Origin of the sequence: Rathayibacter sp. VKM Ac-2754, assembly GCF_009807095.1 — a bacterium.
GTDB lineage: Bacteria > Actinomycetota > Actinomycetes > Actinomycetales > Microbacteriaceae > Rathayibacter.
In genome coordinates this window covers 500,041-553,745 of sequence record NZ_WUCC01000001.1, presented here as the reverse complement: position 1 = coordinate 553,745, position 53,705 = coordinate 500,041, and the positions used below count along the sequence as shown (strand labels likewise).

Here is a 53,705-nt window from a genome sequence, read left to right as displayed (position 1 = left end):
CGGTCAGCGAGAGGCCGAGGTGCCAGTCGTGGTCGGGCGGCCGGAGGTCGGAGACGACCACGCCGCCCGGCGTCCGGACCGGGTGCAGGTAGGGCCGGGGCGAGTCGCGCGCCGGAGTCGCGGGGTCGTCGAGGACGAGCGTCGCGATGCCGTCGCCGAGGATCACGGTCGCGCCTCGAGTCGCAGGTCGACCACCTCGGCGCGCACCGCCGTGCGCAGCGACGGGTCGGCGCGCAGCTCCTCGATCCGCACGGCCGCGCCCCGGCGCGACGAGAGGTAGAGGGCGGCGACGATCTCGAGGGAGCGGGTCGGGGCGTCGGCGACGTCGGGCAGCGGGCCGCCCGCGCGCAGGGCCGCGTAGACGGCGTCGAGGTAGGGCTCGTGCCCGCTCGCCACCTCGTCGTCCGGGAACGCCCAGGTCGCGACCTCCTCGGCGCCGACGTGCGGCGCAGGTGTGATCCGCCAGTGGGCGTGCCCGTGGCCGTAGAGGTGCTCGAGCTCGATCGTGGCGCGCTCGGTGTCGATCCGGATCGAGCTCGACTGGCGCGGCGAGACGGCGCTGGTGAGCACCGACGCGACGACGCCCGAGGCGAAGCGGAGCACGGCGGTGGAGACGTCCTCGGTCTCGATGTCGCGGCCGAGGCGCCAGGCCTGGCCGGTCACCTCGTCGACGTCGCCGAGCAGGTGCGCGAGCAGGTCGAGCTGGTGGATGCCGTGCCCGAAGGTGGTGCCGCCGCCCTCGGTGTCCCACCGGCCGCGCCACGGGACGGCGAAGTACTCGTCGTCGCGGTACCAGAGGGTGTCGCAGCGCGCGACGAGGGGGCGGCCGAGCGCGCCGGAGCCCAGGAGGCCGCGCACGTGGGCGGCCGCGGTGCCGGTGCGCTGCTGGAACACCACGGCGAGGCGGCGACCCGCGCGCTCGGCGGCGGCGAGCATCCGGTCGACCTCGGCGAGCGAGAGGGCCGGCGGCTTCTCGACGACGACGTGCGCGCCCAGGGCGAAAGCGGCCTCGGCCTGCTCGGCGTGCACGCCGGGCGGGGTGCAGAGGTGCAGCACGTCGACCTCGGGCAGGTCGGCGAACGAGGTGCCGGAGGCGGGGACGCCGTGCTGCGCGGCGAACGTGCGCGCGCGCTCGGCGTCCGTGTCGATGGCCGCGACGATCCGGGCGTCGTCGCGACCGGCCAGTGCGGCCGCGTGCAGATGGGCGACACCGCCCGTGCCGATGATGCCCACTCGGAGCGGCGGGAGGGTGTCGGCGTCCATGTGCGTCCTCGCGATCCAGGGCGACGGCGCGTGCCGGCGCTCTGAGGCACCCTAGCTCGGAAAACGCTTGCCCGCCATCGGGACAGCGAGTAGCCTCGCCTGCGACCACGCCGAGGGAGCCGCCTGTCGGGTGCGTCGAATCGGAGACGTCCACTCGTGGGAGAAGCCCGCCCGTCACTCGCGCCGATCGAGATCGACCGCCGCCGCCCCGCCCGGTCCTCGCTCCGCCTGCTCGGCCGCTACCGCGGGCGGATCACGGTCGCCGTGCTCTTCTTCGCCGTGAAGGACACTCCGCTCTGGCTGCTGCCGGTGGTGACCGGGGCCATCGTCGACGTCGTCGTGGCGGGCGGCCCCTCCTCGACCCTCTGGCTCTGGACGGCGATCGCGCTGGTCGCGCTGCTGCAGAACTACCCGAACCACGTGATGTACACCCGGCTCTACATGAGCTCGGTGCGCCAGACCGGCAAGGACCTCCGCAACGCCCTCGCGGCGCGGCTGCAGAACCTGTCGATCGGCTTCCACACCCGGGCGAGCTCGTCGATCGTGCAGACGAAGGTCGTCCGCGACGTCGAGAACATCGAGACGATGCTGCAGCAGGTCGCCCATCCGCTGCTCTCGGCGGTGATGGTGGCGGGCGGCGCGCTGGTGATGACGGCGCTGAACGTGCCCGAGTTCCTCCCCGTCTACGCGCTGGCGATCCCGCTCGCGGTGCTGCTGCGCGCTTTCCTGACCAAGCGCTCGCGGCACGGCAACGAGGTGTTCCGCCGCGAGGTCGAGCAGTTCTCGGCGCGGGTCGGCGAGATGGCCACGCTCATCCCGATCACCCGCGCGCACGGCCTCGAGAGCACGGCCGTCGACAGGGTCGCGGCCGGCGCCGAGGGCGTGCGCTCGGCCGGCTACAGCCTCGACCTGCTGAACGGGCGCTTCGCCTCGCTGTCGTGGGTGGGCCTGCAGCTGCTCGGAGTCGCGTGCCTCGTGGCCGCGGCGTGGGCGTCGATCAGCGGCTGGGTCCCGATCACCGCCGGGCAGGTCGTGCTGCTCAGCTCCTACTTCGCGCTGCTCACCGGAGCCGTCACGAACCTCCTGATGCTGCTGCCGATCATCGCGCGCGGCACCGAGTCGGTGCGCTCGATCGGCGAGCTGCTCGAGGATCCCGACCTCGAGCACAACGCGGGCAAGGCGCACGTCGACGACCTGCGCGGCGCGATCCGCCTCGACCACGTGGGCTACCGCTACGACGCCGCGACGACCGCGATCGACGATGTGTCGCTCGACGTCGCCCCGGGCGAGACCATCGCGTTCGTCGGCTCCTCGGGCTCGGGCAAGTCGACGATGCTCAACCTGGTGCTCGGCTTCCTCCGGCCCACGAGCGGACGCATCCTGCTCGACGGGCGCGACGCCGAGTCGCTCGACCTGCGCAGCGCCCGCCGCTTCGTGTCGGTCGTGCCGCAGGACTCGGTGCTGTTCGAGGGCTCGATCCGCGAGAACGTGGCCTACGGACTCGGCACGGTCGACGACGACCGGATCCGCGCCGCCCTCCGCGACGCGAACGCACTCGACTTCGTCGACGCGCTGCCCGAGGGCTGGGGCACCGTCGTCGGCGAGCGCGGGGCGCGGCTCTCGGGCGGGCAGCGCCAGCGCATCGCGATCGCCCGCGCGCTGGTGCGGAATCCGCGCGTGCTCGTGCTCGACGAGGCGACGAGCGCGCTCGACCCCGAGTCGGAGTCGCTCGTGCGCCAGGCCCTCGAGCGCCTGATGCGGGGGCGGACGACGCTCGTCGTGGCTCACCGGCTGTCGACGATCCGGTCGGCGGACCGCATCGTCGTGCTCGAGCACGGCCGGATCGTCGAGATCGGCTCGCACGCCGAGCTGCTCGCGTCCCGCGGCCGCTACGCGACCCTGCACGCGGTGCAGGCGGGGAGCTGAGGGCGCGTTCTCGCCGGAGGGGACGCCACAACTGAGGCTGGACGCGCAGATCTCCCGAATTCTCGGGCGTTCGTACCGGTCAGCCTCAGTTGTGAGGCGGTCAGCCTGCTGCGACGCGCACGAGCGCCCACCCGTACTGCTCGAGGTGCAGCGACTCGACCGCGGCGCCGGTGACGACATCCGTCCCGGAGAGCGCGACGTCGACCGGGTCGACGCCGTGGTTGATCACCGTCAGCACGTCGCCGCGGCGCGATGCCTCCACCCGCGAACCGGTGCGCAGCACCGGCCCCACGCCCGACTCGGCCGCGAGCCAGCCGGTCAGCGCCGTCATCCCCGCGTCGTCGGGGATCGTCGCTAAGTAGTGCGCCGTCCCGGCTCCCGTCGAGCGCGCGGTGAGCGCCGGCATCCCGGCGGCCTGCCCCGAGGTGAAGCGGCCGAGCACCGTGACCGCAGCGTCGTCCACGACGGCGAGCTCCTCCGCGAGGAATCCGCCGGCGAACGCGCCGAACGGCCCGTCGGCGTCGACCGCGGGGGTCGCGCCGAACTCGACCACCGACACCCCGAGCACCTCCCGCAACCCCACCTGGAAGCCGCCGTCGCGGAAGGCGTCGTCCTCGTCGACCACGTCGCTGAAGGCAGTGACGAGCAGGCGTCCGCCGCCCTCGACGAACGAGGTGAGGTTCGCCGCCGAGTCGTCGGTGAGCAGGTAGGAGTGCGCGAGCACCACGAGCGCGTACCCCGAGAGGTCGTCGCCCGCCCGCACGAGATCGACGGCGAGGTTCTGCCGGTGGAGCGCGGCGTGCCAGCGCTGCACCAGCTCGAGGTAGTCGAGCACGACGGGGTGGTCGGGGTTCTGGATCGCCCACCAGTTCTCCCAGTCGATCACGAGCGCGATCCGGGCCCCGGAGGCGGTGCCGCCGAGCTCCGGCAGGGCGCCGAGGGTGCTCCCGAGCTCGACCACCTCCCGCCAGGTGCGCGTCTCGGTCCCCGCCTGCGGCAGCATCGCCGAGTGGAACTTCTCGCTGCCCCGGCGCGACTGGCGCCACTGGAAGAACAGGATGCCGTCGGCTCCGCGGCCCACGGCCTGCATCGACAGCGCCGCCATCCGCCCCGGTGCCTTGGGCGTGTTCGAGGGGCGCCAGCTGACCGCGCTGGTCGCCTGCTCCATCAGGAGCCACGGCTGCCCGGGCTTCAGCGACCGCATCAGGTCGCGGGTGAAGGCGGCGCCGCGGAACGACTCCGGATCGGCCGGGTCGAAGTAGTTGTCGTCGCTGACGACGTCGACCTCCTGCGCCCAGCGCCAGTAGTCGAGCGGCGGGAACGCGCCCATGAAGTTCGTCGTGATCGGCTGGGTCGCGCCGGTCGCGCGGATGATGTCGCGCTCCATCGTGTACAGCTCGAGCAGCGTGTCGGAGGTGAACCGGCGGAAGTCGAGCAGACCGGCGGGGTTGTGGCTGTACGGAGCCTTCCGCGGCGGCACGATCTCGTCGAACGAGCCGTAGCGCTGCGACCAGAACAGGGTGCCCCAGCGGCGGTTGAGCTCGTCGACGTCGCCGTACTTCCGCTCGAGCCACACGCGGAACGCGACCGCGGCGTTGTCGGAGTAGTCGTAGTGCAGATGGCAGCCGTACTCGTTGTTCACGTGCCAGAGGACGATCGCGGGGTGGTCGTGGTACCGCTCGGCGATCGCGGTGACGAGCCGGGCCGCGAGCCTCCTGTAGTCGGGGGAGGAGGGGCTGTAGGCCTGCCGGCTGCCCGGCCAGTAGGTCGCGCCGTTCTCGTCCTGGGGGAGGAGCCCGGGGTACTTCTTCGCGGCCCACGACGGAGGCGACGCGGTCGCGGTCGCGAGGTCGACTCCGACGCCGTTCTCGTGCAGCAGGTCGATGACGCGGTCGAGCCACTCGAAGTCGAAGGTGTCCTCGTCGGGCTGGATCCGCGCCCAGGCGAAGATCCCGAGGCTGACCGTCGTGACGCCCGCCTCGCGCATCCGCACGACGTCCTCAGCCCAGGTCGCCTCGTCCCACTGCTCGGGGTTGTAGTCGCCTCCGTAGTGCATCATCCGTGCGACGTCCCTTCCGTGATCGAGATGCGGGAGCGACGGGTCCGGGCCTCGTCGTCCGCCGGACCTTGAGCATAAAACGTTTCACGCAGGCCCGTGGACTGCGCCCGCGTCAGACCGAGGCGGCCCGGATCCGCGCCCCGGGGTGGTCGGCCGGCAGGTGCGCGCGCCCGTCGCCGCGGAGGCGGCCCCGGAGCGTCTGGCCCACCTGCGCCTCGACGACGAGTCCGCGGGCGCGCAGCTCGGGCATGACCAGGTCGAGGAAGCTGTCGAAGTTGCCGTACGGGTCGGGCTGCACGAGGAAGCCGTCGGCGCCGGTCGCCGCGACCGCCGCCTCCGCCTGGTCGACGACCTCGCCGGGGTCGCCGATGAACGGCGCGCCCATGACGTTGTTGCGCTGGAACTCCTCGAGCACCTCGCGCACCGTCGGAGCGTTCGGTCCGAGGAAGCGCTCGAGGTTCGTCCGGCCGGTCTGCGTCACGGTCGACGGGTCGATCGGCTTGTCGGGGTCCATCACCGAGAGGTCGACGCCGGTGAAGAAGGCGTAGGAGGCGGCCGCCTCATCGAGCGAGCGGGTCGCGATCTGCCGTGCGCGCAGCTCGTGCGCCTCCGTGCTGGTGGGCGCCACGATGAAGGTGCCCGCCATCATGCAGACGAGGCTCTGCGGGTCGCGGCCGAACGACGAGGCTCTGCGGCGGATGTCGGCGATCTGCTCGGCGACCTTGGGGATCTCGGCGGCGAGGAAGACCCCCTCCGCGAACTTCGCCGCGAGGTCGCGACCCGGCCCGGAGGCGCCGGCCTGGAACAGCATCGGCGTCCGCTGCGGCCCGGGCGGCACGTTCAGCAGCCCCTTCGCGCGGAAGTGCGGGCCGTCGTGCTCGATCTCGCGCACCTTCGCCGGGTCGGCGTAGACGCCGTTCTCGCGGTCGAGGAGGATCGCGTCGTCGTCCCAGCAGCCCTCCCAGAGCTTCAGCGTGAGCTCCACGTGGTCGGTGGCGATGCCGTAGCGCAGGTCGTGCTCGACCATGGGCGCGCCGAAGAGGCGGGCGGAGGCGTTCTGGCCCGCGCCGGTCACGATGTTCCAGCCGATGCGGCCCTTCGTGAGGTGGTCGAGGGTCGCCATCTTGCGCGCGACCATGGGGGGCTTCTCGACCGAGGTGGACTGCGTGGTCACCAGTCCGAGTCGCTCGGTCACCGCGGCGAGGGCGGGCAGGATCATCGCCGGGTCGGCCTTGGGAACGTGCACACCGTTGCGGACCGCCGCGTCGGGGACGGTGTCGTCGACGACCGGGTAGCCGTAGTCGTCGGCCATGAAGAGGAAGTCGACGCCCGCCTCCTCGCAGCGCTTCGCCATGTCGATCCAGTGGTCGAGCTCGAGGAACCGGTACGACGTGTTCTCGGGCAGCCGCCACGAGCCCATCAGCATGCCGGACTGGAACATCCCGATCTTCCAGGGTGCTGCCATGGGGTCGTCTCCTCGTGCTCGTGCGTCGCCGGGTCGAATGAACCGATCAGTTCACATCGTAGGCGGCGGATGTTTCGTCGGTGTCACGGCTGCGCACATCATCGGCTCCGACGGGGCTGTCCACAGGTTCTGCCGTCCTACGACACGGCCGGCGCCTGCCTCGAGAGCGTCATCGACCTGGCGAACGGCGACCCGAGGTAGGGCAGGCATCCGCGAGTCGGCGTGTCAGCCTGCGCGCGACGCCTCCCGCTCGGCGACGAGCGAGCGGACGGTGATCGCCCAGCTCTCGGCGAGGTCCTCCGGCCGCGCTCCCGTCAGCAGCAGGATCTGCAGGCCGCGCCAGAGCGACAGGATCTCGATGGCGGCGGTGCGGCTCCGCTCGGCGTCGAAGCCGTCGGCCCGCAGCTGCGTGTCGAGGGCGTCGAGCCACTGGGTCGCCGATCGCGCGAGGAACGGCGCCCAGACGTGACTCGCGTGGATCGCGACTCCGAGCTGCTGGAAGTACAGCCGCAGGTAGGGCAGGTGCTCGGGCGCCGAGAGTTCGGTCCAGGCGCGGAGCATGCGGGCCTCGAAGTCGCCCGGCTCGGCGAGGCGCACGAAGAGGTCGCGGAGGCGGGGGAAGCGCTCGAAGGCGCGCACCGCCGCCTCGTCGAGCAGGTCCTCGCGGGAGCCGAAGTAGTAGAGCAGCATCCGGTTGTTCGAGCCGATGCTGCGGGCGATGCCGCTGAGGCTCATCTGGATCATGCTCTCGTCGAGGATCCGGTCGACCACCAGCTCGAGCAGCCGATCCCGCTCCGCCGTCCCCGCCACGCCCCCGACCCTACCGGGCGCCCGCAGGCGCTCACGGTGCGCGGCGGCGCCGCTCAGGACAGCCACTCGTCGATGCGCCGACGTGCCGCCGCCTTCACCTCCTCGGAAGCCGCGGTGGTCTCGATCGAGGTCCACGCGCAGTCGGCCAGCTGGGCGTCGGTGAGCCCCAGTGCCGTGCGGCAGAGCTCGTACTCGGCCAGGATCTCGGGGCCGAAGATGATCGGGTCGTCGGCGTTGATCGAGCAGCGGACCCCGGCCGCGAGCAGTCGCGGCAGGGGGTGGTCGCCGATCGCGTCGACGACGTCGAGGAGCACGTTCGACGTCGGGCACACGTCGAGCGGGATGCCCCGCTCGGCGAGCTCGGCCACGAGCGCGGGATCCTCGATCGCCCGCACGCCGTGCAGGATCCGGTCGGCGTGCAGCACGTCGATCGCCTCGCGGATCGCGGGCGGGCCGACGAGCTCTCCGGCGTGCGGGGTCGAGTGCAGGCCCGCCTCCTTCGCGAGCGCGAACGCCTCCGCGAATCTCGCACCGGGGTGCCCGCGCTCGTCGCTCGCGAGGCCGAGGGAGACGACTCCCCGGCCGGCGAGATCGGCCGCGGCCCGTGCGATCAGGAGGGAGTCCTCGACCGTGCCCGTGCGGTCGATGGTCACCATGAACCCGAAGGCGACGCCGTGGCGGCGGGAGGCGGCGTGGGCGTGCCGGAGCATGACCTCGAGGGCCGCGGCGTGCGATCCGTAGCGCTCCACGTAGAACGACGGGTCGACTCCGAGCTCGAGGTAGACCACGCCGTCGGCGGCCTGATCCTCGAAGATCTCGTCGATCAGGCGCTCCATGTGCGCCGGCTCCTGCAGCACGGCGAGCAGGGTCCGGTAGACCGTGTCGAACTGGCTGAAGCCGCTGAAGACGGTGGTCGTCGGGGCCTCGATGCCGAGGGCGTCGGCCATGGCGGTGAGCGACTCGGGCCGGACCGCGGCCTCCATGTGCAGGTGCAGGTGGCCCTTGGGGAGGGCTCTGAGGTCGCGGGCGGGGGTGTCGACGGTCGTCATGGTGCGCTCTCCGTGCTGGTCGGTCGTGCGGTGCTGGTCGTTCGTGCGGGTGCCGGTCACTCGACCTCGGCGCGCGCCGCGTCGAGGTAGGTCGTGTCGATGAAGTCGGCGGGTGCCGGGAGGTCGTCGTAGCCTGCGGCCTCGAGCCCCGGGTACATCTCGTCGGTCATGCGGTCGACGCTCATCGAGAGCAGCGGGTCACCGGTGGTGCCGACGACGAGGGGCTGCTGCAGCGTGTTCTCGCGGGTCTGCTGGGTCAGGTCGAGGCCGAGGTCGGCTCCGTACTCGTCCACCGCGAGCTGTGCGGCGACGGCCGGGTCGTCGCCGTTCTCCTCCCAGCCGCGCAGCGACGCGGCGAGGAAGCCCTCGACGACGTCGGAGTCGCCCTCGATGTAGCCGGAGTCGCCGTAGATCACGTTGCCGTAGGTCGGCAGGCCCAGGTCGCTGTAGAGCGTCACCACGTAGTCGTCGGGCGAGAGGCCGTACTGCTCCTCGAGGGTGATCGGCTGGTTCGTGGCGTACGCCGTGTAGGCGATGCCCTGGCCGTCGACGAGCGGCGCGATGTCGAAGCCCGCGGGGATGAACTCGTAGTCGGGCTCCAGGCCGGCGACGCGGAAGACGGCGTCGTAGTCGATCTGGGTGCCCTCCTGGCCCAGCACGGTCTGGCCGACGAGGTCCTCGGCCGAGGTGACCGGGTCGTCCGCCAGCGAGACGATCGACGCGGGGCTGTCCTGGAAGACGGCGCCGACCGCGGTCCAGTCGTTGCCGTCCGCGAAGCTGGAGAGCCAGCCCTGCACACCGGGCTCGACGCCCAGATCGGCGTCGCCCGCCGCGACGGTCGCCATCGTGGTCGGCGCGTTGGGGCCGCCGCCGATCCACTCGATGTCGAGGCCCTGGTCGGCGTAGTAGCCGTTCTTGTCCGCGAGCCAGAAGCCGGCCCACTCGACGTTGGTGATCCAGCCGAGCGAGACGCGCACGGTGGTGAGGTCGTCGTCGCCCTCGGCGGTGGCGGCGCCCGAGCAGCCCGAGAGGGCGGCGGCGACGGCGGCGACCAGGCCGATGCCTGCGATGCGCACGCGGCGCGGGGAGGGGGAGCGGAACATGGGACTCCTTGGGGGTGTGCGCATGCCGGGGGACCGCATGCGGAGCGGTGGGTGGGAGGAACGGGGTTCGGAGGCGGCGCTCAGCTCACGCGAGCGACCACCCGGTGCTCCACGCCGCGGGCGGCGAGGAAGACGAGGACGGACACGACCGTCGCGACGAGGGCGACGCCCCACGACCGCTCCATGTCCATGTAGCTCCGCGATTCGGAGAACAGGGCGCCGAGGCCGTTGGCGCCCATCAGGAACTCGGCGAGCATCGCGCCGAGGACGGCCGTGGGGGCCGTGATGCGCACCGAGACCATCAGGTTCGGCAGGGCGTAGAGGATGCCGAGGCGACCGAGCAGCTGGAGCCGGCCCGCGCCGAGCACCCGGAAGAGGTCGCGCCCGGCCGCGGGGATCGCGGCGAGACCCGAGAGGGTGAAGACGAACGCGGGGAAGAAGCAGATCAGCACGGTCGAGGTCACGACGGCGGGGTCGCCGTAGCCGACGATCCGGGCGATGATCGGGATCATCGCGGTGATCGGCACCGAGCGGATGATCAGCGCGGCCGGAGTGACGACTCCCGAGATCGCAGCCGAGGACCAGACGAGGATCGCGGCGAGGAAGCCCACGGCGGTGCCGCCGACCAGGCCGACCAGTGCGACGCCGAGCGTGTAGGACACCGACGGCAGGTAGGCGCCGAAGCCGAGCACGACGTCCGAGATCACGGGCCAGGGGCGCGGGGCCACCGTGGCGGTGTAGCCGTTGAGCACGACCCAGGCGTCCCAGGCGACGAGGACGAGCAGGATCGGCCAGAGGTGGACCAGCCCGCGGAGGATGCGGCTCATGCGAACCTCCCGACGGCGAGGCGCTGCAGCTGGACGAGGACGAGGTACGCGGCCAGCGAGAAGACCGTCGCGACGAGCGCCGCCGACCACAGCAGCGCCATCTGGTAGTTCTGCATCGCGCTGACCAGCAGGAGGCCGAGCCCGCGCGGGGCTCCGAACCACTCGCCGATCGTGGCACCGAGGATGGCGGCGGGCGCGCTCATGGTCAGCCCGTCGAAGAACGCCGGGACGGCGCGAGGGAGCTCGAGGCGCCGCAGCCGCTGCATCCGGCTCGCGCCGAGCACCGTGAAGACGTCGGAGTGCGCGGCCGATCCGGTCGAGAAGGCCGAGGTCATGGTGACGAACATCACGAAGCCGACGCTGAGCGCGGCGATCACGAGCGGGGTGTCCACGCGGCCGACGGTCGTGATGAGCAGTGGTGCGAGGGCGATGGTCGGGAACGCGTTGAGGATCGCCGCGAAGCGGTCGAAGCCCGGACGCAGAGCCGGCACGACCAGGGCGAGGGCGGCACCGACCACGGCGACGACGACTCCGAGGAGGAGGCCCTGCGCCGCGGCGGTGAGGGTCACGACGCCGTTCCGCCAGAGCAGGCTCCAGCCCGCCGGCGTGGCGAGGTAGGCGAGGACGTCGGTCAGCGGCGGCCAGGCGCGCCCGGCGAGTCCGAACCGCCCGATCAGCTCCGCGATGACCAGCAGGAGGAGCGCGCCGCCGATCCCGTAGAGCACCTTCGGGCGGGTCACTGCGGCACCGTCTCGGCGTGATCCAGGAGCGCGGTGAGCTCGTCGACCAGCTCGTGGAACTCGGCCGTCCGGGTCGTCGCGGCGTCGCGCGGGCGTGGGAAGTCGACGTCGCGCACGGTGCGGACGCGGCCGGGTCGGCCGGTCATGACGATCACCCGGTCGGCGAGCAGCAGCGCCTCGTCGACGTCGTGCGTGATGAGGATCGTGGTGATGCGCTCCTCGCCCCAGATGCGGGCGAGCTCGGCGTTCATCCGGCGCCGGGTGACGGCGTCGAGGGCGCCGAAGGGCTCGTCGAGCAGGAGGAGGTCGGGACCGAGCGCGAGGGCGCGGGCGATCGACGCGCGCTGGCGCATGCCTCCCGAGAGCTGCTTGGGCCGCGCGTTCTCGAAGCCGGTGAGTCCGACGAGCCGGATCAGCTCGTCGACGCGGGCGTCGTCGACCTTGCGGCCGGCGACCTGGAACGGCAGCGCGATGTTGGCCCGCACCGACGCCCACGGCAGCAGGGCGTGCTCCTGGAACGCGACGCCGAGGCGGTGCTGCTGCGCGAGGCGGTGCGGGTCGCTGCCGTAGATCTCGACGGAGCCGGAGGTGGGGCTGTCGAGACCGGCCGCGAGCCGGAGGATCGTCGACTTGCCGCAGCCGGAGGGGCCGATGATCGCGACGAACTCGCCGTCGGCGACCTCGATGTCGATCTCGGCGAGGGCCTGGAGCGTCTTGCCGCGACCGAGGGTGAAAACCTTCTCGGCCCCGCGGATCGAGACCGCTGAGGGGGTGCTGAGAGACATGGCCACCGGCTCCGCTCGGATTGCTCACTTCGGCCGAGCGCCGAAAGTGAATTGATTGGTTCAACCCTAGGAGTGCTCTGTTTCGACCGTGTGTCGCCCCGGTGCGAGAGGTGTAAACGCTGCGGAGGCCCGCAGGGGCCGCTAGCCTGCAGAACGTCGCGAGGAGGAGGCGGTCGCCGTGATCAGCACGATCCTCGTCGAGAACGCCGCGCTCGTCCGTGTCCTGTTCTGGGTCGCGATCGCGGCGAGCGCAGTGCTCGGGTGGCTGCTCGTGCGTGCGGGCCGGAGTCGCGCCCTCTCAGTCCTGGCCGCCCTGGCCCTCGTCGCAGGTCTCGCCGTGGCCCTCTCGCCCGAGGACAACCGGGCGCCGGCCTTCTGCACCGTGCAGTTCTCGGTCCCGTTCCAGGGGCTCGACACCCTGGCGAACATCGCGATGCTCCTACCCCTGACCCTGTTCGCCGCCCTCCGGATCCGCCGTCCGGTGCTCGTCGCGGCGGCGGTCTCGGGGCTCTCGGCCCTCATCGAGCTCGTCCAGGCCCTGCTCCCCGACCTCGGCCGCTCGTGCGACACCGACGACTGGTTCATGAACACGGTCGGCGCACTCGTCGGCGCGGTGCTGGCGGCGGTGATCCTGCTCGTCGAGTCGCGCCGCTAGGGCCGGGTCGTCCACCCCTGTCGCTCGAGGGCGGCCGTGCGGTGCACTGGAGGCTCGCCCGCACCGGGCGCCACGAGGAAGAAGGACCGCCATGACCACCTGGCTCATCACCGGCTGCTCCACCGGGCTCGGCCGCGCCCTCGCGACCGCCGTCCTCGCCCATGGGCACGACGTCGTCGTCACCGCCCGCGACGTCGAGTCGGTGCGCGACATCGCCGAGTCGTACCCCGACTCCGCCCTCGCGCTGGCCCTCGACGTGACCGACGACGCGCAGGTCGTCGCCGCCGTCGCCGCGGCCGAGGAGCGCTTCGGGGGAGTCGACGTGCTCGTCAACAACGCGGGCTACGGCTACCGCGCCGCGGTCGAGGAGGGCGAGGACGCCGATGTGCAGCAGCTCTTCGACACCCAGCTCTTCGGCACTGTGCGCACCGTGAAGGCCGTGCTGCCCGGGATGCGGGCCCGCCGCTCCGGCACGATCGTGAACCTGTCCTCGATCGGCGCGCGCATCTCACCCGAGGGCTCGGGCTACTATGCCGCCGTCAAGGCCGCGATCGAGGCGCTGACCCTCTCGCTCCGCAAGGAGGTCGCACCGCTCGGCATCACCGCGTTCTCGGTCGAGCCCGGCGGGTTCCGCACCGACTTCGCGGGCCGCTCCCTGACGCAGTCGTCGCAGCCGATCGCCGACTACGCCGACACGGCGGGCAAGCGCCGCAAGGAGAACGACACCGTCCACGGCACCCAGAGCGGCGACCCCGCGAAGGCGGCGGCCGCGCTGATCCGCGTGGTGGAGTCGGAGTCGACCCCGTCGCTGCTGCTGCTCGGCACCGACGCGTCCGACGCGTTCCGCACCGCGCTGGGCGCCCTGCTCGCCGAGGCCGACGAGTGGGAGGCGCTCAGCCGCGGCACCGACTTCTGACGCGCGTCAGACCGGCGCGTGCACGAGCTCCGAGATCCGGCGCTTGTACTCGTTGAACTCCGGAGTCGTCACGTCGCGCTCCTCGGGGAGGGCGATCGGCACGATCTCGCTGATGTGGCCGGGGACGCCGTGCGAGGCGCCCCCGGTCATCACGACGACGCGGTCGGCGAGGTAGACCGCCTCCTCGATCGAGTGCGTGACGAACAGCACGGTCGTGCGCGTCTCGCGGTGGATGCGCTTGAGCTCGGCCTGCAGGTCGGAGCGGGTCAGCGCGTCGAGCGCGCCGAACGGCTCGTCCATCAGCAGCACCGAGGGCTCGTTCGCGAGGACGCGGGCGATCGCGACCCGCTGCTGCATGCCTCCGGAGAGCTCGCCCGGGAACCGGTCGGCGAAGCGCGTCAGCCGCACCGCCTCGATGAAGCGGTCGGTCACCTCCGCCACGGCCGTCTTCGAGAGCTTCTTGCGGCGCGGCCCGTAGGCGACGTTCTCGCGGACGCTCAGCCAGGGGAACAGCCCGTAGTCCTGGAACACCACGCCGCGATCGGGGCCCGGTGCGGCCACGGGGACGCCGCCGACCTCGACCACTCCCTCCGTCGCCTCCTCGAACCCGGCGAGGATGCGCAGCAGCGTCGACTTGCCGCAGCCGCTCGCGCCGACGACGGCCACGAACTCGCCCGAGGGGATGTCGAGGGTCACGTCGGCCATGGCGAGCACGCCACCGGTCGCCGTCTCGTAGCGCTTGACGAGATCGAGCACGTGGACGTCCGCGGTGCGGACGGTGGCGAGTGTCATGAGGGCCTCACTTGATGAGCGGCCGGCGGCCGAAGAGCACGCGGAACAGGAGCAGGAGCAGGCGGTCGGAGGCGAAGCCCGCGATCGCGATGCAGATCATCCCGACCACGATCAGGTCGGTGCGGACGACGTCGCGCGCGAGGAAGATCGTCGAGCCGAGGCCCGTGCTCACCCCGGTCGTCTCGCTGAGCACCAGCACGACCCAGGCGAGCCCCAGGCCGACCCGCATGCCGTTCACGATCGCGGCGGCGGAGGCGGGCAGCACGACCCGCGCGAGGACGCCCGCGGTGCCGGTGCCCAGCATCCGTGCCGCCTCGATCAGCCGGGGCGGCACCTGGCGCGCGCCGCTGATGGTGCCGAGCACGATCGGGAAGAACGCCGAGAGCGTGATCAGGAAGATCGACGCCTGGTCGCCGTAGCCGATCAGCAGCGCCACGAGCGGGACCCAGGCGGTCGCCGGGACCGGCCGGAACAGGTTGATGAACGGGTCGAACAGCGAGTTCACGACGTAGTAGCGGCCCATCAGCACGCCGAGCGGGATCGCGATGACGGTCGCCAGCGCGAAGCCGCCGAACACGCGTCCCGCGCTCGCGCCGAGGTCGGCCCACAGGCCGCCGCTGAACGCGTCATTGCGGAGCCCTGCGAACGCGTAGTCGATCAGCGAGACGAGCACGTCGCCCGGGTAGGGCAGGAACGCCATCCGGATGCCGAAGGGCAGCTCCCACTCGCCCGCCCGGCCGAACTGCCAGAGCAGCACGAACAGGATCGGGACGGGCAGGCCGAGCAGGAACGTGGTCCAGCCCGAGCGGCCGGGCCGCCGCCGCCGATTCGCGGTCGTCGAGAGCCGCTCGGTCGACGTCGACGGCTCGGCGGTGGTCGTCACGACGTGGGCGCGAAGCTCGTGTCGACGACGTCGGCGATCGCGGGCGCCTCGTCGATGAAGCCGAGCTCCTGCATCTGGGTCGCGAGCGCCTCGAGCTGGCCCTGGTACTCCTCGGTCAGGTCGGAGCGGAGCCAGAAGTTCTCGAGCGCCGACTCGAGGACCTCCTGGTCGCCGCCGAACTCCGAGATCATCTCGGGCAGCCACTCGTCGACGTTGTCGTTCATGTAGTCGATGGTCGCCGCGTGGGTGTCGACGACCTTCTGCACGACCTCGGGCTGCTCCTCGATCATCGCGCCGGTGGTCACCAGGCCGATGTTCACGCGGCCGATCGGAGTGTCGTACGGGTCGGCGATCTCGGTGCCGCCGGCCGCCTCGGCCAGCGAGACGCCGATCTCGACGCCGAAGAAGGCGTCGATCGAGCCCGTCGTGTACGCCGACGCCATCTCGGGCACGGGGATCGTGGTCAGCTCGAGGTCGGAGTCGGTGAGTCCGGCCTGCTCGAGGTAGTAGCGGAGGGCGACCTCCTGGGCGCTGCCCTGGATGTAGCCGACCTTCTTGCCGGCGAGGTCCTCGACCGACGAGATGCCCTCGCCGCCGATGAAGCCCGATCCGCCGTCGGCCGCGGAGGCGACGATCTTGAGGTCGCGGTCCTGGGCGATCGACGAGATGGTCGGCGTGACGCCCGAGATCGCGAAGTCGATCGTGCCGGCGACGAGCGCGTCCGAGAGCGCCGGGGTCGTGTCGAGCGTGATGACCTCGAACTCGACGCCCTCCTCGGCGAACTGCTCGTAGAGGAACGGCTGGTAGAAGTGCGGCTGGCCGCGCAGGGTGCCGACGGTCACGGTGACGGTCTCGCCGCCTCCGGAGGAGTCGGCCTCGCTCGCTCCCGAGCAGGCGACGAGGGAGAGGGCGGCTGCGACGGTGGCGCCGAGGGCGATGGCGCGTCCGAGGCGTGACCGGGTGCGGGACTGGGGCATGGCGGGCTCCGAGAGGTCGAGGTGCGCGCCCCCGTGCTGTCGGAGGCGTCACCCCCACTCAACCCTGCGCAGAAGTCCCGGCGTTTCTGAGCGGTTTCGAACGTGTAAACCCTGCGGCGCACGCCTCGCGAGGTGCCGCTCCGGTACGCACCCGCAGGCGTGTCGCGCACCGGAGCGGCATCCCGCGCGTCAGACCTGCGCGAGGAAGCGATCCGCCGTGCGCAGCGACAGCGCCATCGTCGCGAGTGCCGGGTTGGCGATCAGCGCGCTCGGGAACACCGAGTTGTCGCAGACCCAGAGGTTGGGGATGTCGAAGCTGCGGCCATCGGAGTCGATCACCGCGTCGCCCGGGTCCGTCCCCATCCGGCAGGTGCCGAGCGTGTGCGCGGTGCGCGCCAGCACGCGGGTGCTCGTCGCCCCCGCCGCCTCGACGATGGCGGTCATCGTGCGGATCGCGTGCGCGTCGATCGCCTCCTCATTGGCGCCGGCCGAGAACGAGATGCGCGCCTTCGGCACCCCGTGCTCGTCGAGCTCATCGATCAGCTCGAGGCGATTGCCGTCCGCGGGCAGGCACTCGGCGTTGATGCCGACTCCGGCCATGAACCGGTAGCCGTCGAGCGCGTCGACCAGCTCGCGCCCCCACAGGCCGCCGCCGCGCACCAAAGAGGTGGCGAGGGTCACCGGCATCACGCCGAGGCTCTGGATGAGGTAGCCGCCCGCGAAGTCGGCGTCGGCGGGGCGCACCGTGTCCTCGGTGATCACGGAGGAGGGGTAGCCGCGGTAGCCCCGCATCTCGCTCTCGAAGGTGCCCCAGACCTGCGTCGCGCCGTGCGCCAGGAAGTTGCGGCCGACCTGACCGCTGCTGTTCGCGAGGCCCGTGTGCAGCAGGAGACGCGGAGTCTCGACTCCGCCCGCGCAGAGGAACAGCGCCGAGCAGCGCTGCCGGCGCTCGACGCCGCCCGCGGTGTAGACCACGGCGCTCACACGACCGGCGGCGTCGAGCTCGATGCCGTGCACGAACGACTCCGCGCGGATCTCCGCTCCCGCCCGCACGGCCTGCGGCAGGTAGGTGTTCTCCATGCTCGCCTTCGCGCCGGTCCGGCAGCCCTGATGGCACTGTCCGCAGTTGACGCACGCCGGGCGCTCGCCGAAGTCGCTCTGGTGCCTGCCTCCGCTGAGGACCGCCGCCGGAGCGTCGGTGGCGCGGATCCCGAGCGTCTCGCAGCCCCGCAGCATCATGTCGGCCGACGCGTTGCGGTCGACCGGGCCCTGCAGATAGCGCCGGGAGGGATCCCAGGGGTAGTCGGCCGGGCCCGAGACGCCGATGGTCGCCTCCACCTGCTCGAGGTAAGGCGTGAGCTCGGCGTGCGAGACAGGCCAGTCGCGGCCGACGCCCGACTCGGAGCGGAGCAGCAGATCGCGCGGGTCGGGACGCGGCGTGAACGCGCCCCAGTGCAGCGTCGAGCCGCCGACTCCGCGACCGCTGTTGTTCGGGCCGAAGGCGGTCGGAGTCGCGCCGCCGCTGAGGCGCTCCTCCATCCAGTTGATCTGGGTGGCCTCGTCCTCGTCGGCGGTGTAGTCGATCGGATCGACGTGAGGGCCCGCCTCGAGCGCGACGACGCGGAGACCCCGCGCGGCGAGCGCGGACAGGAGCGGCGCGCCGCCCGCGCCCGTGCCGATCACGACGGCGTCGACGATCTCGTCCAGGTCGAAGCGGCGCATTCCTGCGGTGTTCATCGGTGACTCCCCGTGCTCGGCTCCCAGGGTTCCCGTTCGTCTGCGCCGAGCAGGCGGAAGCCGGGGATGAGGGCGGTGTCGCCTCCGGTCGCGTAGCCGTCGTAGCCGACACGCGCGAGGGACGCGGGGTGCGCGAGCCACTGCCGCACGAGGTCGACGCGGCAGTCCTCGAACCAGGCGCTGAGCTGCTCCGCCGAGAGGGACCCGAGGGAGCGGCTGCCGAGGTCGCGGAGGGCGGCGTCCTGGTCGGCGGCCGACTCGAACCCGGCGAGGGCGTCGAGCGCCAACCCGTAGGCGACGGGATCCGCGGGCAGCTCGGCGCTGCGCCAGCCGTCGCCGCGGCCCTCGGCGAGCTGCGCGTCGACGCGCGCGGCGAGATCGATGGCGGGGCCGTCCTGCGGCACCACCTGGGCGGCGATGGCCCGCAGGGTGGTCAGCTGGGCGGCCGTGAGGGCCTGTGGCGCGTAGTGCGGATCGTCGGCCAGCGCGCGGTCGGCGAGGACGGCGCGCACTCGGCTGCTCGTCCGCGCCGAGGCGATGGCGCGGGCGGCATCGGCGGGGACGAACGGTGCGGTGCCGGCCTCCTCCGCCCAGAACTCGCGGATCGCAGCGGCGACCTCGACCGAGCGCTCGAGGGGGAGCAGGTGACCGGCACCCTCGAGCGTGACGAGGCGCGAGCGCGGATAGGTGCGGCCGTTGGTGCGGCGCTGGGCGTCCTCGCCGAGGTCCTCGTCCGCGCCGCCCGCGACGAGCAGGGCGGGCACGGCGGAGGCGCCGCCCGAGCAGTCGACGCGGCTCCCGGTCTCGAGCCACTCGCGCCACGCGCGGGGTGATGTGCGCAGCAGATCGTCGAGGGTCTGGCGCTCGAGTGCGGCCGGCAGGGGAGCGCCGACGTTCTGATCGAGGAACGTGCGCGCCTGCTCCTCGTCGAGCGGGCCGTCGTCGACCCAGCCCAGCATCGTGCGGCGGCGCTCCTCGTCCATCGGCTCGGGCGAGAGCGGTGAGCCGGCGAGCAGCACGACACCGGCGAGACCGAACAGTCCCGAGCGGCCCGACATCGTCCGCTCGGCGACCAGGGAGGCGATCTTGCCGCCCATGCTGTGGCCGGCGATCAGCCAGCGCTGCGGCGAGCGCTCGCGGATGCGGCGGATGACGAGCGCCGTCATCTGCTCGACGGACGTCTCCGGGCTGTCGCGCTCGTCGCCGAAGCCGGGCAGATCGATCGCGACCACGTCGAACGCGTCCTCGAGCTCGCGGATGAGCGGTTCGAAGAGACGGCGGCTCAGGCCCAGGCCGTGCAGGGCGAAGAGGGTGGGAGTGTCGGCGGCACTCGGGGACATGCGGGCTCCTCGATCGATGTCGCGTGAGCGCGACGGATCCCATGCGACCACAGGGCGGTCGGGCTGTCTGGCACTTGCGCGGCCCGAGCGGGCGTGCAAAGCGGAGCGATCAGGACGGCGTCGGCGGCTCGACGGGCTCTGCGGTCCTCTGAGGTGCCGCGGTCTTCTCTGGTCCTGTGTTCTCTGCGGACTTCTGAGCCTCCGCTGTCTCTTCGCGAGGAACCAGGACGACCTTCTGCTCCTCCACCGTGACGGTCATCGCCCGATGGCCCTCGATCATCACCGTCTGCCCCGCCTTCAGCCCGCCGCCGTCGAGCAGCGACTGGGCGACCCGCGTGCTCTCCTCGAGCGGGAACTGGGTCACGAGCGTGGTGGTTCCGGCCTCGACCGCCGCGGGCGGTGTGTCCAGCGACCGCGGGAGTCGGGCGAACCACCCGGCGAGACGATCGAGACGCAGGAGGCGGGAGAGCGGCATGCCTCGATGGTGCCAAAAGTCACCGTGATAGGCGATTCGCGCCAGAGGTGGTTGCGCCGCCGGCACGACAGCTGCAGGATTCCACGGCGTCGACCGGTCCTGCCCGCCGTGAAGCCTCGGAGTCGGAGGATCGCAGCGCGACGCATCAGCGAGCCCCGTCGACGGGCCGCGCACGGTCACCTCGAGCCCCCCGGCGTCAGCACGGCAGGTCTCGCACCCCTCACCCCGCACGAACGGAGCGTCTCGAGCGGACTCGTCAGGACGGCGGGCGCGGGCGACCCGGGAGAGCCGGCGGCCGGGTGGTGACGCGCCGTCCCGTGGGGGTGGTCCACTCGGCGGCCCCGTCGGGGCGGAGGACGTAGGTCCAGCGGTCGCCGTGACGCACGTGGTGGTGCGCCGTGCAGAGCGAGGCGAGGTTCTCGAGCGAGGTCTCGCCGCCGTTCCGCCACTCGACGGTGTGGTCGGCCTCCGCCGTCGATGCCGGCCGGGTGCAGCCGGGGAAGCGGCAGGTCTGGTCGCGCAGCTGCAGTGCGAGGCGCATCTGCGGGGGTGGGACACGGTGGGTGCGGCCGACGGAGGCGACGGCGCCGGTGTCGGGTTCGGTCAGGACGCGGGTGAAGCTGGCTCCGACGCCGACGAGCTCTCGCGCGATGTCGGCGGGGACGAGTCCGTAGCCGTCGAGGTCGGCGGAGGCGTCGTCGAGTCCGGTGGCGGTGGTCGCGGCGAGGGTGAGCCGCACTTCGGCCTGCACTCCGGGCACGAACGTCGGTGGGGCGTCGTTCTCGTCGCTGACCGGGGTGGTGCCGAGCACGTCGCCCTCGCAGAGCAGGTCGGCGAGGGCGTCGGCTCGCAGCTGGGCGAGGGTGCGGTCCTCGCCGGTGAGGTCGTCGCCGCGGAGGGTGCGGGCGATGCGGTCGAGGCGGTGGAACACCCCGGCCGCGACGGGTGCGGGCAGCATCGCGCACAGGGTGGCCATGCCGTCGATCTCCGGTCTGATCCAGACCGTCCGGTCCTCGCGTGCGCGGAGGTGGCGTTCGGCGAGGGGCTGCTCGTGCAGCTCGTCCCGGAGCCGGGCCGTGGCCCTCCGCAGCTGGGTCGGGGTGGCGGTGAGGGCTGCGTCGACCGCGCGTTCGTCGAATGCGGCGCGTGCCGTGGGCGGCAGGGTCGCGGCCGCGCTGCAGATCACCTCGCTCGACTCCCAGAGGATCCGGCCCTTGGCGAGTGCGTCGCGGGTGTGGGGCAGCTCGTCGATCAGCAGCATCGCGTGCTCGAGCGTGCGCGCCAGCTGCCGCTCCGACATCCCCAGCCCGACCGCCAGCTCGGCCCGGATCGACCGCTCGACGAGGTCGGTCGCCTCGCTGGAGGTCAGGGTGCGGCCGCCCGCGAACGCCTCCGGGATGGCGCGTGCCGCCCGATAGGCCGCGTGCAGTGCCGCGGCCCGGGCGAGGAGGACCTGACCCGACGACCGGCCGAGCAGCGCCGCGAGATCGGTGAGCTCCCCGACCAGGCCGGGCGTCACCTCCGAGGCCGCTGCCGTTCCCGATTCCGTCATGCCGCGAGTCAATCAGGGGCCGCGGCAGCGCATCCGCCCTCCCCGCTCGAACCGGACGGCCCGCCCCCGGGAGGGCCCTGTGGAGGAGCGACATCCACCTCGGTCACCGCTAGCGTTCCCCCAGAAAGACCGAGAGGACCGGACCCGTGCCACTGGACGACACCGACCGGGAGCTGATGCGGGCCGTCGCCCGCTACCTCAAGCGCATCGAGGCGCTCGAGGGCTCCGAGCAGGCCGCAGCGCGCACTCCGCTCGGCGACGCCGTCAGCGAGTTCCTGGGCGTCGACGCGACCGGGCTCGCCGTCATGACCGAGGAGGTCGCTCCGCACCGCCTGGTCGACGCCGACCTCGCCCTCGAGATCCTCGCGGGGCAGGAGGCGCCGGCCGTGCTGGGCGTCGGCGGCGGTGAGCAGCGCTTCCACTCCGCGATCGGCGAGCTGCTCGGCAGCCCGCACACCCGCTTCGCGCCCGGCCCGGTGACGTACGCGACCCGTGCGACCGGCCCCGACACCAGCAGGCGAGTGGTCGCCTTCGGGGTGCGCCTGCTCCGCATCGAGGGGTCGCCCGTCGCGGTCCTCCAGCGCGACGCGGCGCCCCAGTTCGGCCGGTCGACGGCGTCTCTCGAGGTGATCGCGGCCGACGAGAGCGTCGTGCCGGGGTTCCTCCGGCGCCTGCACGAGCTGATGGTCGAGCACAGCGTGCTGCGCGGGCAGGTGCTCTCGTTCTCGGCCACCGAGTACGGGCAGCACGCGGGCGCCACCTTCCTCGCGCGGCCCGAGGTCCCGGCCGGCGACGTCGTCCTCGAGGAGGGCGTGCTCGAGAGCGTCGTCGACCACGTGGTGGGGATCGGCGAGCACCGCGCCGAGCTGCTCGAGGCCGGTCAGCACCTCAAGCGCGGGCTGCTGCTCTACGGCCCTCCCGGCACGGGCAAGACGCTGACCGTCCGGCACCTCCTCACGCGGACGCCCGGCGTGACGGCGGTGCTGCTCACCGGGTCGAGCATCCAGTTCATCCAGTCGGCGGCCGAGATCGCGCGCACGTTCCAGCCCTCGCTCGTCGTGCTGGAGGACATCGACCTCGTCGCCATGGAGCGCACCCACAGCCCGCAGCCCCTGCTGTTCGAGGTGCTCGACGCCCTCGACGGGCTCGACGGCGACGCGGATGTGGCGTTCGTGATGACGACGAACCGGGTCCAGGTGCTCGAGCGCGCCCTCGCCGCGCGCCCGGGGCGGGTCGACCTGGGCGTCGAGATCCCGCTGCCCGGTCCGGCGGCACGGAGGCGGCTCTTCCGCCGGTACGCGGCGTCACTGCCCTTCAGCGACGCGGCCCTCGATCGGGCCGCCGAGCGCGCCGACGGCACGACCGGCTCGTTCGCCAAGGAGCTGATGCGCCGCAGCGTGCTCTCGGCGGCCCTCCGCGGCGCGACGCCCGACGACGACGACCTGGCCGGCGCGCTCGACGCGCTGCTCTCCTCGGGCGAGGCGCTCACGCGACTGCTGCTCGGCAGCGGAGGCGGCGCCGGCGTCGAGCCGGCGGGCGACGACGAGGGTCACGACAGCGCCGGTCTCTCCCACACCTCGGCCATGAGCAGCCACCTCGAGATCACTCACGACGAGGTCTAGCGCGTGGCCGTCTCGTTCGAGTGCCGCACCGCGTCGGCCCGCCCGGCCGCCGAGATGTTCGACCGGGCGCGCGACATCGATCTGCACCGCGCCTCCCAGGCCGGGGCGCGCGAGCGGGCGATCGGCGGAGTCACCACCGGGCTGATCGGCCTCGGCGAGCACGTGACGTTCCGCGCGCGGCACTTCGGCCTGCCGTTCACGCTCACGAGCACGGTGACCGCCGTCGACGCCCCGCGCAGCTTCGTCGACGAGCAGACCAGCGGACCGTTCCGGACCTTCCGGCACGAGCACCGCTTCGAGCAGGCCGCGAACGGCTCGGTGATGATCGACCGCGTGCGGTTCTCCGTGGGGTTCGGGCCCGCGGGCCGCGTCGTCGAGCGCCTGCTGCTGGCGACGCACCTCCGTCGGCTGATCGTGGAGCGGGGGCGGTTCCTCGCCCGATGAGCGCCCCCGGGTCGCCGCCCACCGCGCGCCTCGGAGACGGTGAGTCCCCACACACGCCGCCGCGTCCGAGGGGAGTTCCGGATGATCGCCGTGCGAGAGCAGCTGCTCCTGGAGACGCTGACCATCGCTGCCGACACGCTCGTCGACGACTTCGACATCGTCGACTTCCTGCACGTCCTCGTCGAGCGCAGCTCCGACATCTGCGAGGCGGTCGACGTCGGCATCCTCTTCGCCGAGCCGAAGGGCGAGCTGGTCGTGATGGCCGCCACGAGCGAGCGACTGCGCGTCATCGAGGCCCTGCAGCTCTCGACCGGTCAGGGCCCGTCCCTCGACTCCTACGACTCGGGCGAGGTCGTGACCGCCGGCTCCGTCGACGAGATCGCGCGCCGCTGGCCCGACTTCGCGCCCGGGGTCACCGAGCTCGGCTACCAGTCGGTGCACGCGGTGCCGCTGCGCCTGCGCAGGAGGACGATCGGATCGCTCGACTTCTTCCGCGACGCATGCGGTGAGCTGAGTGCCGAGGACGTGCGATCGGCTCAGACCATCGCCGACATCGCGACGATCGGCTCCTCCAGGAGCGCGCGATCCGCGAGGCGTCGGTCGCCCGCGACCAGCTGCAGCACGCCCTCGACGCCCGGGTGCTGATCGAGCAGGCGAAGGGGGTCATCGCCCACACCCGCCAGGTCGACCTGGACACCGCCTGGGTACTCCTCCGCCAGCGCGCGCGCTCGCACCAGGCGCGGGTCACGGATGTGGCGCGCGCGGTGATCGACGGGCTCATCACGCTCTAGGGGCGCGCCGTCGCCGACACGACCTCGACCACCTCGGCGAGGATGTCCGCGAGCGACCCGGTCCCCCCGCCGGCGAGCCACCACTCGAGCGTCATGTCGTAGACCGCGACCGCCAGGCGGCCCGCGACCTCGGCCTCCAGGGGCGCGAGGCCCCGCCGCGCGAAGGCCGCCGTCGCGCCGTCGTCGATGATCGCGAGCTTGCGCAGCTCCCGCTCGCGCAGCGCCTCGTCCGTCCGCACGATCGTCCACCGCCGCAGCAGCTCCGAGCGGTACAGCTCGAGCCGGGGCAGCACCACCGAGCGCAGTCCGCTGTGGATGACCGCCATCGGCGCCAGGGCGGGGTCCGCCTCGTCGACGACCCGGGCGACGACCGCCGGCAGCTCGTCCTCACCGACGAAGAGCACCTCGCGCTTGTCGGCGTAGTAGCGGAAGAAGCTCCGCGTGGTCAGCCCGGCGCGCTCGGCGATCTGCGGCACGGTCGTCGCCGCGAAGCCCTGCTCGAGGAACAGGTCGAGGGCCGCCTCGTGGAGTCGGCTCGCCGCATCCGGAGCCCATCGCGTCATGCAGGACATGCTACTTGACGACACGCCGTGTCATCACGCACACTCATGACATGACGTGTCATCAGGCCGTCCCGAAGGAGTCGTCATGCCGCATCCGCCCGTCCCCGCTCGTCCCTCCGAGGCCCTCTGATGGCCGCGCCCGAGGCCCTCTGGCTGCGGAGCCGCTTCGGCTCGCTCGAGGTGGGCGAGGCTCCGGTGGCGACCCCTGGCTCCGGCGAGGTGGTCGTCCGTGCGCGCGCCGTCGCCGTCAATCCGGTCGACGCGGTGAACGGCGTCGCTCGCGGCTTCGTCTACCCCTGGCTGAGCTACCCGGCCGTCCTCGGCACCGATGTCGCGGGCGACGTGGTCGCGGTCGGCCCGGGTGTCACCGTCCTCGCCGTCGGCGACCGGGTCACCGGCTTCGCGGTCGGGGCGGAGCGGAGTCGGAACTCGCCCGCCGAGGGCGCCTTCCAGACCCACGTGACACTGCTCGCCACCCTGTGCGCGCGGATCCCGGACGCGCTCTCGTTCGCCGACGCCTCCGTGCTGCCGCTCGCGCTGACGACGGCCGCCGCCGGCCTGTTCGAGACCGACCAGCTCGCGCTCGAGCTCCCGAGCGCCGAGGCCGCGGAGCGGGGGACGACCGTGCTCGTGCTCGGAGCGGCGACCAGCGTGGGGATGAACGCCGTGCAGCTCGCCCGGAGCGCCGGCCACCGCGTCGTCGCCACGGCCTCGCGGAGCAACGCCGAGCTGCTCCGCGAGCTCGGTGCCGAGGCGGTCGTCGACTACCACGACTCCGATGCCGTCGCGCAGCTGGTGCGGGTGCTCGACGGCCACGAGCTCGTCGGCACCCTGGCGGTGGCGAGCGGATCGCTGCCGATCGCTCTCGCGGTCGACTCGGCCAGGGGAGCGGGCGGGATGCGGCGCATCGCCTCGGCCCACCCGACTCCGGTGACCACCGTGCGCGCCGCGCTCGCCCGCCGCCGCGGCGTGCGGGTGACGGCGATCTGGGGCGGCAGCCCGAAGGACACCCCGGTCGGCCCAGGCGTCTGGAACGCCTATCTCCCTGGGGCGCTCGCCGACGGCCGCCACCGCGCGGCTCCGCAGGCGCGGGTCGTCGGCCACGGCCTCGCCGCGATCCCGGAGGCGCTCGTGCGGCTGCGCGCGGGGGCCCGCGCCGAGAAGTTCGTGGTCACCCTCTGACGCGCGCGCCGGTACGGTGTGGCGCATGAGCGACTCCCTCCCGCACGTCCTGTTCGTCTGCCGCAAGAACGGCGGCAAGTCGCAGCTGGCCGCCGCCCTCCTCCGTGATCTGGCCGGCGACGAGGTCGTGGTCGTCTCGGCGGGCACGGCGCCCGGGGAGGCGCTGAACGCCCAGTCGGTCGAGTCGCTGACGGAGCTGGGCATCGACCTCGGCGACGAGCACCCGAAGGCGCTGACCGACGAGATGCTGCGGGCGGCGGATGTCGTGGTCGTCCTCGGCGCGGAGGCGTCGGTCACCGAGGTGCCCGGTCCGCGCTACGAGACCTGGATCACCGACGAGCCCTCCGAGCGCGGCATCGAGGGGATGGAGCGGATGCGGCTGGTGCGCGACGACATCCGCTCGCGGGTGCACGACCTCCGCTCGCGCCTCTAGGGCTTGTTGAACAAGAGACCGCCGACGAACGGAGCACGTGGGATCTTGTTCAACAGACCCTAGCGATCGATCCGTCGAAGACGACCCGTGCGGATCGATCGCACGGGTCTTCTCCGACGGATCGATCCGCGGCTCGGACGCGGGACGCGATGACGCTCCGCGCGTTCAGAGCGATCTGAGATTTCCTTCATAGGATCGTGGGACTGCCCCTGTGGTGAACGGGAGGGGCCGCGCGCTCGTACTCCCTGATGACGGACCGCCGGTTCCGACGAGGAGGGCGCAGTGGTGACAGCACCGGCGATGATCGCGCCCGTGGCGACGAGGCGACGACGAGAGGGGCCGGCCGTGACCCAGCCCGACCCGCGGCGCCGCCGGACGCGCCTCGGCCCGTCCGCCCCGTTCGACCTCTCCGCCGCCTTCGACGAGCACGGCGCCGCCCTGCTCGGCTTCGCGATCAACGCGCTGCGCGACCGGCAGCTCGCGGAGGACTGCGTGCAGGAGACGTTCCTCCGCGCCTGGCGCGCACGGGACGGCTACTCGGCCGAGCGCGCGAGCCTGCGGACCTGGCTGTTCGCCATCGCCCGGAACGTCGTGATCGACGTGCACCGCTCGGTGCAGCGGCTCCCTCGCCTGGTCGCCGCGGAGGTCCTCGAGGACCTGCCCGGCGGCGAGGCCGATCCGCTCGTTCCGCTGATGATGCTCGAGGCGCTCGCGCGGCTGAGCGTCGAGCACCGCGCGGTCGTGATCGCCGTGCACGTGCGCGGCGAGAGCTACGCCGAGGTCTCCGCGACGACCGGCGTGCCGATCGCGACCCTGCGCACCCGCACCTTCTACGCCCTGCGTGCGCTCCGCGAGCATCTCGCGGACGCCGAGACGACCGCCGAGGAGTCATCATGACCGACACCGACGACCCCCGCGAGGGCGGGCGGCGGGAGGAGCTGATCGCCGCGGCCCTCGCCGGTGAGCTGTCTCCGAGCGAGGGCGCGGAGCTCGACCGGCTGCGCGCCGCCGACCCGAGCATCGACCGCGAGCTCGCGGGCTTCGGAGTCGTGCTCGCCGATCTCCGCCGGGTCCGCGGGTGGGACGAGGCGGCACCGTCGGACGACCTGCGCCGGCGCATCCAGAGCATCGCCGGCGTCGCCCCGATCGCCCGCGGTCGCAGCGCCCTGCTGATCGGCGCCGCGGCGGCCTGCCTCGCGGTGGGCGCCGTCGGCGGCTCGGCCCTGCACGTGCTCGGCGACCGCCCCGTCGAGGGCGCGCCCGGCGATCTCGGGGCGGTCGAGACCATCGCCTTCGACGGCGCTCCCGACGGGATCGAGCTCGACGGGTCGCTGATCGCGCACACCTGGGGCACCGAGACGCTGCTGCGGGCGAGCGGCTTCGACGTCGGCGAGAGCTACGACCTCGTCCTCGTCACCGACGCGGGGGAGCGGCTGTCCTCCGGCTCGTTCCTCGGCAGCGAGGTCGAGATCGACTGCGAGATGAACGCCGCCGTGCTGCGCGAGTCGGTGTCCGCGATCGAGATCACCGACGAGTCGGGCGCGACGGTCGCCGTCGCCGAGCTGCCGGTCGTCGAGAGCTGAGGCCGCGCGGCCTCCTGGGGGAAGCTGCTTCTTCTGAGTGGCACCCCCCCTGCTGATCGAGCAGCCCGCGAAGATCCACGACCGTCAGAAGGCCGGGGCAGAAGCCGGATCTGCTGAGGGATCCGGGAGACGAGGGTCGGCCGGTGCAGCTCAGCCCCGCGCCCGCAGCGTCTCCAGCAGGGCCGCCGGCGTCTCGGGGTCGCGCAGGCTGATCGCGAACTCGCGCTGGTTCGCCGTGGTGATCACGAGACCGGGGCCGGCCGCGAGGATCAGCGCGGAGCGGCCGGGCGTCATCCGGTAGCCCCAGCCGCCTCACTCCGCCGGGCGGAGGTGCGCCGTGCTCGCCGAGGCGATGTCGGCCAGCGGGATGCGGCGGAGCGGGATGCCGAGCACCCGCGACGTGACCCGGAGACCTCGGCGGTCGGCAGTCACCCGGAGGCGGGTGAAGGCGAGGACGACGATCGCGCTGCCGCCGAGCACCACCGCCATGGCGACAGCCGGTCCGACGGCCCCCTCGGCCAGCAGGGTCGACGTGGCGAGCACGGCCGAGCCGATGAGCGCGACGCCGACCAGCGCGAAGACGCGGCCGGTGATCGTCGACGACCAGGCGCCCGTCTCGGAGCTGCCGAGCGGGAGGCGCTCGACGGCTGCGCGGGGCTCGCGGGTGGTGGGCGGAGCGATCAGGGCGGGCACGACGGCGTACAGGCTCCCGCCCAGCAGGACGAGCAGCCACGGCCCGAGCACCGCGCCCTCGGCCGATCCGGCCGACAGGGTCGTGCCGACCGAGGTCGCCCAGGTCGCCGCCCCGAGTCCGGCGACGAGACCCGCGGTGCCGAGGACGAGGCGGTGTGCTCGGCCGAGCGCGACGAGCACGATCCCCGCGAGGGCGGCCGCGCCCGCCATCACGAGTGACAGGGCGAGCGTCGCGCCGAGAGTCATCGTGTCGTCGGCCGCGCCGGTGTCCGACCAGTGCGAGGCGAGGGTCTCGGGGAGTCGGTCGGCCAGCGCGATCTTCGAGGCGACGACGCCGAGGGCGGGGAGCAGGAGGGAGGCGGCGGCGAGCCGGCTCCGGAGCTGAGCGGTCATGGGGTGGTCCTCTCGATCAGGCGGACGAGGTCGGCGGAGCTGATCCCGCTGCGGCGGGCCTCTGCGAGCAGCTGGTCGACCAGGGCGGTGACGCGCACGAGGCCCGGGCCGGCCGACTCCGTCACCCACGCGCCCCGGCCGCGCCGCATCTGGATGATGCCGTCGTCGCGCAGAGAGCCGTAGGCCCGCAGCACGGTGTGCATGTTGATGCCGAGCGAGTCGGCGAGCTCGCGGGCCGGAGGCAGGCGGTCGCCCGCCGAGAGCGTGCCGGCGGCGACGGCGGTGCGCACCTGCGTCTCGAGCTGGTCGGCGAGGGAGCGCGGCGAGGAGTGGTCGACGCGGAACAACATGTTTGCAATGTTAGTAGAACAACTGCACCAGCACCAGATCCACGCGTGTCGGGTAGCGTGGCCGCCGACCCCGGGGGAGGGCTCGCATGACTGCACCCAGACCATCCGTCCGTTCGCGCGGAGCGACGCTGCGCCTCGCCGGAGTCCTCGTGGGAGTCAGAGGGCTCCTCGAGATCGTGCTCTCCTTCATGCCGCTGGGCCTCGTCGGCGCCGGCCGGGTCGCTCCGATCCTGCTCGCAGGGCTCCTCGGCTCGGCCGCGGTCGTCCTCGCCCGGGGCGCCGACGCCGAGGGCGGCCTGGTCGGCCGTCGCGGGCGAGCGGCCCTGGTCGCGTTCGCCGTGCTGCTGGTGCTCGGACCGGTCGTCCGACTGCTCACTCGGGTGAGCGGCTCCCTCGGCCTCATGGTCGGCTCGTCGGGGCTCTCCGGCGTGATCCTCGCGCTGTCCGTCGTCGCGGCGGCCCTCGCCCTCGCGGCGCTCGCCGCCTCCCGTTCCGTCCCGCCTCGCGCGGTCGTCGCAGCGATCGTGGCGCTCGCCGTGCACGTGCTCGGCGGCGTCCTCACGTCGATCCCCGGACTCTTCGTCGCGGTCCCGTCGCAGGAGGTGCTCTTCGCGCTGTTCGCGATCGCCTCGGTCGCCGAGTCGCTCTCGCTGGTCGCGGTCGGTCTCGTCTGGATCCTCACGAGCCGGTCGCTGCGCGCCTGAGCCGCGCTCACGAGCCCGGCGACCGCGCGCCCGGGCCTCGTGCAGCCCTCCTGTGCTCAGCTCAGCGCGAGCGACACCGCCAGCACCACCATGACCACGGCGACCCCCGCGTCGAGCACCCGCCAGGCCCCGCGACTCCGGAACAGCGGTCGCAGCGCCCGCGCCCCGACGCCCAGCGCCGTGAACCAGAGCACGCTGCCGAGCGCCGCGCCGGCGCCGAACCACCAGCGCTCGTCGCCGTGCGTGTTCGCGACCGAGCCGAGCAGCACCACGGTGTCGAGGTACACGTGCGGGTTGAGCAGCGTCAGCGCCAGGCAGGTCCCGATCGCGGTGCGGAGCGACGTGGAGGCGCCCGCCGGATCGCCCTCGAGGACGCCCGGCCGAAGCGCCCGCTTCGCCGCGAGGAACGCGTAGGCCAGGAGGAAGAGGATCCCGCCCCAGCGGATGACCACGAGGAGCCAGGGCGCCGACTCGAGCACCGCTCCGATCCCCGCGATGCCGACGATGATCAGCGTCGCGTCGGCGAGGGCGCAGATCGCGACGACGGCGAGCACGTGCTCGCGCCGCAGGCCCTGCCGCAGCACGAAGGCGTTCTGCGCGCCGATGGCGATGATGAGCGAGAGGCCGAAGCCGAGGCCGGACACGGCGGCGAGGAGGGAGGACACGGCTCGACGGTACGGGCGTCACCGTCTGTAGACCAGCTCATGCTCCTTCAGTAGCGTAAGCAGAACTGATGCTCACCGACGATCTCGACCTCTCCCGCCTGCGCGCACTGGCCGCCGCCGTCCGGCACGGCTCCTTCGACGCGGCCGCCCGGGCGCTGCACATCACGCCCTCGGCGCTCAGCCAGCGGATCAAGGCGCTCGAGTCGGCGGCCGGCCGGGTGCTGCTCGTGCGGTCGCGGCCGGTCGTGGCGACGGAGGCGGGTGCCGGGCTGCTCCGCCTCGCGCGCCAGATCGAGCTCCTCGCCGAGGACGCGGTGCGAGCCCTCGATGGCGGGGCGCACGCCGCGGGTCCGGTCCCCGTCCCGCTCGCGGTGAACGCCGACTCCCTCGCGACCTGGGTGCTGCCGGCGCTCGCGGGCGTGCCCGACGTCGTCTTCGAGCTGCACCGCGAGGACCAGGAGCACACCGCGGGCTTCCTCCGCGACGGCACCGTGCTCGCCGCGGTCACCGCGGAGGCGGAGGCGGTCCTCGGCTGCACCGTCACGCCGCTCGGGGTGATGCGGTACCGCGCGATGGCCGCGCCGGCGTTCGCCCAGCGCTGGTTCCCCTCCGGAGACCTCGCGGCCCTCGACCTCGCGCCGGCCGTCGTCTTCGACGAGAAGGACCGCCTGCAGGAGCGGTTCCTGCAGGCGAACGGGGTCGAGGCGCTGCCGCCGCAGCACCGCGTGCCGGGCTCCACCGACTTCGAGGCGGCCGTCCGGCTCGGCCTGGGCTGGGGGATGCTGCCCGAGCTGCAGGCCCCCGTCGGCGCGCCAGGACTGGTCGCGCTCGGCGGCGCCCCCGTCGACGTCCCCCTCTACTGGCAGCAGTGGGCGCTGCGCACTCCGAGCCTCGAGCGCGTCGCGGCCGCGATCACCGCCGCCGCCCGCGCGACCCTCCGCTGACCGCCCCCGCGAGGCTCTGCCCGGGCGGAGGGCGCGCCGCGACAGGCGTGCCGGAGCGGCGTCTCGCGGAGCAGGTCAGACGGCGAAGACGTCGCGGAGGGTGACGGTCTCGAGCGATCGCGCGCGGAGGATGTCGACCAGCTGCGCGTAGACCTGCGTGACGGGATCGAAGTTCGCGTGCCCGATCACGATGTGCTGCGGCAGGAACCACTGGTCGGCGAAGTCGAGCACCTGCTCCGGGGTGATCCGTCCCGAGTCCGACAGCGACCCGTACCAGAGCGTCGTCGCCGTGTAGCCGATGCCGGCGGCGGCGGCGCGGCTGGCCTGGTCGGTGTAGCCGAACGGCGGACGGTAGAAGGGTGCGGCCTCGACCCCGTAGGTCGCGCGGATGAACTCGCCGTTCCGGCCGAGCTCCTCCTGGATCCCGTCGGCCGACAGCGTCGTGAGGTCGGCGTGCGACCAGGTGTGGTTCGCGAGCTGCACCTGACCCGACTCGACCAGCGGCGCTACCGCGGGCGCGCAGGTCGTCCAGGAGTCGTACTGCCCGTTGAGGAAGAACGTCAGCCGCGTCCCGGTGTCCCTCGCGAACTGCGCGTAGGCGGCCACGACCTCGGTGTCGGAGCCGTCGTCGACGGTCCACGCGAGCAGGTTCCCGTCGCCGGGCAGCTCGGTGATGGTGCCCTCGGGCAGGGGGACGCGGGCGCGCACCGGCGCGGCGGCGGCGGTGATCGACGGTGTCGGGCGCGGCGGGGGAGGGGGCGTCGGGGTCGCGGTCGGAGTGGGTGCCGGAGGCGTCGCGGCCGTCTCCGTCACGGGCTCCGACGTGCATCCGGTCAGTGCCACCGCGGCGGACGCGATCCCCAGCAGCAGCGCGCGCCGCCTCATCCGCTCCACAGTGTCCCCCTTGCGGCGCCCGAACCCCCCGGGCGCATCCCCGGTGACCGTAGCGGGGCGCAGGCGCACCGTGCAACGCGGCGCTCCTTGCGGCGGCATCGGCCGTCGCCTAAGCTACTGAGGTTGCGTGCATCTGCACGCGCTTGCGTGCTGCCTTCTCGACGGGATTCCCGTCGCGGGCGGGCGGTGCGCCGACAAGTGACCTTGGGTGGGTCGGGCGAGGCCTCGTGCCGCGCGTGGCCCACGGTAATCACACATGGAGGAAACCATGGCAGCAGTCTGCCAGGTGACCGGAGCCGTTCCCGGTTTCGGACACGCCATCTCGCACTCGCACCGGCGCACCAAGCGCCGCTTCGACCCGAACGTGCAGAAGAAGACGTACTACGTCCCCTCGCTCCGCCGTAACGTCACCCTGACGCTGTCGGCCAAGGGCATCAAGGTCATCGACGCCCGTGGCATCGAGTCCGTCGTCAAGGATGTTCTCGCTCGCGGGGTGAAGATCTAATGGCCAAGCAGCAGGACGTCCGTCCGATCATCAAGCTCCGTTCGACGGCAGGCACCGGTTACACCTACGTGACCAAGAAGAACCGCCGCAACGACCCCGACCGTCTCGTGCTCAAGAAGTACGACCCCGTAGTGCGCAAGCACGTCGACTTCCGCGAGGAGCGCTAAGTATGGCCAAGAAGAGCAAGATCGCCCGCAATGAGCAGCGAAAGATCGTCGTCGACCGCTACGCGGCCAAGCGCCTCGAGCTGAAGAAGGCCCTCGTCGACCCGGCCGGGACCGACGAGAGCCGCGAGGAGGCCCGCGTCGGCCTCCAGAAGCTCCCCCGCAACGCGTCGCCCGTCCGCGTCCGCTCGCGCGACGCCGTCGACGGACGCCCCCGCGGCAACCTCTCGAAGTTCGGCATCTCGCGTGTCCGCTTCCGCGACATGGCCCACCGCGGCGAACTGCCCGGCATCACCAAGTCGAGCTGGTAGAAACCGGCGCAGCGCGCCGGTTTCTACCAGCGTGCTAGCTGCGTGAACGACCGAAGGCCCCGCGATCTAGCGATCGCGGGGCCTTCGGCGTTCACGGGCGAGGGGCGTCCCTGCCGCCCCTCGCCGCAGTCGGCTTCTCGAAGTGGCCGGGTTCCGCAGAGCGTGTTGCGTCCGCTCCGCGAAATCGCTTGGCACGCGATTTCGCGATGCGCTCGGGGTTCCCTCTTGCGGTCGACGTTGTGGTTGTCGTGTCGAGCACGCCGCCCTCGCAGAGTGCTCCCCCACCGCATGCTGATCGAGTAGCCCGCGCCCCCATGCTGATCGAGTAGCCCGCGGAGCGGGCGTATCGAGATCCACGTCAGCCCGCAGCGGAGGTCTGCGGGTCTCTCCCTCTGGTGGTGGTGGGTCTCGATACGGCCCTGCGGGCCTACTCGACCAGCGGGGGAGGGCGGCGGCGCACGAGACGCCGTCAGCAGTCTGCAGCTCCCCCCACCGCATGCTGATCGAGTAGCCCTCGCAGAGGGCGTATCGAGATCCACATCCGCCCGCAGAGCAGTTCTGCAGGTCTCCCGCTCTGGTGGCGGGGAATCTCCCCACGCCCCTGCGGGCCTGCTCGACCAGCGGGGGAGGGCGGCGGCGCACGAGACGCCGTCAGCAATCCGCGGCGCCCCCCGCATGCTGATCGAGTAGCCCGCGGAGCGGGCGTATCGAGATCCACATCCGCCCGCAGAGCAGGTCTGCAGGTCTCCCGCTCTGGTGGCGGGGAATCTCCCCACGCCCCTGCGGGCCTGCTCGACCAGCGGGCGGGCGGGCGGCTCCCGAGCCCGGGCGCCGCGTAAAATGGGGGCATGACAAGCAGCCTTCCGACCGTCGCCGAGATCGCGGCGCTCATCGACCACGCGATCCTGAAGCCCGAGCTGACCCGCGCCGAGGTCGACGCGCAGCTCGACGAGGCGCGCGCGTCGGGCGTCTTCAGTGTCTGCGTCCGCCCCTCCGACATCGCCCACGCGGTCGAGCGGCTCGAGGGCTCCGGAGTGCTCGTCGGCACCGTCATCGGATTCCCGCACGGCACGACCTCGACGGCGGCCAAGGCGGCGGAGTCGCGCCAGGCCCTCGCCGACGGCGCCTCCGAGCTCGACATGGTCGTCAACATCGGCCGGCTGCGGAGCGGTCTGCTGCAGGACGTCGAGGACGACATCCGCGCCGTGGTCGACGCCGCCGACGGACACGTCGTCAAGGTGATCCTCGAGACCAGCTACCTCGACGACGAGCAGATCGTCGCGGGCAGCGAGGCGTCCGAGCGCGCGGGCGCCGACTTCGTCAAGACCGCGACCGGCTTCGGCGGCGGCGGCGCGAACGAGCACGACCTGCGCCTGATGCGCGGCGCGGTGTCCGACGCCGTCCAGGTGAAGGCGTCCGGAGGCGTCCGCGACCTCGACACGCTCCTCGCCTACCGCGCGCTCGGCGTGACCCGCTTCGGCACGAGCGGGTCGGCCACGATCCTCGGCGACCTCGCCGCGCGTCTGGCGGGCGACTCCTCCGCGTCGCGCGTCGACGCCGCCTCCTACTGAGGTGGGCGCTCGGCCCGGGCCCGCCGGCCGCTGGCTCGCCTACACCCGCCGCCCCCTCGACGAGACGGCGCGGGCGCTCAAGGAGCGGGTCTACGCGGCCTTCACCGGACTCGCGGTCGTGATGATCTACGCGGTCGGCGACGAGCCCGACGCCGGGCACGCGCTCCGCAGCCTCGTCGTGTCGATCGTCGGCATCTCTGCGGCCGGCTTCGTCGCCGAGGTGATCGCGCACCAGGTCACCCACGCCGCGACTCCGTCACGAGCCGAGACGCGCACGATGCTGCGGATCGCGGGCGGTGCGCTCGCCTCCGCCTCCGTGCCCGTCCTCGCGCTGGCGGCCGCCGCGCTCGGCTGGCTCGACGCGCGGACCGCCCTCTGGATCGGCGTGGGCGTCTACGTCCTCACCCTGGCGGGCATCGCCCTGATCGCGGTCGCCCGTGCCGGGTTGAGCGTGCGGCAGAGCATCGTCTCGCTCGTCGGCCTGGTCGGCCTCGGCGCGCTCGTGGTCGGCGTGCTGGCGCTCGCGCACTGACCCGCCCGTCTCCGTCGCCCGCGTAGTCTCGAGGGCGATGTCGTCACGCACCCGGGTCGAGCTCGGCCGCCGAGAAGACCTCGGCGCCGACTGCGCGAACTGCTTCGCCCTGTGCTGCGTCGCGCTCGCCTTCGCGCGCTCGGCCGACTTCCCCGTCGACAAGCCCGCCGGCGACCCGTGCGCGAACCTCGCCGCCGACGACTCCTGCTCGATCCACCGCCGGCTCCGCCCCGAGGGCTTCGTGGGCTGCACGGTCTTCGACTGCTTCGGCGCGGGCCAGAAGGTTTCGATGCAGACGTTCGGCGGAGTGTCGTGGCGCGGCGACGACGAGGTGCGCGCGGCGATGTTCGCGGTCTTCCCGCTGATGCGGAGGCTGCACGAGCTGCTCTGGTACCTCGACGTCGCTCTGGCCCTGCCCGGCGTCTCGACCGAGCTCCGCGAGAGGGTCCGGGCGCGGTTCGACGCCGTCCATGCGCTCACGCTGCAGGAGTCGGCGGTCGTGCTGGCGCTCGACGTCGATGCGGAGTACGCGGCGGCCCGTCCGGCGCTGATCGAGGCGAGCGCGGCGGCGAGGGCGGGTCGCGGCGCGTCTCGAGCGCGGAGGAAGCGCCTGGGTCCGGGCGCCGATCTCGTCGCCGCGGCGCTGGCCGGCGCCGACCTGCGGGGAGCCGACCTGCGCGGGGCGCTGCTGATCGCCGCGGACCTGCGCGGCGCCGACCTGCGCGCCTGCGACGTCCTCGGAGCCGACCTCCGCGACGCCGACGTCTCGGGCGCCGATCTGTCGGAGGCGATCTACCTCACGCAGTCGCAGCTCTCGAGCACCCGCGGTGATGCGGCGACGGTGCTGCCCCGCGACTTCGCGCGGCCCGCGCACTGGCGGGACTGAGCGACCGGGTCAGTCGACCCGTGCGTCCGCGTCCTCCGCGTCGATCCCCTCGATGACGGAGCGCTCGAGCAGGTTCGGTCCGTTCCAGCTCTCGATCACGCAGCGCGGGAAGGCCTCGCGGTCGGGTGCCCGGAGCCACGTCGTCGCCGCCTCCCTGGCCCAGGCCTCGGAGGCGTACACGCCGATGATCTCGGTGCGGTCGTCCCACGGAGTGGCGGTCGAGAGGACGAAGTGGTCTCCGCTCATCACTGCTCCTCCGGGTTCACGCGCCCGCGCGGTGAGCGCGCGGACGCTCCTTCGGCACCGGCCGCGCCCAGACTAGCCGACGGGTGCCGGTCAGCTCAGGCGATCGAGTCACGGAGACGCCCGTTCAGCGCGCCCAGTGACGCGACGATCTCGTCGGTGTCGGCGCCGGGGAGCACGGCGCCGCCGAGGGCGAGGCTGTGGCGGAGGACGGCGACGTCGCTGTCCTCGAGGCGGTGGGCGGAGACCAGTGCCTCCAGGGTGGCGAGGACGGCGATGAGGGCGACGGTGTCGTCCACGTCAAGGGGCCGGGTGCTGGAACGGTCCACGGCGCACCTCCTGTTCGGGATCGGGATCGTGTTCGGACGAGAACGGATCCGGGGTCCGGGGATCGCGCGCTCTCAGGGTGACGCACGAGAGGCGCCCTGCGGGTCTTCACCCGCGGGGCGCCGCTCGAACGGACTACTTCTGGGGGTCAGGCGACGCGGGGCTCGGCCTCGGGAGCGTCGTCCTCGGGGATGTGCACGTCCTGGACGGTCACGTTGATCTCGGCGACCTCCATGCCGATGATCTGCTGGATCGCGTCGGCGACGGCCGAGCGGACACCCTCGGCGACGTCCTGGAGCGGGGTGGGGTACTCGGCGACGATCGTCACGTCGGCCGCGACCTGGCGCTCGCCGACCTCGACCTTGACGCCCTGGCCGCGGTCGTCGTTGCCGATCGCGCTGCGGAGGGCGCCGATGGCGCGGGCGGCGCCACCGCCGAGAGCGTGCACGCCGCGGACCTCGCGCGCGGCGATGCCGGCGACCTTCGCGATGACGCCGTCGTCGATGACGGTGCGTCCGGCTCCGGTCGCGGGGGTGGTGATGCTCTCGGCCATGATCTCCTCTTTCGCTCACTGCCCGGTCACGGTGATCGGGCGCTTCTGCGGATAGGACGCTCGGCGGGGCTCGATCGTCACGGTCGGATCCGGAGCGTCCAGGGAACTGCCAGACGGTGCCGCCGACTCTTCGAGTCCTCGCAGGAGCGACGTGCGATCAGCGGGCCGTGACGCGCTCGAGGAAGGCGAGGGTCCGTTCCAGGGCCGTCCGCGCGTCGGCGAGGTCGAGGTCGAACTGGTACTCGTGGCCGAGCTGCGCCTCGTGGCCGGCGCCCCAGAACAGCTCGGTCACGGGGACGCCGAGCGAGCGCAGGTGCGCCGCGAACGGGCGCGACTGGCGCGCCGTGAGGGCGTCGGCGTTGCCTCCGCTGATGAACACCGGAGGGAACCGCGGAGTCACGTGGTCGATCGTCGACATCTGCGCGCCGGCGGTCGACTCCGACCAGTTGCGGTGCCCGGTGTAGGCCCAGAGCGCGGAGCGGAAGCCCCAGCCCGCGACTCCGGTGACCTTCGCCATCGAGCTCAGATCGAACACGCCGCAGTGCAGCACCACCGCGCGCACGGCGTCGACCGGCAGCGACGTCGTGAGGCCGGCGTCGCGCGCGTAGGAGGGGTTGGTGACGGCGGTGGCCAGCTGGCTCGCGAGCTGTGCGCCGGCGGAGTCCCCGGCCAGCACGATCCGATCGCGGGCGATGCCGAGGCGGCCGGCGTGGCGCCGCAGGTGCTCGAGGGCGGCGAGGAGCTGGCGGGGCGCCGTCGGGTAGATCGACTCGGGCCCGCGGCCGTAGTCGAGGCCGACGGTCGTGTAGCCGGCGTCGGCGAGCAGGCGGAGGTAGGGGTCGACGTCGCGCCGGTGCCCCGAGATCCAGGCTCCGCCGTGGATCCAGACGACGGTGGGCCGGGCGCCGGCGCCTGCCGAGCGGAAGACGTCGGCCGTCGTCGCGGGTGCCCCCGGGCGGCCGGGGATCACCTCGGCGACGCGCGAGACGCCCTCCGGTGCGCGCCGGCGCATGCCCGCGGCCGTGCGCCGGGCCTCGCGCTCGAACACGGCCCTGATCGCGAGGGCCGACGGCCACCGCGCCGCTCCCAGCACGCTCGTCATCCGTCCCCCCTCTGCGCGAGCGGTTCCGGATCGGGATCCGCGTCCGCCCGCCCCCGCAGACACCCGCCTCGCTCGATGAAGGCTACGCACCCGCTGGACCGGCGGGCGGCTGCCCCGCGGTGATTCGCCGCCCGCCGTCCTGCTGTGGTGCGATGGTCGAGTGACGGACGACGCGACGACCGAGCCCCCCGCCTCCCGCGTGCGACCGAGGACCCTGCTCCTCCTCGCCGTCATCGGCACGATCGGCGGGGTGCTCTCGGGGCTCTTCGGCGTCGGCGGCGGCATCGTGATGGTGCCCATGCTCATCGCCTGGGCCGGGATGGACCAGCGCCGCGCCTCCGCGACCTCGCTGCTCGCCATCGCCCCCACCTCGGTCGCGGGTGCCTTCGCCTACGCGCTGTCCGGCCAGGTGGCCTGGCTCCCCGCCGCGGTGATCGCCGCGGCGGCGATGCTCGGCGCGATCCTGGGCTCGTGGCTGCTGGCGCGGCTGCCGCTCGGCGTGCTCCGCTGGCTGTTCGTCGCCCTGCTCGTCGCGGCAGCCGTGCGGATGGCCGTCTTCGGCTCGAACGAGACCGGGGACGTCGCGGAGGGCTGGGGGGTGTGGCCCGGATTCGCGGGCCTCGGGATCCTGATGGGCGTCGCCTCGGGTCTCTTCGGCATCGGCGGCGGGGCGATCGCCGTGCCCGTCCTGGTCGGCGCGTTCGGGCTCGCCGACCTGCTGGCGAAGGGCACGTCGCTGGCCGCGATGATCCCGACCGCTGTCACCGGCTCGATCGCGAACGCGCGCCGCGGGCTGCTCGATCTGCGCGCCGGCCTCATCGTGGGGCTCTTCGCGACGGGGTTCTCGTTCGCCGGAGTCGCGCTGTCGTTCCTGCTGCCCGCCCGGTACTCGGGAGTCCTCTTCGCGGTGCTGCTGCTGCTCGCGGCGCTGCAGCTCGCGCTCCGGAATCGGAAGCGGTCGCCGGGGGAGCGATCCTGATCCCGACGGATCCGGTGAGCGCTACGTCCACTCGGCGAGGTACGGGAGGCGGCGCTCGAGGGCGAAGGCGCGGACGACCTCCTCGGCGGCGCCCCGTCGGCGCAGCAGCTCGTCCTCGCTCCGGACCCAGCCGTAGGGGTACGGGAACGAGCTGATCACGTGCGCCATGATCGCGACGACCATCTCGTCGTCGTCCGCGGCGGTGACGTCGGGCCGGGCGACTCCGCGCTCGACGAGCTGCGCGCTCCAGCTCCCGTCCGCGGCGCGGTCGGCGACCCAGCGCGGATCGGCGTCGTAGGCGAGGCGGTCGGGACGCACCGTCGTCCAGTGCAGGCCTCGGGAGGGGAGCACGTCGCGGACGGCGCGCACGAGCGAGGCCGGGGTCCAGGAGGCGGGGAAGAAGGTCCGCAGCGCGATGTCGAGCACCTGCGCGCTCGGGTCGCCCGGGGCTCCGCGGCCACCGGCCCCGACGGCGGCGCAGACCGCGAGGGTCTCGGGATGCGGGCCCCCGGAGGCGCGCCCCAGCTCGGCCACGTGGATCGCGAGGCCGCGGTGGAACGCCTCCGACGCCGCGGCATCGGCGAACGGGGGAGCGGGGACGCTCGGGTCGAGCCGGATGCGCGGCAGCTGACGCACGGTGCCTCCTCGGGTCGCCCCCATTCGACCACGGGCGTCCCGGTGCTCTCGGGAGAAGTGACTTCCTGCGTATGGTCCCGTCCTCGCTGATCGAGTAGCCCGCTCTGCGGGCGTATCGAGATCCACGTCCTTCAGAAGATCTGGTCAGGAGGCTGATCTGCCGACGCCGGCGGGTCTCGGTACGCCCCTGCGGGGCTGCGGGCTCGACCAGCAGGGAAGGAGGTGGCGCGGACTCTTCCCGCATCACTGAGACTCGACGCGGCTTCGCGGCTCGATACGCCGCCTGCGGGCTCGACCAGCAGGCACGCCGCAGGCGAGCGGGCGGGCGGGTACGACGGCTCCCCGCGGGCGTGACACGATCGAGGGTGATGTCCTCCGGAGCCGCATGAGCGCGTTCACCTATCAGGCCGCGTCGATCCCGCTGCGTCTCGCCAGCTCGGGGATGGTCGTCGCCCTCCCCGTCCTCGCCGTCGAGCGCCTCGACGACGTGGCGCTCGGCGCGCTGCTGACCGGCGCCGCGCTGTTCCCGAGCGTCGTCGCGGCGCCGCTCGTCGGCACGGTGCTCGACCGCATCCGCAAGCCGCGCCGCCTGCTGGTCGGCGCCGCCGTGACGACGGCCGCCGCGTTCGCCCTGGCCGCCTTCCTCGGCGACGTGCCGACTCCGCTGATCGCGCTGCTGCTCCTGCTGGCCGGGCTGGCGACGCCGGTCTACATGGGCGGCATGTCGAGCTTCGTCACCAGCGCCATCGCCGACCCTCGGCGGGCCTACGCGCAGGACTCGCTCTCGTACACCGTCGCCTCGATCAGCGGTCCGGCGATCGCGGGGCTCGCGATCGGAGTCGGCTCGGCGCGGGTCGCCATGCTGGCCATGGCCGTCCTCGCCCTCGTCGGAGTCCTCGGCTCGCTCGCGCTGGTCATGGAGCCGCGGCCGATGCCGACCGTGGGCGTCCGGCGCACCATCGCGGCCGGTGTCACCCATCTCGTCCGCCACCGCCCGATCGCGGTCGTCACCCTCGCGGGCACGCTGAGCCAGGTCGGCGGAGGCGCCGCCGGGGTCGCCGCGATCGGCCTCTCGCTCGAGCGGCTCGGCAGCACGGACGGAGCGGCGTGGATCCTCACCGCCTTCGCCGTCGGCGGCCTCCTCGGCGCGATCGCGGTCGCGGCCCGGAGGTGGACCCACCGGCCCCCGGCCTGGGTGATGGGCGCGGGCTTCGCCGCGACGGGAGCCAGCCTGCTGGTCGCCGCTCCCGACCTCGGGATCGTCGTGACGGTCGTCGCGTTCGCCGTCGCGGGGGTCTTCACCGCGCCCGCGAACGCGGCCATGCTGCTCCTGCGCGATCAGGAGAGCCCGGCGGCCGTGCGCTCGCAGGTCTTCACGATCGGCGCGGGCCTGCGGGCAGCGGCCGCCGCGGTGGGCGCGGTGCTCGCGGGCGCGGCGTCGAGCCTCCCCGCCGGATGGCTGGTCGTCGGCATCGCGACGATCTGGATCGTCTCGGGTCTGCTGCTGCGCCTCTTCCCGCGCCCAGAGGTGACGTCTCGGATGGAGGCGCCGCACAAGTAAGGCTGGATCCGCTGATATCGCGAGAATTCCGAGATTCGAGCGGTCTGGCCTTGCTTCTGCGGACGATCAGGCGGCGACGCCCGCGAGGCTGCCCGAGTTGGGGCCGGCCGGGTCGGTGATCAGGCAGTTGATGGTGCGGTCGCCGCCGTCCCAGCTCTCCTGGGTCGGGTAGTAGTAGCTGAAGTCGTACTGCGACTCCTCGTAGCTGAGGCCGACGAAGCCGTCGAACGCCGCGCTGCACTCGGTCTCGGCCTGGTCCGTCGTCGCGGTCTCGCCCGGGTACTCGTCGGCCTCGGCCATCGTCACGTTCTGGAACACCTCGTAGCTGTGCGGCTCGGTGCACGGCACGGTCGGCACGTCGGTCACCTCGGTGGCCGTCTCGCTCAGCTCGTCGTTCAGGCAGTCGCCGACCCGCAGCTGGAAGACGTCGGTCGTGCCGCCCTCGACGATCTCGCCCGAGGTGTCGTCGCGGGTCTCGCCGCCCATCATGCTGTTGACAGTGGAGCAGCCGCTGAGGCCGAGGGCGAGCGCTGCGGAGGCGGCGAGGACGAGAGCGGTACGGCGGCGGTTCATGAGCTGCTCCAGACGGGGTGGCGGTGACGGATCGACCCCCAGGGTAGGGCGAGCCGGCCGTCCGGGGCTCCCTCCGGCGACGGATTCGCGACACTCTGCAGGGGCGGACGCCCAGCCGACGGTAGTCGAATAGACGCATGGCTCAGAAGACGGTCGCGGACCAGCTCATCGCCCAGCTCATCGACGCCGGTGTGTCCCGGATCTACGGGATCGTCGGAGACTCGCTCAACCCGATCGTGGACTCGGTCCGCCGCAGCGGCGGGTCGGCGAAGGGGGGCATCGACTGGATCCACGTGCGCAACGAGGAGGCGGCCGCCTTCGCCGCCGGCGCCGAGGCCCAGCTCACCGGGAAGCTCGCGGTCTGCGCGGGCAGCTGCGGGCCCGGCAACCTGCACCTGATCAACGGCCTGTACGACGCGCACCGCTCGGGCGCCCCGGTCCTGGCGATCGCCAGCCACATCCCGAGCAACGAGATCGGCTCCTCCTACTTCCAGGAGACGCACCCCGACCGCCTGTTCGTCGAGTGCTCGAACTACCGCGAGCTGGTCTCGACCGCGGCGCAGGCCCCCCGGGTGGTCAACGCCGCGCTGCGCAGCGCCGTGGCCCTGAAGGGGGTGGCCGTGGTGACCCTCCCCGGCGACATCGCCGAGCTGGACGCCGTGGGCGAGTTCCCCGCGTTCGTGCTGCCCGCGCCTCCCACGCTCGTGCCGGACGACGCCGACGTGCGGGCGCTCGCCACGGCGATCGACGAGGCGAGGACCGTCGCGATCTTCGCCGGCGCCGGAGTGCGCGACGCGCACGACGAGGTCGTCGCGTTCGCCGAGCTGGTGGGAGCACCGGTCGGGCACTCGCTGCGCGGCAAGGAGTGGATCCAGTACGACAACCCCTACGACGTCGGCATGACGGGCCTGCTGGGCTACGGAGCGGCGCACGCCGGCATCCACGACGCCGACCTGCTGATCCTGCTCGGCACCGACTTCCCCTACGAGCAGTTCCTTCCCGACGACGGGAAGGTGGTCGTCGCGCAGGTCGACACCGACGCCTCGAAGCTCGGCCGGCGCGTGAGCGTCGCGCATCCCGTGCACGGAGACGTCGCCGCCACCCTCACCGCGCTCACCCCGCTGGTGAAGCGGAAGGACCACCGCTTCCTCGACAAGACGCTGAAGAAGCACGAGAAGCTCGTCACCGGAGTCGTCGGGAAGTACACCGAGGTCGAGAAGCGCCGCCCGATCCACCCCGAGCTGGTCGCCTCCACCCTCGACGGGCTGCTCTCGGACGACGCGATCGTCACCGCCGACACCGGCATGGGCAACGTCTGGCAGGCCCGCTACATCACGCCGAACGGCCGTCGCCGCCTGATCGGCTCGTACCTGCACGGCTCGATGGCCAACGCGCTGCCCCAGGCGGTCGGCGCGCAGCTCTCGCACCCGGGTCGGCAGGTCGTCTCGCTGAGCGGAGACGGCGGGCTCTCGATGCTGATGGGCGAGCTGGTGACGGTGGCGGCTTACAAGCTCCCGGTCACGATCGTGGTCTTCAACAACTCGACGCTCGGGCTCGTCAAGGTCGAGATGCTGGTCGACGGCTTCCCCGACTTCGCGGTCGACGTGCCGATGGTCGACTACGCGAAGGTGGCGGAGGCGGTCGGCATCCGCGGGATCCGCGTCGAGGACCCGCGGGAGGTCGAGGGTGCGCTGCGGGAGGCGCTCGCCGAGAACGGGCCGGTCCTCGTCGACGTGGTGACGGATCCGCTCGCCCTCTCGCTGCCGCCGACCATCACCGGTGCCCAGGTGAAGGGCTTCGCGCTGGCCATGTCGAAGATCGTGATGAACGGCGGCGCCGGCGAGGCCGTCGCGCTCGCCCGCACCAACATCAAGCACGCCCTGCAGTGATCGACCGGGCCGCCCTCGCGACGGGCACCTGGTTCGTGCGCGGCTCGAGCCTGCCGCTGTGGCGCGCGCGGGCCGGAGTCGCGATCACGTACGCGCCGCTGCCGACCGGCGAGGTCGGCGACGTCGTGAGCTGGCGGGGGCGGCGCGGGCCGCGGTACGTCGTGGGTATCGACAGCCCCGACCCCGCGGATCCGCTCGGCTTCCGCTGGCGCGGGGTCGAGCCGTTGACGCTGCTGGCGCGGAGCCGGTGGTCGTTCGTCGCGGCCGATCTCGACGCGGGATGGGCGCTGACGCGCTTCGCCCGCACGCCGTTCACTCCGGCGGGAGTGGACGTGTGCGTGCGGGATCAGCGGCCCGCGCCCGGCGTGCTCGCGGCGGCGCTGGCGGCGTGCGCGGCGGATCCGCTGACCGCCGCGCTCCGCCCGCGGATGCTCGAGGTCGCGGCCTGAGCCGCGCGCACCGTCAGCTGAGAGCGGCTCTCGCGCGCCATCGTGCGTGACGAGCACTCTCAGCTGACGTTCGGCGCCTCCGCCAGCTCGATCGAGTCGGCGCCCATCGGCTCGCCGCAGACCGCGCAGTGCAGTCGAGGCTCGAGGAGGGCTCCGCAGTCGTGCGCGTAGGGCTGCCGCGCCTCCGGGTCGCGCGCCCAGCGCTCGCCCCAGGCGGCGAGCGCGATGAGGATCGGCGCGGCCTCGCGGCCGGCCTCGGTCAGGTGGTACTCGGAGCGGGGCGGGCGCTCCGAGTAGCGGACGCGCTCGATGACGCCGTGCTCCTCGAGGCTGCGCAGCCGCGCCGTGAGCACGTCGCGCGGGGCGCCGGTGAACGCCTGGATCCGGTCGAAGCGGTGCTCGCCGAACGCGAGCTCGCGGAGCACGAGCAGGCTCCAGCGCTCCCCGAGCACCTCGAGCCCCGCGGCGATAGGGCAGGCGCGGGGGGTGATGCCGACGGTCGTCATGAGAGCCTCTCCGAGTGAGTTGGGAATACCAACCTACTCGTCCCGGGTTGTCAGGAGCACTGGTCGCGGAGGTCGCGACCCGATCCCAGGGAGAACCCACCATGCCAGCACTCACCGGAGCAGTCGTCCTCGTCACCGGGGCGAACGGAGGACTCGGATCCGAGTTCGTCGCCCAGGCGCTCGCGCGCGGCGCGTCGAAGGTCTACGCCGCCGCCCGCCGGCCGAAGGAGTGGGGCGACGAGCGGATCGTCCCGCTCGTCCTCGATGTGAACGACGCCGCGTCGATCGCGGCGGCTGTCGAGGCGGCGCCCGACGTGACGGTCCTCGTGAACAACGCGGGCGTCTCCGGGGCGAGCTACAGCCTCCTCGCGCTGTCGGCGGAGGAGCTGCGCGCGGTGATGGAGACCAACTTCTTCGGGCCGGTCCTGCTCGCGAAGGCGTTCGCCTCCCGACTCGCCACGGCCGACGGAGCGGCGATCGTCGACGTGCACTCGGCCCTCAGCTGGTTCGCGGTGGCGGGCGGGTACAGCGCCTCGAAGGCGGCGCTCTGGTCGGCCACGAACTCGCTGCGCCTCGAGCTCGCGCCGCAGGGCGTGCACGTGCTCGGGCTGCACGTCGGCTACGTCGACACTCCGATGGCGGCCGGGGCCGACGGCCCGAAGGCGAGCCCGGCCGACGTCGTGGGCCAGACCTACGACGGCCTCGAGGCGGGCGCCTTCGAGGTCCTCGCCGACGACACCAGCCGCCAGGTCAAGTCCGGCCTCTCGGCCCCCCTCGAGGCCGTCTACCCCCAGCTGGCGGTCTGACGCCCACGCAACATCAGCTGGGAGTGGTGGGCCTCGCTCAGTGGAGGAGGCCCGCCGCTCTCAGCTGATGCTGTGCGCAGCGAGCGCTCGACACTCCCCGGTGGGTGTGGCTGCACCCTGCTGATCGAGTAGCCCGCGAAGCGGGCGTATCGAGATCCGCGATCGTCAGAAGGCCAGGTCCAAGGCCTGATCTGCTGATGGTGGCGGGGTCTCGATACGCCCCTGCGGAGCTACTCGACCAGCAGGCCGGCGGCCTACAGCGATTCGCCTACGGCGATCGCCTGGGCCTCGACGGTCGAGGGCTCCTCGCCGTGGGCGTCCGCCCGGGCGAGGGTCTTCCGGCCCAGCAGCACGATCAGCGACGCGACCAGCACGGCGCCCGCGGCGGCGTACATCGGGAACGCCGGCGAGATCGCGGCGGCCAGGGCGGAGGCGGCGGGCGGCGCGATCGCTCCGCCGAGGAACCGGACGCCCGAGTAGGCGGAGGAGGCGACGGAGCGGGGCAGGTCGGTCGCCTCCATCACGCACTCGGTGAGCACGGTGTTGACGATGCCGAGCAGCAGCCCGCCGACGATGATGCAGACGATGAGGCCGACCCGCGACGAGATCGCCAGCCCGCCGGCGACGAGGTCGAGGGCGAGCAGCACGAGCACCGAGCGGAGGACCACGGTGCGGGGCAGGCGCCGCGTGAGCAGCGGGGCGACGAACACCGAGGTGATCGCGACTCCGAGACCCCAGCCGAAGAAGGTGAAGCCGAGGCCCATCTCGTCGAGCCCCAGCGGGTACGGCGTATAGGCGAGCAGCACGAAGAAGCCGATGTTGTAGAAGAGCGCGGCGCCCGCGAGGGTGCGGATCGCCGGGACCTTCAGCGCGGCGAAGGGGGCGGACAGCGGGGTCGGAGTGGGCCGCGGGCCGTCCTCGCGGAGCAGCGTCGCGATCGCGATGAAGCCGATCGCCATCAGCACGGCGGTGCCGAAGAACGGTCCGCGCCACGAGACGCTGCCGAGGAGCCCTCCGAGCAGCGGGCCGATCGCGATGCCGATGCCCAGCGCGGCCTCGTAGAGCACGATCGCGGCCGACGAGCCTCCGCTCGCCGCCCCGACGATGGTCGAGAGCGCCGTCGCGATGAAGAGCGCGTTGCCGAAGCCCCAGCCGGCGCGGAAGCCGATGACGCCCTCGACGCTGCCGGCGGTTCCGGCGAGAGCCGCGAAGACGACGATCAGCACGAGCCCGATCATCAGCGTCTTCTTCGCGCCGATGCGCGTCGAGATCCAGCTGGTGAAGAACATCACGACGCCGGTGATCACGAGATAGCTCGTGAACAGCAGCGAGGTCTCGGTCGGAGTCGCCTCGAGGCTCTCGGCGATCGCCGGGAGGATCGGGTCGACCAGGCCGATGCCCATGAAGGCGATGACGGCGGCGAAGGCGACGGCCCAGACGGCGAGCGGCTGCTTCAGGATCGAGCCGCCGGCGGCGGGGGAGTGCGGGGATGTCACGGCGTGGGGCCTTTCTCGGGGGAGGAGGAGCGGGTGCGGGCGACGCGGGTCTCGACGATCGAGGCGGCGCGCTCGAGGGCGCGGCGGTCGTCGTCGTCGAGGTCGTCGAAGAGCGGAGCGAGGGCGCTCTCGAGGCGGAGGCGGTGCTCGCCGAGAGCGGCGAACCCCTCCGCGGTGCCCTCGATCAGCCAGGCGCGGCCGTCGTCCTCGTCGTGCACGCGGCGGATCCAGCCGGCCTCGTCGAGGCGGGCGATGATGCCCGTCATCGTCGGCTGGGTGACGCGGACGCGCTCGGCGAGCTCGCCGAGGCGGACGGGCGGCGAGGTGCGCAGCTCGGCGAGCGTCGACCAGACCGCGCCGGACTGGGCGCCGAGCCCCGTGGCGCCGCTCGACCGGCCGGCGAACCGCGCGAGGGCGGTGGCGGCGGAGGCGAGGCGCACGGGGGCGCTGGAATCGGGCACGTCCATAAACATAGCACGCCTATGTAGTTCTGGGAGTGAGGCGTCGAGAGCAGAGCACTGCCCATCTCGACACTCTCTGTGACAAAATGACTCGCAATCCCTCGTTCAACGCGGCGATCACCGATGGAAAGAGTTGTCATGTCCCGAATCGAGACGCACCGGACAGAGCACGAGTACGACGTCGTCGTGATCGGAGCGGGCGCCACCGGCCTCACCGCAGCCCTGCGCCTGCACGAGCAGGGCCGCAGCGTCCTCGTCCTCGAGGCCCGCGACCGCGTCGGCGGCCGTCTCGAGACCCGGGTCGTCGACGGGCAGATGCTCGAGCTCGGCGGGCAGTGGGTCTCGCCCGACCAGACCGCGCTGCTCGAGACGCTCGACGAGCTGGGCCTCGCGACCTACTCCCGGTACCGCGAGGGCGAGAGCGTCTACATCGGCTCCGACGGGCGCGCCCGCCGCTTCACCGGCGACATCTTCCCCGGCACCGAGACGACCGAGTCCGAGATCTCGCGCCTGATCGAGCTGCTCGACCGCCTCGTGGCCGAGACCGATCCGGCCGCGCCGTGGGCGCATCCGCTCGCCCACGACTACGACCGCATCAGCTTCAGCGCGTGGCTCGAGCAGCAGACCGACGACGCGGAGGCGCGCGCCAACATCGCGCTCTTCGTCGCCGACGCCATGCTCACCAAGCCTGCGCACTCGTTCTCACTGCTGCAGGCGCTCCTGATGGCGGCCAGCGCCGGAGGCTTCAGCCACCTCGTCGACGCCGACTTCATCCTCGACAAGCGCGTGCTCGGCGGCCTGCAGCGGGTGCCGGAGCTCCTGGCTCAGCGGCTCGGCGTCGAGCGCGTCGTGCTCGGCGCGCCCGTCCGCTCCGTGCACTACGCGGAGGACGGGGTCGAGGTGCGCACCGAAGACCGCACCGTGCGCGCCCGCCGCGCGATCGTCGCCGTGCCGCCCAACCTCGTCAACCGCATCGCGTTCGAGCCGCCGCTGCCGCGCCTCCGACAGCAGTCGCTGCAGCACCAGTCGCTCGGCCTCGTGATCAAGGTGCACGCCAGCTACGCGACGCCGTTCTGGCGCGCCGACGGCCTCTCGGGCACCGCCTTCAGCCCGCACGCGATCGTGCACGAGGCCTACGACAACTCCAATGCGGGGGAGGAGCGCGGCACCCTCGTCGGCTTCGTCTCGGACGAGAAGGCCGACCGGCTGCTCGCTCTGCCCGAGGCCGAGCGCAAGGCCGCGATCCTCGACTCGCTCGCCGCCTACTTCGGGCCGGCCGCACTCGATCCGGTCGTCTACTACGAGAGCGACTGGGCCGCCGAGGAGTGGACCCAGGGCGCCTACGCCGCCAGCTTCGACCTGGGCGGGCTCACCCGCTACGGCGCGCTGCAGCTCGAGCCGGTCGGCCCCCTCCGCTTCGGCTCGAGCGACCTCGCGGCCGAGGGCTACCAGCACGTCGACGGCGCGATCCGCGTCGGCCGGCGGCTGGCGCAGGAGATCATCGACGAGGACGGCGCGAGAATCGCTCCGGCCCACCACCGCGAAGGAGCACTGCCCGCATGAGCACCCACTACGCCGTGATCGACCCGGCCTCCGGCGCGACCCTCAGCGAGTACCCGACCGTCACCGACGGCGAGCTCACCGACGCGATCGGAGCCGCCCACGACGCGTACTCGACGTGGTCGCGCACCGTGCCCGTGGCGACCCGCGCCGCCCTGATCGCGCGGGTCGCCGACCTGCACGTCGAGCGCGCCGACGCCCTCGCCGAGATCATCGTGCGCGAGATGGGCAAGCCGCTCGAGCAGGCCGCCGGCGAGGTCGGCTTCGCCGCCGACATCTACCGCTACTACGCCGACAACGGCGAGACGTTCCTCGCCGACGAGCCCATCGAGCTGTCGGACGGCACCGGCTCCGCGTTCGTCCGTCGCGCCGGCCTCGGCGTGCTGCTGGGCATCATGCCGTGGAACTTCCCCTACTACCAGGTCGCCCGCTTCGCCGGCCCGAACATCGTCGCGGGCAACACGATCCTGCTCAAGCACGCGCCGCAGTGCCCGGAGTCGGCGGCCGCGATCGCCGACATCTTCCGCACCGCGGCCGAGGAGCTGGGCGCTCCCTCCGGCGTCTACGTGAACCTCTACGCGACCAACGACCAGGCCGCGACCGTCATCGCCGACCCGCGGGTGCAGGGTGTCTCGGTCACCGGCTCAGAGCGCGCCGGCGCGGCCGTCGCCGAGATCGCCGGGCGGCACCTCAAGAAGGTCGTGCTCGAGCTCGGCGGCTCCGACCCGTTCATCCTGCTGTCGACCGACGACCTCGACAAGGCGGTCGAGGACGCGGTCGCCGCCCGCCTCGACAACAACGGCCAGTCGTGCAACGCCGCCAAGCGCTTCATCGTCATCGACGACCTGTACGAGGCCTTCGCCGCCAAGTTCACGGAGGCGTTCACCGCGGCCCAGCCGGCCGACCCGTTCGCCGAGGGCACGCTGCTCGGCCCGCTCTCCTCCTCCGCCGCCACCTCGCGCCTCGAGCAGCAGCTGACGATCGCGCGCGAGCAGGGCGCGACCGTGCGCGCGAGCGGCGAGGTGACGGGCAACTTCTTCCCGCCCGCCGTCCTCGAGGACGTCACTCCCGAGATGAACGCGTACCGCGAGGAGTTCTTCGGCCCCGTCGCCGCGCTCTACCGGGTGCGCGACGAGGACGAGGCGATCGCCCTCGCGAACGACACCCCGTTCGGTCTCGGCTCGTACCTCTACACGACCGACTCCGAGCAGGCGCTGCGTCTCGCCGACCGGATCGACGCGGGCATGGTCTGGATCAACCTCGTCCTCGGCGACGCCGTCGAGCTGCCCTTCGGCGGCGTGAAGCGCTCGGGCACCGGCCGCGAGATGGGCCGCAGCGCCCTCGAGGAGTTCGTCAACAAGAAGCTGATCCGCATCGCGTGAGGGTGAAGCGGAGGCGTCGACTCGGCGCGTCTCGCCTCGTCGTCCATGCTGGTCGAGCAGCCCCGCAGGGGCGTATCGAGACCCACCAGCGTCAGCAGATCAGGCGTCAGCCCTGACCTCCTGACGGACGTGGATCTCGACACGCCCGCTCTGCGGGCTGCTCGATCAGCGAGGGGTGAGGCAGCACGAGCCGCCCGGGGCAACCCCGCGCGCACCCGCCGAGGGCTGACTAGTGTCGAGGGGCGGCGCCCGCCGCCGCCTCGTCACCCCGGAAGGCCCCCTCCGCATGCGCGTGTTCGGCTGCCCCCACTGCGAGGCCCGCGTCGAGTTCGAGGACGCGGTGTGCCTCCGCTGCCGCACCGCGCTCGCCTACGACCTCGACCGCGACGAGCTCGCCGAGGCCTCGGGCCGGCAGCTGTGCCGCTACCGCGACACCATCGGCTGCACCTGGCTGGCGGAGGAGGGGACCGGCGGCGCCTGCGCCTCCTGCGCCCTCACCGGCGTGCGCCCCGCGGTCTACGACGCGGCGACCCTGAGCCAGCTGACGGTCGCCGAGTTCGCCAAGCGCCGCCTCGTGCGCCAGCTGCACCACCTCGACCTGCCCGTCGAGCGCCGCCGCGGCTCCACGGGGCTCACCTTCGAGCTGCTGTCGTCGGCGCAGGGACAGCATGTGACGACGGGTCACGCCGACGGAGTCGTCACCGTCGACCTCTCGGAGGGCAACGACGCGCACCGCGAGGCCCTCAAGGCGCGCCTCGGCGAGCCGTACCGGACGATGCTCGGCCACTTCCGCCACGAGATCGGCCACTACTACTGGCAGCTGCTGGTCGAGGGCACCGATCTGATCCCGGCGTTCCGGTCGCTGTTCGGCGACGAGCGCGCCGACTATGCGGCCGCGCTCGACACGCACTACTCCGGAGCGTCGGGGAGCGAGGACTGGGCGCGCGAGCACATCTCGCAGTACGCGACGACCCACCCGTGGGAGGACTTCGCGGAGACCTTCGCGCACTACCTGCACATCGCCGACGCGCTCGAGACGACCGCCTCGGTCGGCATGACCATCGCCGGTCCGTGGGGGCGCCTCCCCGATTCGCTGGTCGGCAGCGTGCACGCCGTCGGTGCCGACCGGGTCTCGACGCTCGAGATGCCCGAGATCCTTGGTCGCTGGCACGGCTTCTCGCTCGCGCTCAACAGCGTGAACCGCTCGATGGGCAAGGACGACCTCTACCCGTTCGTCATCACTCCGGTGATCGCCGAGAAGCTGGCCTGGGTGCACGAGCTGGTGCGCCGCTCGGCCTGACGCCCCTCAGCCGACCTCCGGCTCGCAGAATCGCGTCCGGCTCGCGGGATCGGGCGGTTCTCGCGAGCCGAACCGGTTTCTGCGAGCCGAACGTTCTCCGGAGTCGACCTCCGGCTCGCAGAATCCTGTTCGGCTCGCGGAATCGGGCGATTTCGACGAGCCGAAGCGGATTCGACGAGCCGGAGGTCGCACGGAAGGCGCGCGTCAGAGCGCGGCGGGCTCCGGACGGGCCGCGACGGCGCTGCTCCGCCTCGCGTCGAGCCGGCCGAGCCGACCCGCCTCGGCCAGCCACGCCTGCCGCCGCTCGGGAGTCGAGTCCTTCACCGGCCCGAGTCGCGTCGCCCGCACCGGCCGGATCCCGCAGAAGCGCAGCGTCGTGCGCCTGACGTGCCGCACCGTCGTGTCGCCGACGAGTGGCAGGTACCAGCGCGGAGAGTCGGAGGTGACGATCACGCGTCCCGTCCGCCCGGTGAGTAGTCCCTCCGGTAGGCCGTTCGGCCGCGTGCGGTAGGCCCGGCGCGGCAGCAGCACCCGGTCGAAGAACCCCTTGAGCACGGCGGGCACCGAGCCCCACCAGACCGGTGTCACGACGACCACGTGCCGCGCCTCGAGCAGCAGCAGCCAGGCGCGCTCCAGATCGGGCTCGAGCTCCTGCCGGCGGGTGTAGCCGAAGCGCATGTCGGGGTCGAACGCGAGGTCGCGGACGGCGAGGACCTCGGCGTCGCCGTGCTCGTCGGCGTACCGCCGAGCGAGGGCGGCGCAGAGGGAGTCCGGATTCGGGTGTCCGTCGATGATCAGGGTGTGCACGGTGCCTCCAGTGATTGATGCCGATCTGGACGTCGCCCATAATATGGACATCGCCCAGAATGTGGACAGTGCCCACATCGACGACTCCGACGCTAGAGCTACGATGTTGCTCGTGTCAAGATCACCCAGCGCCTACCACCACGGGAATCTCGCGCCCGCGCTCGAGGCCGCGGCGTTCGACCTCCTCCGCACTCAGGGGCACGCCACACTCAGTCTCCGCGAGGTCGCGCGGGCCGCGGGCGTCAGCCACAACGCGCCCTACCACCACTTCGGCGACCGCACCGCGCTCCTCAAGCGGCTGAGCGAGGTCAGCATGGCCGAGCTGCTCGCGGCGCTGACCGGGGCGCAGGAGCAGGCGGCCGGGCGCTCGGCGGAGTCGAGCGCGGTGCTCATCGGAGGCGCCTACGTCGGCTACGCGGCCCGGCACCCCGAGCGCTTCCGCGTCATCTACGACCCCGAGGTCTGCGTCCCGGGGTCGCCGAGCGGCGCGA

The 53,705-nt window shown here is 72.7% G+C and carries 61 protein-coding genes (2 of these 61 only partly in view); 28 read left to right on the top strand and 33 right to left on the bottom strand.

Annotation, left to right across the window (positions count from 1 at the left end; genetic code table 11):
• Positions 1–166, bottom strand: the start of a protein-coding gene (locus GRS92_RS02810) for a DUF6807 family protein (RefSeq protein ID WP_159853040.1). The gene continues 644 nt to the left of window position 1, outside the view; 166 of the gene's 810 nt are visible here — the first part of the coding sequence; its start codon is at positions 164–166; its stop codon lies beyond the left edge, outside the window.
• Complete coding sequence (locus GRS92_RS02805; RefSeq protein ID WP_159853039.1) at positions 163–1,263, bottom strand: Gfo/Idh/MocA family protein; 1,101 nt, start codon at positions 1,261–1,263, stop codon at positions 163–165. Before GRS92_RS02805 ends, GRS92_RS02810 begins: the two co-directional genes overlap by 4 nt.
• Before the next feature lie 156 nt (positions 1,264–1,419).
• Here GRS92_RS02805 and GRS92_RS02800 point away from each other — a divergent pair, with 156 nt between their 5' ends.
• Positions 1,420–3,189, top strand: a complete 1,770-nt coding sequence (locus tag GRS92_RS02800; protein WP_204162345.1) for an ABC transporter ATP-binding protein — start codon at positions 1,420–1,422, stop codon at positions 3,187–3,189.
• Positions 3,190–3,289: 100 nt separating this feature from the next.
• Here GRS92_RS02800 and GRS92_RS02795 read toward each other — a convergent pair whose 3' ends face one another.
• From GRS92_RS02795 to GRS92_RS02760, 8 genes are all read right to left on the bottom strand, one after another.
• Positions 3,290–5,248, bottom strand: a complete 1,959-nt coding sequence (locus GRS92_RS02795; protein ID WP_159853037.1) for a beta-galactosidase — start codon at positions 5,246–5,248, stop codon at positions 3,290–3,292.
• A 112-nt stretch (positions 5,249–5,360) separates the two neighbouring features.
• Positions 5,361–6,713: an NtaA/DmoA family FMN-dependent monooxygenase gene (locus GRS92_RS02790; RefSeq protein ID WP_159853035.1), complete on the bottom strand. Its 1,353-nt coding sequence runs from the start codon at positions 6,711–6,713 to the stop codon at positions 5,361–5,363.
• Between the two features lie 225 nt (positions 6,714–6,938).
• Positions 6,939–7,523: a TetR/AcrR family transcriptional regulator gene (locus GRS92_RS02785; RefSeq protein ID WP_159853033.1), complete on the bottom strand. Its 585-nt coding sequence runs from the start codon at positions 7,521–7,523 to the stop codon at positions 6,939–6,941.
• A 53-nt stretch (positions 7,524–7,576) separates the two neighbouring features.
• Positions 7,577–8,632, bottom strand: a complete 1,056-nt coding sequence (gene add / locus GRS92_RS02780; protein WP_204162112.1) for an adenosine deaminase — start codon at positions 8,630–8,632, stop codon at positions 7,577–7,579.
• Positions 8,629–9,675, bottom strand: coding sequence for an ABC transporter substrate-binding protein (locus tag GRS92_RS02775; protein ID WP_159853031.1), 1,047 nt, complete (start codon positions 9,673–9,675; stop codon positions 8,629–8,631). Before GRS92_RS02775 ends, add begins: the two co-directional genes overlap by 4 nt.
• An 80-nt stretch (positions 9,676–9,755) precedes the next feature.
• Positions 9,756–10,502 (bottom strand): ABC transporter permease, encoded by a 747-nt coding sequence (locus GRS92_RS02770; RefSeq protein ID WP_159853029.1) that lies wholly within the window; start codon positions 10,500–10,502, stop codon positions 9,756–9,758.
• The gene (locus tag GRS92_RS02765) at positions 10,499–11,242 is read right to left on the bottom strand and encodes an ABC transporter permease (protein ID WP_159853027.1); all 744 of its coding nucleotides are present in this window, start codon (positions 11,240–11,242) and stop codon (positions 10,499–10,501) included. The genes GRS92_RS02770 and GRS92_RS02765 overlap by 4 nt, the downstream gene beginning before the upstream one ends.
• Positions 11,239–12,027: an ABC transporter ATP-binding protein gene (locus tag GRS92_RS02760; RefSeq protein ID WP_159853025.1), complete on the bottom strand. Its 789-nt coding sequence runs from the start codon at positions 12,025–12,027 to the stop codon at positions 11,239–11,241. Before GRS92_RS02760 ends, GRS92_RS02765 begins: the two co-directional genes overlap by 4 nt.
• 178 nt (positions 12,028–12,205) lie before the next feature.
• On the opposite strand from GRS92_RS02760, the gene GRS92_RS02755 reads away from it, so the two are divergent.
• Both GRS92_RS02755 and GRS92_RS02750 read left to right on the top strand, forming a co-directional pair.
• Positions 12,206–12,682 carry a VanZ family protein gene (locus tag GRS92_RS02755; RefSeq protein ID WP_159853024.1) on the top strand — a complete coding sequence of 159 codons (477 nt, stop codon included), beginning with the start codon at positions 12,206–12,208 and terminating at the stop codon, positions 12,680–12,682.
• A 91-nt stretch (positions 12,683–12,773) separates the two neighbouring features.
• Positions 12,774–13,598, top strand: coding sequence for an oxidoreductase (locus GRS92_RS02750; RefSeq protein WP_159853023.1), 825 nt, complete (start codon positions 12,774–12,776; stop codon positions 13,596–13,598).
• 6 nt (positions 13,599–13,604) lie between these two features.
• Here the strand turns inward: GRS92_RS02750 and GRS92_RS02745 are convergent, their stop codons facing one another.
• From GRS92_RS02745 to GRS92_RS02715, 7 genes are all read right to left on the bottom strand, one after another.
• On the bottom strand, positions 13,605–14,390 hold the full coding sequence (locus tag GRS92_RS02745) for an ABC transporter ATP-binding protein (RefSeq protein WP_159853022.1): 786 nt from the start codon (positions 14,388–14,390) through the stop codon (positions 13,605–13,607).
• Positions 14,391–14,397: 7 nt separating this feature from the next.
• Positions 14,398–15,273 carry an ABC transporter permease gene (locus GRS92_RS02740; protein ID WP_159853021.1) on the bottom strand — a complete coding sequence of 292 codons (876 nt, stop codon included), beginning with the start codon at positions 15,271–15,273 and terminating at the stop codon, positions 14,398–14,400.
• Positions 15,270–16,250, bottom strand: coding sequence for an ABC transporter substrate-binding protein (locus GRS92_RS02735; protein ID WP_159853020.1), 981 nt, complete (start codon positions 16,248–16,250; stop codon positions 15,270–15,272). Before GRS92_RS02735 ends, GRS92_RS02740 begins: the two co-directional genes overlap by 4 nt.
• A gap of 189 nt (positions 16,251–16,439) precedes the next feature.
• A complete protein-coding gene (locus tag GRS92_RS02730; RefSeq protein ID WP_159853019.1) occupies positions 16,440–17,987 on the bottom strand; it encodes a GMC family oxidoreductase in 1,548 nt (515 codons plus the stop codon).
• Positions 17,984–19,327 carry an alpha/beta fold hydrolase gene (locus GRS92_RS02725; RefSeq protein ID WP_159853018.1) on the bottom strand — a complete coding sequence of 448 codons (1,344 nt, stop codon included), beginning with the start codon at positions 19,325–19,327 and terminating at the stop codon, positions 17,984–17,986. The genes GRS92_RS02730 and GRS92_RS02725 overlap by 4 nt, the downstream gene beginning before the upstream one ends.
• 109 nt (positions 19,328–19,436) lie before the next feature.
• On the bottom strand, positions 19,437–19,802 hold the full coding sequence (locus GRS92_RS02720; RefSeq protein ID WP_159853017.1) for a hypothetical protein: 366 nt from the start codon (positions 19,800–19,802) through the stop codon (positions 19,437–19,439).
• 256 nt (positions 19,803–20,058) lie between these two features.
• Positions 20,059–21,354, bottom strand: coding sequence for an HNH endonuclease signature motif containing protein (locus GRS92_RS02715; protein ID WP_159853015.1), 1,296 nt, complete (start codon positions 21,352–21,354; stop codon positions 20,059–20,061).
• A gap of 146 nt (positions 21,355–21,500) precedes the next feature.
• Here GRS92_RS02715 and GRS92_RS02710 point away from each other — a divergent pair, with 146 nt between their 5' ends.
• The 4 genes from GRS92_RS02710 to GRS92_RS02695 all read left to right on the top strand — a co-directional run bounded on the left by GRS92_RS02710 (position 21,501) and on the right by GRS92_RS02695 (position 24,211).
• On the top strand, positions 21,501–22,976 hold the full coding sequence (locus GRS92_RS02710) for an AAA family ATPase (RefSeq protein WP_235021779.1): 1,476 nt from the start codon (positions 21,501–21,503) through the stop codon (positions 22,974–22,976).
• Between the two features lie 3 nt (positions 22,977–22,979).
• Positions 22,980–23,420: an SRPBCC family protein gene (locus GRS92_RS02705; protein WP_159853014.1), complete on the top strand. Its 441-nt coding sequence runs from the start codon at positions 22,980–22,982 to the stop codon at positions 23,418–23,420.
• Positions 23,421–23,501: 81 nt separating this feature from the next.
• Complete coding sequence (locus tag GRS92_RS02700) at positions 23,502–24,065, top strand: GAF domain-containing protein (RefSeq protein WP_159853013.1); 564 nt, start codon at positions 23,502–23,504, stop codon at positions 24,063–24,065.
• Positions 24,059–24,211 carry an ANTAR domain-containing protein gene (locus GRS92_RS02695; protein ID WP_159853012.1) on the top strand — a complete coding sequence of 51 codons (153 nt, stop codon included), beginning with the start codon at positions 24,059–24,061 and terminating at the stop codon, positions 24,209–24,211. Before GRS92_RS02700 ends, GRS92_RS02695 begins: the two co-directional genes overlap by 7 nt.
• Here the strand turns inward: GRS92_RS02695 and GRS92_RS02690 are convergent.
• Positions 24,208–24,774: a TetR/AcrR family transcriptional regulator gene (locus GRS92_RS02690; protein ID WP_159853011.1), complete on the bottom strand. Its 567-nt coding sequence runs from the start codon at positions 24,772–24,774 to the stop codon at positions 24,208–24,210. The genes GRS92_RS02695 and GRS92_RS02690 overlap by 4 nt on opposite strands.
• Positions 24,775–24,903: 129 nt before the next feature.
• Between GRS92_RS02690 and GRS92_RS02685 the strand changes: the two genes are divergently transcribed.
• From GRS92_RS02685 to GRS92_RS02670, 4 genes are all read left to right on the top strand, one after another.
• Positions 24,904–25,956: a zinc-binding alcohol dehydrogenase family protein gene (locus tag GRS92_RS02685; RefSeq protein WP_159853010.1), complete on the top strand. Its 1,053-nt coding sequence runs from the start codon at positions 24,904–24,906 to the stop codon at positions 25,954–25,956.
• A 25-nt stretch (positions 25,957–25,981) separates the two neighbouring features.
• On the top strand, positions 25,982–26,389 hold the full coding sequence (locus GRS92_RS02680) for an arsenate-mycothiol transferase ArsC (protein ID WP_159853009.1): 408 nt from the start codon (positions 25,982–25,984) through the stop codon (positions 26,387–26,389).
• A gap of 345 nt (positions 26,390–26,734) precedes the next feature.
• Positions 26,735–27,286, top strand: a complete 552-nt coding sequence (locus GRS92_RS02675) for a sigma-70 family RNA polymerase sigma factor (RefSeq protein ID WP_327437419.1) — start codon at positions 26,735–26,737, stop codon at positions 27,284–27,286.
• The gene (locus GRS92_RS02670; RefSeq protein WP_159853008.1) at positions 27,283–27,972 is read left to right on the top strand and encodes a hypothetical protein; all 690 of its coding nucleotides are present in this window, start codon (positions 27,283–27,285) and stop codon (positions 27,970–27,972) included. The genes GRS92_RS02675 and GRS92_RS02670 overlap by 4 nt, the downstream gene beginning before the upstream one ends.
• 150 nt (positions 27,973–28,122) lie before the next feature.
• Here the strand turns inward: GRS92_RS02670 and GRS92_RS02665 are convergent, their stop codons facing one another.
• From GRS92_RS02665 to GRS92_RS02655, 3 genes are read right to left on the bottom strand one after another with little or no spacing between them, the layout of a single operon-like run.
• Positions 28,123–28,266, bottom strand: coding sequence for a hypothetical protein (locus tag GRS92_RS02665; RefSeq protein WP_159853007.1), 144 nt, complete (start codon positions 28,264–28,266; stop codon positions 28,123–28,125).
• An 18-nt stretch (positions 28,267–28,284) separates the two neighbouring features.
• Entirely contained in the window at positions 28,285–29,058 is a 774-nt protein-coding gene (locus tag GRS92_RS02660) for a hypothetical protein (RefSeq protein ID WP_159853005.1), read from the bottom strand.
• Complete coding sequence (locus tag GRS92_RS02655) at positions 29,055–29,408, bottom strand: GntR family transcriptional regulator (protein WP_159853003.1); 354 nt, start codon at positions 29,406–29,408, stop codon at positions 29,055–29,057. Before GRS92_RS02655 ends, GRS92_RS02660 begins: the two co-directional genes overlap by 4 nt.
• Before the next feature lie 86 nt (positions 29,409–29,494).
• Here GRS92_RS02655 and GRS92_RS02650 point away from each other — a divergent pair, with 86 nt between their 5' ends.
• Complete coding sequence (locus GRS92_RS02650) at positions 29,495–30,112, top strand: hypothetical protein (RefSeq protein ID WP_159853001.1); 618 nt, start codon at positions 29,495–29,497, stop codon at positions 30,110–30,112.
• A 56-nt stretch (positions 30,113–30,168) separates the two neighbouring features.
• Here GRS92_RS02650 and GRS92_RS02645 read toward each other — a convergent pair whose 3' ends face one another.
• Positions 30,169–30,777, bottom strand: coding sequence for a LysE/ArgO family amino acid transporter (locus tag GRS92_RS02645; protein ID WP_159852999.1), 609 nt, complete (start codon positions 30,775–30,777; stop codon positions 30,169–30,171).
• A 68-nt stretch (positions 30,778–30,845) separates the two neighbouring features.
• On the opposite strand from GRS92_RS02645, the gene GRS92_RS02640 reads away from it, so the two are divergent.
• Positions 30,846–31,721, top strand: a complete 876-nt coding sequence (locus GRS92_RS02640; protein WP_159852997.1) for an ArgP/LysG family DNA-binding transcriptional regulator — start codon at positions 30,846–30,848, stop codon at positions 31,719–31,721.
• A gap of 75 nt (positions 31,722–31,796) precedes the next feature.
• Here the strand turns inward: GRS92_RS02640 and GRS92_RS02635 are convergent, their stop codons facing one another.
• Positions 31,797–32,606 (bottom strand): polysaccharide deacetylase family protein, encoded by an 810-nt coding sequence (locus GRS92_RS02635; RefSeq protein WP_159852995.1) that lies wholly within the window; start codon positions 32,604–32,606, stop codon positions 31,797–31,799.
• Between the two features lie 277 nt (positions 32,607–32,883).
• Between GRS92_RS02635 and rpmB the strand changes: the two genes are divergently transcribed.
• The 6 genes from rpmB to GRS92_RS02605 all read left to right on the top strand — a co-directional run bounded on the left by rpmB (position 32,884) and on the right by GRS92_RS02605 (position 36,584).
• Positions 32,884–33,120, top strand: a complete 237-nt coding sequence (gene rpmB / locus GRS92_RS02630) for a 50S ribosomal protein L28 (RefSeq protein ID WP_056038148.1) — start codon at positions 32,884–32,886, stop codon at positions 33,118–33,120.
• A complete protein-coding gene (gene rpmG, locus GRS92_RS02625; protein ID WP_027692168.1) occupies positions 33,120–33,287 on the top strand; it encodes a 50S ribosomal protein L33 in 168 nt (55 codons plus the stop codon). The genes rpmB and rpmG overlap by 1 nt, the downstream gene beginning before the upstream one ends.
• Positions 33,288–33,289: 2 nt before the next feature.
• Positions 33,290–33,595 carry a 30S ribosomal protein S14 gene (rpsN, locus tag GRS92_RS02620; protein ID WP_056038146.1) on the top strand — a complete coding sequence of 102 codons (306 nt, stop codon included), beginning with the start codon at positions 33,290–33,292 and terminating at the stop codon, positions 33,593–33,595.
• An 848-nt stretch (positions 33,596–34,443) separates the two neighbouring features.
• Positions 34,444–35,166 carry a deoxyribose-phosphate aldolase gene (deoC, locus tag GRS92_RS02615; RefSeq protein ID WP_159852993.1) on the top strand — a complete coding sequence of 241 codons (723 nt, stop codon included), beginning with the start codon at positions 34,444–34,446 and terminating at the stop codon, positions 35,164–35,166.
• A gap of 1 nt (position 35,167) precedes the next feature.
• Complete coding sequence (locus GRS92_RS02610; protein ID WP_159852991.1) at positions 35,168–35,698, top strand: hypothetical protein; 531 nt, start codon at positions 35,168–35,170, stop codon at positions 35,696–35,698.
• 37 nt (positions 35,699–35,735) lie between these two features.
• Complete coding sequence (locus tag GRS92_RS02605) at positions 35,736–36,584, top strand: pentapeptide repeat-containing protein (protein WP_159852989.1); 849 nt, start codon at positions 35,736–35,738, stop codon at positions 36,582–36,584.
• A gap of 9 nt (positions 36,585–36,593) precedes the next feature.
• On the opposite strand, the gene GRS92_RS02600 is transcribed toward GRS92_RS02605, so the two are convergent.
• From GRS92_RS02600 to GRS92_RS02585, 4 genes are all read right to left on the bottom strand, one after another.
• The gene (locus GRS92_RS02600; RefSeq protein WP_159852987.1) at positions 36,594–36,830 is read right to left on the bottom strand and encodes a hypothetical protein; all 237 of its coding nucleotides are present in this window, start codon (positions 36,828–36,830) and stop codon (positions 36,594–36,596) included.
• A 95-nt stretch (positions 36,831–36,925) separates the two neighbouring features.
• Positions 36,926–37,156 carry a hypothetical protein gene (locus GRS92_RS02595; protein WP_159852985.1) on the bottom strand — a complete coding sequence of 77 codons (231 nt, stop codon included), beginning with the start codon at positions 37,154–37,156 and terminating at the stop codon, positions 36,926–36,928.
• A 146-nt stretch (positions 37,157–37,302) separates the two neighbouring features.
• Positions 37,303–37,707: an Asp23/Gls24 family envelope stress response protein gene (locus tag GRS92_RS02590; protein ID WP_159852983.1), complete on the bottom strand. Its 405-nt coding sequence runs from the start codon at positions 37,705–37,707 to the stop codon at positions 37,303–37,305.
• Between the two features lie 157 nt (positions 37,708–37,864).
• Entirely contained in the window at positions 37,865–38,809 is a 945-nt protein-coding gene (locus GRS92_RS02585; RefSeq protein ID WP_159852981.1) for an alpha/beta hydrolase, read from the bottom strand.
• Positions 38,810–38,969: 160 nt separating this feature from the next.
• On the opposite strand from GRS92_RS02585, the gene GRS92_RS02580 reads away from it, so the two are divergent.
• On the top strand, positions 38,970–39,788 hold the full coding sequence (locus GRS92_RS02580; protein ID WP_159852979.1) for a sulfite exporter TauE/SafE family protein: 819 nt from the start codon (positions 38,970–38,972) through the stop codon (positions 39,786–39,788).
• 21 nt (positions 39,789–39,809) lie between these two features.
• Here GRS92_RS02580 and GRS92_RS02575 read toward each other — a convergent pair whose 3' ends face one another.
• Complete coding sequence (locus GRS92_RS02575) at positions 39,810–40,424, bottom strand: hypothetical protein (protein WP_159852977.1); 615 nt, start codon at positions 40,422–40,424, stop codon at positions 39,810–39,812.
• Positions 40,425–40,809: 385 nt separating this feature from the next.
• Here GRS92_RS02575 and GRS92_RS02570 point away from each other — a divergent pair, with 385 nt between their 5' ends.
• Positions 40,810–41,985 carry an MFS transporter gene (locus GRS92_RS02570; protein WP_159852976.1) on the top strand — a complete coding sequence of 392 codons (1,176 nt, stop codon included), beginning with the start codon at positions 40,810–40,812 and terminating at the stop codon, positions 41,983–41,985.
• A gap of 66 nt (positions 41,986–42,051) precedes the next feature.
• Here the strand turns inward: GRS92_RS02570 and GRS92_RS02565 are convergent, their stop codons facing one another.
• Positions 42,052–42,558, bottom strand: coding sequence for a septum formation family protein (locus tag GRS92_RS02565; protein ID WP_159852975.1), 507 nt, complete (start codon positions 42,556–42,558; stop codon positions 42,052–42,054).
• Positions 42,559–42,695: 137 nt separating this feature from the next.
• Here GRS92_RS02565 and GRS92_RS02560 point away from each other — a divergent pair, with 137 nt between their 5' ends.
• A complete protein-coding gene (locus tag GRS92_RS02560) occupies positions 42,696–44,447 on the top strand; it encodes a pyruvate dehydrogenase (RefSeq protein WP_159852974.1) in 1,752 nt (583 codons plus the stop codon).
• On the top strand, positions 44,444–44,896 hold the full coding sequence (locus GRS92_RS02555) for a hypothetical protein (protein WP_159852973.1): 453 nt from the start codon (positions 44,444–44,446) through the stop codon (positions 44,894–44,896). The genes GRS92_RS02560 and GRS92_RS02555 overlap by 4 nt, the downstream gene beginning before the upstream one ends.
• 59 nt (positions 44,897–44,955) lie before the next feature.
• On the opposite strand, the gene GRS92_RS02550 is transcribed toward GRS92_RS02555, so the two are convergent.
• Entirely contained in the window at positions 44,956–45,402 is a 447-nt protein-coding gene (locus GRS92_RS02550; RefSeq protein WP_159852972.1) for a winged helix-turn-helix transcriptional regulator, read from the bottom strand.
• Positions 45,403–45,503: 101 nt separating this feature from the next.
• Between GRS92_RS02550 and GRS92_RS02545 the strand changes: the two genes are divergently transcribed.
• A complete protein-coding gene (locus GRS92_RS02545) occupies positions 45,504–46,208 on the top strand; it encodes an SDR family oxidoreductase (protein ID WP_159852971.1) in 705 nt (234 codons plus the stop codon).
• A 254-nt stretch (positions 46,209–46,462) separates the two neighbouring features.
• On the opposite strand, the gene GRS92_RS02540 is transcribed toward GRS92_RS02545, so the two are convergent.
• Positions 46,463–47,704 carry an MFS transporter gene (locus GRS92_RS02540; protein WP_235021778.1) on the bottom strand — a complete coding sequence of 414 codons (1,242 nt, stop codon included), beginning with the start codon at positions 47,702–47,704 and terminating at the stop codon, positions 46,463–46,465.
• Positions 47,701–48,165 carry a MarR family winged helix-turn-helix transcriptional regulator gene (locus tag GRS92_RS02535; protein WP_159852970.1) on the bottom strand — a complete coding sequence of 155 codons (465 nt, stop codon included), beginning with the start codon at positions 48,163–48,165 and terminating at the stop codon, positions 47,701–47,703. The genes GRS92_RS02540 and GRS92_RS02535 overlap by 4 nt, the downstream gene beginning before the upstream one ends.
• Positions 48,166–48,303: 138 nt before the next feature.
• Between GRS92_RS02535 and GRS92_RS02530 the strand changes: the two genes are divergently transcribed.
• The 3 genes from GRS92_RS02530 (at position 48,304) to GRS92_RS02520 (ending at position 52,407) form a co-directional block, all read left to right on the top strand.
• A complete protein-coding gene (locus GRS92_RS02530) occupies positions 48,304–49,728 on the top strand; it encodes a flavin monoamine oxidase family protein (protein WP_159852968.1) in 1,425 nt (474 codons plus the stop codon).
• Positions 49,725–51,107, top strand: coding sequence for an NAD-dependent succinate-semialdehyde dehydrogenase (locus tag GRS92_RS02525; protein ID WP_159852967.1), 1,383 nt, complete (start codon positions 49,725–49,727; stop codon positions 51,105–51,107). Before GRS92_RS02530 ends, GRS92_RS02525 begins: the two co-directional genes overlap by 4 nt.
• Before the next feature lie 286 nt (positions 51,108–51,393).
• Positions 51,394–52,407, top strand: coding sequence for a zinc-binding metallopeptidase family protein (locus GRS92_RS02520; protein ID WP_159852966.1), 1,014 nt, complete (start codon positions 51,394–51,396; stop codon positions 52,405–52,407).
• Positions 52,408–52,611: 204 nt separating this feature from the next.
• Here GRS92_RS02520 and GRS92_RS02515 read toward each other — a convergent pair whose 3' ends face one another.
• Positions 52,612–53,214, bottom strand: a complete 603-nt coding sequence (locus GRS92_RS02515; protein ID WP_204162344.1) for an NAD(P)H-dependent oxidoreductase — start codon at positions 53,212–53,214, stop codon at positions 52,612–52,614.
• A 112-nt stretch (positions 53,215–53,326) separates the two neighbouring features.
• Here GRS92_RS02515 and GRS92_RS02510 point away from each other — a divergent pair, with 112 nt between their 5' ends.
• Positions 53,327–53,705, top strand: the 5' portion of a protein-coding gene (locus tag GRS92_RS02510) for a TetR/AcrR family transcriptional regulator (RefSeq protein ID WP_235021777.1). 206 nt of this gene lie beyond the right edge of the window; the window shows 379 of its 585 coding nt (coding positions 1–379); its start codon is at positions 53,327–53,329; its stop codon lies off the right edge, out of view.

Excerpts from the sequence above, each read along its gene's own strand:
- GRS92_RS02805 (WP_159853039.1), bottom strand. The coding sequence starts at position 1,263 with ATGGACGCCGACACCCTCCCGCCGCTCCGAGTGGGCATCATCGGCACG.
- GRS92_RS02795 (WP_159853037.1), bottom strand. The coding sequence starts at position 5,248 with ATGATGCACTACGGAGGCGACTACAACCCCGAGCAGTGGGACGAGGCG.
- GRS92_RS02790 (WP_159853035.1), bottom strand. The coding sequence starts at position 6,713 with ATGGCAGCACCCTGGAAGATCGGGATGTTCCAGTCCGGCATGCTGATG.
- GRS92_RS02775 (WP_159853031.1), bottom strand. The coding sequence starts at position 9,675 with ATGTTCCGCTCCCCCTCCCCGCGCCGCGTGCGCATCGCAGGCATCGGC.
- GRS92_RS02770 (WP_159853029.1), bottom strand. The coding sequence starts at position 10,502 with ATGAGCCGCATCCTCCGCGGGCTGGTCCACCTCTGGCCGATCCTGCTC.
- GRS92_RS02760 (WP_159853025.1), bottom strand. The coding sequence starts at position 12,027 with ATGTCTCTCAGCACCCCCTCAGCGGTCTCGATCCGCGGGGCCGAGAAG.
- GRS92_RS02750 (WP_159853023.1), top strand. The coding sequence starts at position 12,774 with ATGACCACCTGGCTCATCACCGGCTGCTCCACCGGGCTCGGCCGCGCC.
- GRS92_RS02745 (WP_159853022.1), bottom strand. The coding sequence starts at position 14,390 with ATGACACTCGCCACCGTCCGCACCGCGGACGTCCACGTGCTCGATCTC.
- GRS92_RS02735 (WP_159853020.1), bottom strand. The coding sequence starts at position 16,250 with ATGCCCCAGTCCCGCACCCGGTCACGCCTCGGACGCGCCATCGCCCTC.
- GRS92_RS02730 (WP_159853019.1), bottom strand. The coding sequence starts at position 17,987 with ATGAACACCGCAGGAATGCGCCGCTTCGACCTGGACGAGATCGTCGAC.
- GRS92_RS02725 (WP_159853018.1), bottom strand. The coding sequence starts at position 19,327 with ATGTCCCCGAGTGCCGCCGACACTCCCACCCTCTTCGCCCTGCACGGC.
- GRS92_RS02720 (WP_159853017.1), bottom strand. The coding sequence starts at position 19,802 with ATGCCGCTCTCCCGCCTCCTGCGTCTCGATCGTCTCGCCGGGTGGTTC.
- GRS92_RS02715 (WP_159853015.1), bottom strand. The coding sequence starts at position 21,354 with ATGACGGAATCGGGAACGGCAGCGGCCTCGGAGGTGACGCCCGGCCTG.
- GRS92_RS02700 (WP_159853013.1), top strand. The coding sequence starts at position 23,502 with ATGATCGCCGTGCGAGAGCAGCTGCTCCTGGAGACGCTGACCATCGCT.
- GRS92_RS02690 (WP_159853011.1), bottom strand. The coding sequence starts at position 24,774 with ATGACGCGATGGGCTCCGGATGCGGCGAGCCGACTCCACGAGGCGGCC.
- GRS92_RS02685 (WP_159853010.1), top strand. The coding sequence starts at position 24,904 with ATGGCCGCGCCCGAGGCCCTCTGGCTGCGGAGCCGCTTCGGCTCGCTC.
- GRS92_RS02680 (WP_159853009.1), top strand. The coding sequence starts at position 25,982 with ATGAGCGACTCCCTCCCGCACGTCCTGTTCGTCTGCCGCAAGAACGGC.
- GRS92_RS02670 (WP_159853008.1), top strand. The coding sequence starts at position 27,283 with ATGACCGACACCGACGACCCCCGCGAGGGCGGGCGGCGGGAGGAGCTG.
- GRS92_RS02665 (WP_159853007.1), bottom strand. The coding sequence starts at position 28,266 with ATGACGCCCGGCCGCTCCGCGCTGATCCTCGCGGCCGGCCCCGGTCTC.
- GRS92_RS02660 (WP_159853005.1), bottom strand. The coding sequence starts at position 29,058 with ATGACCGCTCAGCTCCGGAGCCGGCTCGCCGCCGCCTCCCTCCTGCTC.
- GRS92_RS02655 (WP_159853003.1), bottom strand. The coding sequence starts at position 29,408 with ATGTTGTTCCGCGTCGACCACTCCTCGCCGCGCTCCCTCGCCGACCAG.
- GRS92_RS02650 (WP_159853001.1), top strand. The coding sequence starts at position 29,495 with ATGACTGCACCCAGACCATCCGTCCGTTCGCGCGGAGCGACGCTGCGC.
- GRS92_RS02640 (WP_159852997.1), top strand. The coding sequence starts at position 30,846 with ATGCTCACCGACGATCTCGACCTCTCCCGCCTGCGCGCACTGGCCGCC.
- GRS92_RS02635 (WP_159852995.1), bottom strand. The coding sequence starts at position 32,606 with ATGAGGCGGCGCGCGCTGCTGCTGGGGATCGCGTCCGCCGCGGTGGCA.
- rpmB (WP_056038148.1), top strand. The coding sequence starts at position 32,884 with ATGGCAGCAGTCTGCCAGGTGACCGGAGCCGTTCCCGGTTTCGGACAC.
- rpmG (WP_027692168.1), top strand. The coding sequence starts at position 33,120 with ATGGCCAAGCAGCAGGACGTCCGTCCGATCATCAAGCTCCGTTCGACG.
- rpsN (WP_056038146.1), top strand. The coding sequence starts at position 33,290 with ATGGCCAAGAAGAGCAAGATCGCCCGCAATGAGCAGCGAAAGATCGTC.
- deoC (WP_159852993.1), top strand. The coding sequence starts at position 34,444 with ATGACAAGCAGCCTTCCGACCGTCGCCGAGATCGCGGCGCTCATCGAC.
- GRS92_RS02605 (WP_159852989.1), top strand. The coding sequence starts at position 35,736 with ATGTCGTCACGCACCCGGGTCGAGCTCGGCCGCCGAGAAGACCTCGGC.
- GRS92_RS02600 (WP_159852987.1), bottom strand. The coding sequence starts at position 36,830 with ATGAGCGGAGACCACTTCGTCCTCTCGACCGCCACTCCGTGGGACGAC.
- GRS92_RS02590 (WP_159852983.1), bottom strand. The coding sequence starts at position 37,707 with ATGGCCGAGAGCATCACCACCCCCGCGACCGGAGCCGGACGCACCGTC.
- GRS92_RS02585 (WP_159852981.1), bottom strand. The coding sequence starts at position 38,809 with ATGACGAGCGTGCTGGGAGCGGCGCGGTGGCCGTCGGCCCTCGCGATC.
- GRS92_RS02570 (WP_159852976.1), top strand. The coding sequence starts at position 40,810 with ATGAGCGCGTTCACCTATCAGGCCGCGTCGATCCCGCTGCGTCTCGCC.
- GRS92_RS02565 (WP_159852975.1), bottom strand. The coding sequence starts at position 42,558 with ATGAACCGCCGCCGTACCGCTCTCGTCCTCGCCGCCTCCGCAGCGCTC.
- GRS92_RS02560 (WP_159852974.1), top strand. The coding sequence starts at position 42,696 with ATGGCTCAGAAGACGGTCGCGGACCAGCTCATCGCCCAGCTCATCGAC.
- GRS92_RS02550 (WP_159852972.1), bottom strand. The coding sequence starts at position 45,402 with ATGACGACCGTCGGCATCACCCCCCGCGCCTGCCCTATCGCCGCGGGG.
- GRS92_RS02545 (WP_159852971.1), top strand. The coding sequence starts at position 45,504 with ATGCCAGCACTCACCGGAGCAGTCGTCCTCGTCACCGGGGCGAACGGA.
- GRS92_RS02530 (WP_159852968.1), top strand. The coding sequence starts at position 48,304 with ATGTCCCGAATCGAGACGCACCGGACAGAGCACGAGTACGACGTCGTC.
- GRS92_RS02525 (WP_159852967.1), top strand. The coding sequence starts at position 49,725 with ATGAGCACCCACTACGCCGTGATCGACCCGGCCTCCGGCGCGACCCTC.
- GRS92_RS02520 (WP_159852966.1), top strand. The coding sequence starts at position 51,394 with ATGCGCGTGTTCGGCTGCCCCCACTGCGAGGCCCGCGTCGAGTTCGAG.